This is a genomic window from Streptomyces sp. CB01881 (assembly GCF_002953255.1).
Taxonomy (GTDB): Bacteria; Actinomycetota; Actinomycetes; order Streptomycetales; family Streptomycetaceae; genus Kitasatospora.
Window position 1 is genome coordinate 1,406,899 of record NZ_CP026498.1, and the last position, 56,365, is coordinate 1,463,263.

General features: G+C 74.0%; 49 protein-coding genes, 3 pseudogenes and 2 riboswitches. Of the genes and pseudogenes, 26 read left to right on the plus strand and 26 right to left on the minus strand.

Annotation, left to right across the window (positions count from 1 at the left end; all coding sequences use genetic code 11):
* Nucleotides 1-582: pseudogene (locus C2142_RS06190) on the plus strand (IS5 family transposase); the annotation flags it as partial.
* Between the two features lie 19 nt (nucleotides 583-601).
* On the opposite strand, the gene C2142_RS41445 reads toward C2142_RS06190, so the two are convergent.
* On the minus strand, nucleotides 602-1,876 hold the full coding sequence (locus tag C2142_RS41445) for a histidine kinase (protein WP_277347322.1): 1,275 nt from the start codon (nucleotides 1,874-1,876) through the stop codon (nucleotides 602-604).
* A 786-nt stretch (nucleotides 1,877-2,662) separates the two neighbouring features.
* Between C2142_RS41445 and C2142_RS06200 the strand changes: the two genes are divergently transcribed.
* On the plus strand, nucleotides 2,663-2,833 hold the full coding sequence (locus C2142_RS06200) for a hypothetical protein (RefSeq protein WP_153882758.1): 171 nt from the start codon (nucleotides 2,663-2,665) through the stop codon (nucleotides 2,831-2,833).
* Entirely contained in the window at nucleotides 2,830-3,558 is a 729-nt protein-coding gene (locus C2142_RS06205) for a (2Fe-2S)-binding protein (protein WP_148641455.1), read from the plus strand. The genes C2142_RS06200 and C2142_RS06205 overlap by 4 nt, the downstream gene beginning before the upstream one ends.
* A 152-nt stretch (nucleotides 3,559-3,710) precedes the next feature.
* Here the strand turns inward: C2142_RS06205 and C2142_RS06210 are convergent, their stop codons facing one another.
* The 3 genes from C2142_RS06210 to C2142_RS06220 all read right to left on the minus strand — a co-directional run bounded on the left by C2142_RS06210 (nucleotide 3,711) and on the right by C2142_RS06220 (nucleotide 5,235).
* The gene (locus C2142_RS06210) at nucleotides 3,711-4,046 is read right to left on the minus strand and encodes a hypothetical protein (RefSeq protein ID WP_148641456.1); all 336 of its coding nucleotides are present in this window, start codon (nucleotides 4,044-4,046) and stop codon (nucleotides 3,711-3,713) included.
* 115 nt (nucleotides 4,047-4,161) lie between these two features.
* Nucleotides 4,162-4,959 (minus strand): FCD domain-containing protein, encoded by a 798-nt coding sequence (locus C2142_RS06215; protein ID WP_241002407.1) that lies wholly within the window; start codon nucleotides 4,957-4,959, stop codon nucleotides 4,162-4,164.
* A gap of 84 nt (nucleotides 4,960-5,043) precedes the next feature.
* Nucleotides 5,044-5,235 (minus strand): hypothetical protein, encoded by a 192-nt coding sequence (locus C2142_RS06220; RefSeq protein ID WP_148641457.1) that lies wholly within the window; start codon nucleotides 5,233-5,235, stop codon nucleotides 5,044-5,046.
* 21 nt (nucleotides 5,236-5,256) lie between these two features.
* On the opposite strand from C2142_RS06220, the gene C2142_RS41450 reads away from it, so the two are divergent.
* The gene (locus C2142_RS41450) at nucleotides 5,257-5,391 is read left to right on the plus strand and encodes a hypothetical protein (protein WP_277347232.1); all 135 of its coding nucleotides are present in this window, start codon (nucleotides 5,257-5,259) and stop codon (nucleotides 5,389-5,391) included.
* Nucleotides 5,392-5,408: 17 nt separating this feature from the next.
* Nucleotides 5,409-6,941 (plus strand): PucR family transcriptional regulator, encoded by a 1,533-nt coding sequence (locus tag C2142_RS06225; RefSeq protein WP_241003121.1) that lies wholly within the window; start codon nucleotides 5,409-5,411, stop codon nucleotides 6,939-6,941.
* Nucleotides 6,942-7,110: 169 nt separating this feature from the next.
* On the opposite strand, the gene C2142_RS06230 is transcribed toward C2142_RS06225, so the two are convergent.
* Nucleotides 7,111-8,076 carry a hypothetical protein gene (locus C2142_RS06230; protein WP_148641459.1) on the minus strand — a complete coding sequence of 322 codons (966 nt, stop codon included), beginning with the start codon at nucleotides 8,074-8,076 and terminating at the stop codon, nucleotides 7,111-7,113.
* Nucleotides 8,077-8,530: 454 nt separating this feature from the next.
* Between C2142_RS06230 and C2142_RS06235 the strand changes: the two genes are divergently transcribed.
* From C2142_RS06235 to C2142_RS06245, 3 genes are all read left to right on the plus strand, one after another.
* Nucleotides 8,531-10,066: an aldehyde dehydrogenase family protein gene (locus C2142_RS06235; RefSeq protein ID WP_148641460.1), complete on the plus strand. Its 1,536-nt coding sequence runs from the start codon at nucleotides 8,531-8,533 to the stop codon at nucleotides 10,064-10,066.
* 155 nt (nucleotides 10,067-10,221) lie between these two features.
* Nucleotides 10,222-11,325 (plus strand): CoA transferase, encoded by a 1,104-nt coding sequence (locus tag C2142_RS06240; protein ID WP_346766429.1) that lies wholly within the window; start codon nucleotides 10,222-10,224, stop codon nucleotides 11,323-11,325.
* The gene (locus C2142_RS06245; RefSeq protein ID WP_148641462.1) at nucleotides 11,322-12,494 is read left to right on the plus strand and encodes an acyl-CoA dehydrogenase family protein; all 1,173 of its coding nucleotides are present in this window, start codon (nucleotides 11,322-11,324) and stop codon (nucleotides 12,492-12,494) included. Before C2142_RS06240 ends, C2142_RS06245 begins: the two co-directional genes overlap by 4 nt.
* A 107-nt stretch (nucleotides 12,495-12,601) precedes the next feature.
* Here the strand turns inward: C2142_RS06245 and C2142_RS06250 are convergent, their stop codons facing one another.
* The 5 genes and pseudogenes from C2142_RS06250 to C2142_RS06270 all read right to left on the minus strand — a co-directional run bounded on the left by C2142_RS06250 (nucleotide 12,602) and on the right by C2142_RS06270 (nucleotide 19,301).
* Nucleotides 12,602-13,663, minus strand: coding sequence for a hypothetical protein (locus C2142_RS06250; protein WP_148641463.1), 1,062 nt, complete (start codon nucleotides 13,661-13,663; stop codon nucleotides 12,602-12,604).
* A 296-nt stretch (nucleotides 13,664-13,959) separates the two neighbouring features.
* Nucleotides 13,960-15,588, minus strand: coding sequence for an alpha-amylase family glycosyl hydrolase (locus C2142_RS06255; protein ID WP_148641464.1), 1,629 nt, complete (start codon nucleotides 15,586-15,588; stop codon nucleotides 13,960-13,962).
* 108 nt (nucleotides 15,589-15,696) lie between these two features.
* Nucleotides 15,697-16,344, minus strand: coding sequence for a bifunctional 4-hydroxy-2-oxoglutarate aldolase/2-dehydro-3-deoxy-phosphogluconate aldolase (locus C2142_RS06260; RefSeq protein WP_148641465.1), 648 nt, complete (start codon nucleotides 16,342-16,344; stop codon nucleotides 15,697-15,699).
* Nucleotides 16,341-17,964: pseudogene (locus C2142_RS06265) on the minus strand (D-aminoacylase). The gene C2142_RS06260 and the pseudogene C2142_RS06265 overlap by 4 nt, the downstream one beginning before the upstream one ends.
* Nucleotides 17,964-19,301 carry an alanine racemase gene (locus C2142_RS06270; protein ID WP_241002408.1) on the minus strand — a complete coding sequence of 446 codons (1,338 nt, stop codon included), beginning with the start codon at nucleotides 19,299-19,301 and terminating at the stop codon, nucleotides 17,964-17,966. Before C2142_RS06270 ends, C2142_RS06265 begins: the two are co-directional and overlap by 1 nt.
* A 129-nt stretch (nucleotides 19,302-19,430) precedes the next feature.
* Between C2142_RS06270 and C2142_RS06275 the strand changes: the two genes are divergently transcribed.
* The 4 genes from C2142_RS06275 to C2142_RS06290 all read left to right on the plus strand — a co-directional run bounded on the left by C2142_RS06275 (nucleotide 19,431) and on the right by C2142_RS06290 (nucleotide 22,890).
* A complete protein-coding gene (locus C2142_RS06275) occupies nucleotides 19,431-20,723 on the plus strand; it encodes a sugar kinase (RefSeq protein ID WP_241002409.1) in 1,293 nt (430 codons plus the stop codon).
* Nucleotides 20,720-21,463 carry an IclR family transcriptional regulator gene (locus C2142_RS06280; protein WP_148641467.1) on the plus strand — a complete coding sequence of 248 codons (744 nt, stop codon included), beginning with the start codon at nucleotides 20,720-20,722 and terminating at the stop codon, nucleotides 21,461-21,463. Before C2142_RS06275 ends, C2142_RS06280 begins: the two co-directional genes overlap by 4 nt.
* 113 nt (nucleotides 21,464-21,576) lie before the next feature.
* The gene (locus C2142_RS06285; protein ID WP_148641468.1) at nucleotides 21,577-22,002 is read left to right on the plus strand and encodes a RidA family protein; all 426 of its coding nucleotides are present in this window, start codon (nucleotides 21,577-21,579) and stop codon (nucleotides 22,000-22,002) included.
* A 168-nt stretch (nucleotides 22,003-22,170) separates the two neighbouring features.
* Nucleotides 22,171-22,890: a DUF2470 domain-containing protein gene (locus C2142_RS06290; RefSeq protein WP_148641469.1), complete on the plus strand. Its 720-nt coding sequence runs from the start codon at nucleotides 22,171-22,173 to the stop codon at nucleotides 22,888-22,890.
* Nucleotides 22,891-23,496: 606 nt separating this feature from the next.
* On the opposite strand, the gene C2142_RS41455 is transcribed toward C2142_RS06290, so the two are convergent.
* The gene (locus C2142_RS41455; protein ID WP_148641470.1) at nucleotides 23,497-24,537 is read right to left on the minus strand and encodes a LysM peptidoglycan-binding domain-containing M23 family metallopeptidase; all 1,041 of its coding nucleotides are present in this window, start codon (nucleotides 24,535-24,537) and stop codon (nucleotides 23,497-23,499) included.
* 5 nt (nucleotides 24,538-24,542) lie between these two features.
* Nucleotides 24,543-24,700: riboswitch (cyclic di-AMP (ydaO/yuaA leader) on the minus strand.
* A 310-nt stretch (nucleotides 24,701-25,010) separates the two neighbouring features.
* Here C2142_RS41455 and C2142_RS06300 point away from each other — a divergent pair.
* On the plus strand, nucleotides 25,011-26,564 hold the full coding sequence (locus C2142_RS06300; RefSeq protein ID WP_241002410.1) for an MFS transporter: 1,554 nt from the start codon (nucleotides 25,011-25,013) through the stop codon (nucleotides 26,562-26,564).
* Nucleotides 26,565-26,571: 7 nt separating this feature from the next.
* Here C2142_RS06300 and purB read toward each other — a convergent pair whose 3' ends face one another.
* Nucleotides 26,572-28,002, minus strand: coding sequence for an adenylosuccinate lyase (gene purB / locus C2142_RS06305; protein ID WP_148641471.1), 1,431 nt, complete (start codon nucleotides 28,000-28,002; stop codon nucleotides 26,572-26,574).
* Nucleotides 28,003-28,013: 11 nt separating this feature from the next.
* The gene (locus C2142_RS06310; RefSeq protein ID WP_241002411.1) at nucleotides 28,014-28,640 is read right to left on the minus strand and encodes an SRPBCC family protein; all 627 of its coding nucleotides are present in this window, start codon (nucleotides 28,638-28,640) and stop codon (nucleotides 28,014-28,016) included.
* A 78-nt stretch (nucleotides 28,641-28,718) separates the two neighbouring features.
* Here C2142_RS06310 and C2142_RS06315 point away from each other — a divergent pair, with 78 nt between their 5' ends.
* Complete coding sequence (locus C2142_RS06315; RefSeq protein ID WP_148641472.1) at nucleotides 28,719-29,303, plus strand: TetR/AcrR family transcriptional regulator; 585 nt, start codon at nucleotides 28,719-28,721, stop codon at nucleotides 29,301-29,303.
* A gap of 50 nt (nucleotides 29,304-29,353) precedes the next feature.
* Here the strand turns inward: C2142_RS06315 and C2142_RS06320 are convergent, their stop codons facing one another.
* From C2142_RS06320 to C2142_RS06330, 3 genes are all read right to left on the minus strand, one after another.
* Entirely contained in the window at nucleotides 29,354-29,809 is a 456-nt protein-coding gene (locus C2142_RS06320) for a MarR family transcriptional regulator (protein WP_148641473.1), read from the minus strand.
* 83 nt (nucleotides 29,810-29,892) lie between these two features.
* Complete coding sequence (locus C2142_RS06325; RefSeq protein WP_148641474.1) at nucleotides 29,893-30,312, minus strand: DUF3037 domain-containing protein; 420 nt, start codon at nucleotides 30,310-30,312, stop codon at nucleotides 29,893-29,895.
* On the minus strand, nucleotides 30,309-31,064 hold the full coding sequence (locus C2142_RS06330) for a HipA family kinase (protein WP_174315593.1): 756 nt from the start codon (nucleotides 31,062-31,064) through the stop codon (nucleotides 30,309-30,311). Before C2142_RS06330 ends, C2142_RS06325 begins: the two co-directional genes overlap by 4 nt.
* Before the next feature lie 171 nt (nucleotides 31,065-31,235).
* Between C2142_RS06330 and C2142_RS06335 the strand changes: the two genes are divergently transcribed.
* Nucleotides 31,236-32,594, plus strand: a complete 1,359-nt coding sequence (locus tag C2142_RS06335; RefSeq protein WP_148641475.1) for an NAD(P)/FAD-dependent oxidoreductase — start codon at nucleotides 31,236-31,238, stop codon at nucleotides 32,592-32,594.
* Nucleotides 32,595-32,666: 72 nt separating this feature from the next.
* Here C2142_RS06335 and C2142_RS06340 read toward each other — a convergent pair whose 3' ends face one another.
* Nucleotides 32,667-33,857, minus strand: a complete 1,191-nt coding sequence (locus C2142_RS06340) for a GDSL-type esterase/lipase family protein (RefSeq protein ID WP_241002412.1) — start codon at nucleotides 33,855-33,857, stop codon at nucleotides 32,667-32,669.
* A gap of 156 nt (nucleotides 33,858-34,013) precedes the next feature.
* On the minus strand, nucleotides 34,014-35,351 hold the full coding sequence (locus tag C2142_RS06345; protein ID WP_148641476.1) for an aminotransferase class I/II-fold pyridoxal phosphate-dependent enzyme: 1,338 nt from the start codon (nucleotides 35,349-35,351) through the stop codon (nucleotides 34,014-34,016).
* A gap of 34 nt (nucleotides 35,352-35,385) precedes the next feature.
* On the opposite strand from C2142_RS06345, the gene C2142_RS06350 reads away from it, so the two are divergent.
* From C2142_RS06350 to C2142_RS06375, 6 genes are all read left to right on the plus strand, one after another.
* On the plus strand, nucleotides 35,386-36,048 hold the full coding sequence (locus C2142_RS06350) for a pyridoxamine 5'-phosphate oxidase family protein (RefSeq protein WP_148641477.1): 663 nt from the start codon (nucleotides 35,386-35,388) through the stop codon (nucleotides 36,046-36,048).
* Between the two features lie 12 nt (nucleotides 36,049-36,060).
* Nucleotides 36,061-36,684, plus strand: a complete 624-nt coding sequence (locus tag C2142_RS06355) for an FMN-binding negative transcriptional regulator (RefSeq protein ID WP_148641478.1) — start codon at nucleotides 36,061-36,063, stop codon at nucleotides 36,682-36,684.
* 126 nt (nucleotides 36,685-36,810) lie between these two features.
* Entirely contained in the window at nucleotides 36,811-38,223 is a 1,413-nt protein-coding gene (locus C2142_RS06360; protein ID WP_148641479.1) for a sugar porter family MFS transporter, read from the plus strand.
* A gap of 149 nt (nucleotides 38,224-38,372) precedes the next feature.
* Nucleotides 38,373-39,074, plus strand: a complete 702-nt coding sequence (locus C2142_RS06365; protein ID WP_148641480.1) for a dienelactone hydrolase family protein — start codon at nucleotides 38,373-38,375, stop codon at nucleotides 39,072-39,074.
* 86 nt (nucleotides 39,075-39,160) lie between these two features.
* A complete protein-coding gene (locus C2142_RS06370; protein WP_148641481.1) occupies nucleotides 39,161-40,432 on the plus strand; it encodes an MFS transporter in 1,272 nt (423 codons plus the stop codon).
* Nucleotides 40,433-40,504: 72 nt separating this feature from the next.
* Entirely contained in the window at nucleotides 40,505-41,065 is a 561-nt protein-coding gene (locus C2142_RS06375) for an HAD domain-containing protein (RefSeq protein ID WP_241002413.1), read from the plus strand.
* On the opposite strand, the gene C2142_RS06380 is transcribed toward C2142_RS06375, so the two are convergent.
* Both C2142_RS06380 and C2142_RS06385 read right to left on the minus strand, forming a co-directional pair.
* Entirely contained in the window at nucleotides 41,043-41,831 is a 789-nt protein-coding gene (locus C2142_RS06380; RefSeq protein WP_148641482.1) for a CPBP family intramembrane glutamic endopeptidase, read from the minus strand. The two genes, C2142_RS06375 and C2142_RS06380, sit on opposite strands and share 23 nt — an antisense overlap.
* Before the next feature lie 76 nt (nucleotides 41,832-41,907).
* Entirely contained in the window at nucleotides 41,908-43,410 is a 1,503-nt protein-coding gene (locus C2142_RS06385; protein ID WP_148641483.1) for a glutamate--cysteine ligase, read from the minus strand.
* A 368-nt stretch (nucleotides 43,411-43,778) separates the two neighbouring features.
* On the opposite strand from C2142_RS06385, the gene C2142_RS06390 reads away from it, so the two are divergent.
* Both C2142_RS06390 and C2142_RS06395 read left to right on the plus strand, forming a co-directional pair.
* Nucleotides 43,779-44,351, plus strand: coding sequence for a hypothetical protein (locus C2142_RS06390; protein ID WP_148641484.1), 573 nt, complete (start codon nucleotides 43,779-43,781; stop codon nucleotides 44,349-44,351).
* A gap of 462 nt (nucleotides 44,352-44,813) precedes the next feature.
* Nucleotides 44,814-45,005 (plus strand): DUF5999 family protein, encoded by a 192-nt coding sequence (locus tag C2142_RS06395; RefSeq protein WP_148641485.1) that lies wholly within the window; start codon nucleotides 44,814-44,816, stop codon nucleotides 45,003-45,005.
* Between the two features lie 147 nt (nucleotides 45,006-45,152).
* On the opposite strand, the gene gcvP is transcribed toward C2142_RS06395, so the two are convergent.
* Nucleotides 45,153-48,053, minus strand: a complete 2,901-nt coding sequence (gcvP, locus tag C2142_RS06400) for an aminomethyl-transferring glycine dehydrogenase (RefSeq protein ID WP_148641486.1) — start codon at nucleotides 48,051-48,053, stop codon at nucleotides 45,153-45,155.
* A gap of 241 nt (nucleotides 48,054-48,294) precedes the next feature.
* Nucleotides 48,295-48,398, minus strand: a riboswitch (glycine riboswitch).
* Between the two features lie 223 nt (nucleotides 48,399-48,621).
* Between gcvP and C2142_RS39440 the strand changes: the two are divergent.
* The 3 genes and pseudogenes from C2142_RS39440 to C2142_RS06410 form a co-directional block, all read left to right on the plus strand.
* Nucleotides 48,622-48,927, plus strand: a pseudogene (locus tag C2142_RS39440) (PRC-barrel domain-containing protein); the annotation flags it as partial.
* Between the two features lie 6 nt (nucleotides 48,928-48,933).
* On the plus strand, nucleotides 48,934-50,019 hold the full coding sequence (locus C2142_RS41935; protein WP_346766430.1) for a YsnF/AvaK domain-containing protein: 1,086 nt from the start codon (nucleotides 48,934-48,936) through the stop codon (nucleotides 50,017-50,019).
* A 144-nt stretch (nucleotides 50,020-50,163) separates the two neighbouring features.
* Nucleotides 50,164-51,654 carry an MFS transporter gene (locus tag C2142_RS06410; protein WP_148641487.1) on the plus strand — a complete coding sequence of 497 codons (1,491 nt, stop codon included), beginning with the start codon at nucleotides 50,164-50,166 and terminating at the stop codon, nucleotides 51,652-51,654.
* Nucleotides 51,655-51,797: 143 nt separating this feature from the next.
* On the opposite strand, the gene C2142_RS06415 is transcribed toward C2142_RS06410, so the two are convergent.
* The 5 genes from C2142_RS06415 to C2142_RS06435 form a co-directional block, all read right to left on the minus strand.
* Nucleotides 51,798-53,207 carry a DNA polymerase IV gene (locus C2142_RS06415; RefSeq protein WP_148641488.1) on the minus strand — a complete coding sequence of 470 codons (1,410 nt, stop codon included), beginning with the start codon at nucleotides 53,205-53,207 and terminating at the stop codon, nucleotides 51,798-51,800.
* A 90-nt stretch (nucleotides 53,208-53,297) separates the two neighbouring features.
* Nucleotides 53,298-54,026 carry an ElyC/SanA/YdcF family protein gene (locus C2142_RS06420; RefSeq protein WP_148641489.1) on the minus strand — a complete coding sequence of 243 codons (729 nt, stop codon included), beginning with the start codon at nucleotides 54,024-54,026 and terminating at the stop codon, nucleotides 53,298-53,300.
* Between the two features lie 109 nt (nucleotides 54,027-54,135).
* Nucleotides 54,136-54,795: a MerR family transcriptional regulator gene (locus tag C2142_RS06425; RefSeq protein ID WP_148641490.1), complete on the minus strand. Its 660-nt coding sequence runs from the start codon at nucleotides 54,793-54,795 to the stop codon at nucleotides 54,136-54,138.
* Nucleotides 54,796-55,084: 289 nt separating this feature from the next.
* Entirely contained in the window at nucleotides 55,085-55,561 is a 477-nt protein-coding gene (locus C2142_RS06430) for a bifunctional nuclease family protein (protein ID WP_148641491.1), read from the minus strand.
* 74 nt (nucleotides 55,562-55,635) lie between these two features.
* Complete coding sequence (locus C2142_RS06435) at nucleotides 55,636-56,328, minus strand: MerR family transcriptional regulator (protein ID WP_148642227.1); 693 nt, start codon at nucleotides 56,326-56,328, stop codon at nucleotides 55,636-55,638.
* Nucleotides 56,329-56,365 lie beyond the last annotated feature (37 nt).

The window sequence follows — 56,365 nt, forward strand, 5'->3', positions numbered from 1 at the left end:
GACGGGCAGGACGTCTCTGACGACCAGGAACGGGAAGAGCGGCGACGAATCCGGCGCCGGCGCAAGCTCCGGCTGAAAGCCGCCCTGCTCGGACGCTCCAGAGGCGGACAGACCAGCAAGATCCATTGTGCCGGCGACCGGAAGTGCCGCCCGCTGGCGTTCATCCTGACCGAGGGACAAGCCGCCGACAGCCCGCAGTTCATCCCCGTGCTGAAGAAGGTCCGGGTTCGGGTGCCGGTCGGGCGTCCCCGCACCCGGCCCGACGCTGTCGCCGGCGACAAGGCCTACTCGTCCCGTGGCAACCGCGCACACCTGCGGAATCGGCGAATCAAGGCGGTCATCCCGGAGAAGAAGGACCAGGCTGCCAACCGGAAGAAGAAGGGCAGCAAGGGCGGTCGGCCCGTCGGCCACGACGCCGAGCTCTACAAGCAACGGAACACCGTCGAGCGCCTGATAAACAAGCTGAAGGCCTGGCGCGGCATCGCCACCCGGTTCGACAAGACCCCCGAGAGCTACCTCGCCGGCCTCAACCTTCGAGCCTCGATGATCTGGATCGACGATCTCCTGCCAACCATTGACTGATCACGACATCACACAGGCCCTAGCGCACCGGCAGCACGCAGGTGATCCGCCAGCCCGACCGCTGGTGCGGGCCCGCGCCGAGCGTCCCGCCGTGGGCGGCCACCCGCTCCGCCATCCCCGCCAGCCCGGTGCCGCCGCTGCCCGGCAGCCGCCGCCACAGGCCCCTCGGGCCTGGCGCGCGCCCCTGCCCGCCGTCGTCCGTCACCGACACCTCCACCACCCGGACCACCGAACCACCGGCATCACCCCGACCAGCCGAACCAGCCCGACCAGCCGAACCGCCCGGACCACCCGAACCAGCCCGACCTGCCGGACCGTCCACGACCGCCACCCGCACGACCACCTCCCCCGCACCGGGCGCGTGCCGCCGCACATTGGTCAGCCCCTCCAGGACGACGGCGTACGCGGTCGCCTCGGCGTCGCGCGACAACAACCCGGCGCTCTCCGGCACCAGCTCGACGGTGGCCCGGGTCGAACCGGTCCCCGAGAAGCGCCCGACCAGCTCCGCCAGGTCGGCCAGCCCGTGGACCCGGGTGGCCCCGGCGGCGCGGCCTTCCCCCGCCTCGTCGGCCTGCGGGTCGCGCAGCGCGCCCACCATCGCGTCCATCGAGTCCAGCGCCCGCAGGCCTGCCTCCTCCAGCCGACGCAACAGGTCACCCGTCTCCGCCGCGTTCAGGCCGGGCAGTTGGCCGGCCTGCGCCTCCAGAACGATGCCGGTGATCTCGTGGGCGACGAAGTCGTGGAGCCCGCGGGCCACTTCGAGCCGCTGCTCGCGGCGGGCCCCGGCGACCGCGCGCTCCCGGCGGGCGTCCAGGGCCCGCAGGTAGAGGCCGGCTCCGGCCACGCCGACCGCCGGGAGCAGCGAGAGCAGCGTGACGATCAGCGAACCGGTCCAGCCGCCCTCGGGCACCCGGAGGGCGAAGCGCAGCGGCACCAGCAGCACGGCCAGGCCGACCAGCGCCCCCACCGGCCCCGCCCACCGGCCGGGCACCCGCCGCACCGCCCGACCCAGCAGCACCAGCAGGGCGAGCCACTCGAAGGGCAGCCAGAACGCGGCGAGCCGGTACGGGCCGGAGTAGCCGGCGTCCAGTGCCAGCGAGGCGATCGCGGCCAGACCCGCCGCCCCCGCCAACGTCACCCGGCGGGACGGCCACGGCAGGACCGCCACCACCGCCGCGAGCGCCGCCGTGGCGGCGAGGAGCAACGCGGCCGCCCGCTGACCCGGGTGCGCCAACACCACCGGCGCCAGCACACCGAGCACCGCGACGACGCTCAGCGGCCGGCGGAGCCGCACCGCCAAGCCGCCCGTCGCTCGGGCCGGGAGAATCGGGAGAACCGGGAGCGCCGATAGAACCGGGCCAGGAGGAGGATGCGCGGCAGAGGTGAACCGGCCGTCCGACGCCGGGGTTTCGGTACGCATGCGCCCGAGCCTACGGGGGTCGCGCGATGCGTCTCGGGCCCGGCATTCCCCGGGGACGGCCCGGTCCCGCCACAGGAGGAGTCGTGACAGACCGCCAGAGCACAGACCGGCCCTCGTCGCCCGTTCATCGGTGCCACCGCGCCACCGTGCCGCCGTGCCGCCGTGCGGTCAACAGGTGGCTTGCTGCCTGTGAAGCTTCCTCTCCGAGGCCGTGGACCAGGGGTGCCGCTGGCGGGGCCGACGACCCCGCCCGGCTGCAGGCTCCCGTAGGACTGGAGTGCCTTGAGCGCCCGCAGGGTGTCGGGCCGAACCGGCCGACCGGGTAGGTGCAGTTGCTGTCGTTGCCCATCCCATCGATCCCGAACCGGACGCGGCGTGCCGCGCTGCCCGTCGCCCCGTAGCGGGTGTACGGGACACCGACCAGCGCGGACGCGGGGCCGGCGGTGGCGAGCCGGATCGCCGCCCTGACCGCGCCAACAGCCGTGGCCGGACTGGCTCCGCGGCCCGTGCCGAGCTTCCGGAGGTATCTCCCGGGAGCCGTCGACGTACCGATCACGGACTGCCAGGGCGCGGTACCGTTCCCGGGGAGCGCCGACGGCAACTCCACCGTACGGACCGACTGCCCGACCGCCCGCCGACCCGATCCAGAGGAACGCCCGCATGACCGAGGTCCGCCCGCCCGCCGGCCGTCCCGCCCGCCACGTGCCACCGGTCGAGAGCGCCCCGCCCGTCCCCGGCGACAGCCGACGGCGGGCCTGCGCGGTGCCCATCCCCACTGCGGCGCCCACCCCCACCGCGGTACCCACCGCCTCCGCGTCGGCCGCCCGATGACCGCCGGCGCGCCCGACTACCGCCGACTCGCCGCCGTCGGACCGTACTTCGTGCTGGACGCCGCCACCGCGTCCTCCGACACGCCGCCTGCCGGCTACCGACCGCTGCGCGAGCTCTACGCGGTGGGACCGGACGCGCCGCTCGCCGCACGGGTCCGGGAGGTCGCGCGACGGCTCGGGACCGCCGAACCGCGTGTGGCGGCCTCGATCCTGCACCTCGGGCTGGCCGCCCGGTTCTGCTCGGTGAGCCTCGGCGCGGCCGTCCTGCTGGGCACGGTCCCCGCGTTGGAGCCCGACCGGGCGTACGTCCGGGTGCCGGACCAGGGGCCGATCGACCTCTGGACCCCGTACGCGCCCGACCCGGGGAGCGCTCGGGTCGCGGATGACGAGGCCCTCGCCGATCACCTCCACCGGACTCTCGTCCAGGGCCAGTTGGCGCCGCTCGGCGCCGCCGTCCGGGCCGCCGTGCCGCTGTCGGAGCGGCTGCTCCAGGGCAACGCCGCGTCCGCACTTGCCGGGGCGCTGCGCATGCTCGGGCCCCGCGCGACTCCCGGCCGGGCTCGGGCGCTGGTCGCACGACTGCTCGACCGGGCGCCGTTGGCCGGCACCGGGACCTTGGACGGCAACGCCTTCCGGCGGAACAGCTGCTGCCTCTACTACCGCGTCGGCCCGGGCGCGGGCGTCTGCGGCGACTGCTGCTTCACCCGTCCACCCCGCCGTACCTGAGCGCCCCGCCACCGCCTGCCCGACGGGGGACCGTCGTCGGGCCGTCCGCAAACCACTCCCCCGCCATGACAGCCACCCCAGCCCCGCACCCCAATCAACCAACCCCAATCAACCAACCCCCTCGCCGGAGGAAATACATCCGGTGATGAAGGTCAACCAGCCGCCCGGACGACCGCTCGGACGACCGCCCTCGCCGGCACCTGCGCCCGCTCCGCCGATCCACCCTCCGCGACCAAGGCGCGGGCGAGCCTGCCGACCGGCCACGACACGGTGTCGGCGGCGAGCACCCGGCCCTCGCCGTTGACAACGGCTGCGTCGCCGACGAGGGCGCGCAGCGGTGGGACGAACAACCGTTCCAGCCCGGCGAGCGGCACATCGGCGGCCACCACGGCCCGCGAGCCGGTCTGTCCGAGGCCCGCTGCCAGGGGGCCGGCGAAGCAGAGCACGTACCGGTTGGGGCAGTGGAGGTCCACGTGCGGGCCGGCCACCCCACACCCGCCGGCCCCGACGTGCCCGGCCCCGACGTGCCCGGCCCCGGGCCCTCCCCCCGCCGCGAAGGCGCCCGGCCCGTGGATCGGGCTGGTGCCGGTCAGCTGATACCGGTCATGAGCGCTCCGAGAGGAAGGTCGGGGACGCCGGCCGGGAGGACCCCGCGGCGTCCGTCAGCTCCAGGTGCCCCCGCACCAGGTGGTGCACGCACGCGACGGTGTGCGCCTCCGCCGCCGCCCGGGCGCCGGGCCCGTCCCCGGCGACCACCGCGACCAGGATCTCCCGGTGCTGTTCGGCGAACCGCTCCTGGTCGGGCGCGTAGGGCGCCGGAAGCCAGAGCAGCGGCCCGAGTTCGGCCTGCAGCCGGACGGCGAGCTGGGTGAGGCGCACCGACTGGGCGGCTACGGCGAGTTCGATGTGGAAGCGGGCGTCGGCACGGCGCAGCTCGGCGGGGGTGCGGGCGTCCCGCAGCGCGGCGACCAGCCGGGTGAGCCGGTCGGCGAGGTCGGCGGGTGCGCGTTCGGCGGCGAGCCGGGCGGTGGTGCCGGCGACGGCCAGCTCCTCGTCCCCCAGGTCGCGCAGCTCGACGGTGCCGAGTTCGCGCAGGCGGGCGAGCTGGAGGCGGCCCGATCCCTCCGCCGGGGTGCGGACGAAGCTGCCGCCGTTGCGGCCGCGCCGGGTCTCGATCAGTCCGGCGTCGCGGAGCAGGGCGAGCGCCTCGCGGAGGGTGCCGTTGGCGACGCCGAGCTGGTCGGCGAGATCGTTCTCGCTGGGCAGCTGGTAACCGTCGGCCACCAGGCCGAGGGCGATGGCCTCGGTGATCCGGCGGGCGACGGCGTCGGCCCGGCCGAGGTCGGTGAGCGGGGCGAGGACGGCGCTGAGCAGCGGGGTCGTACTCCCGATGGTGGTCATGGCGGGCCCTCCCCGATCACCGTCCTGCTGAGTGTTTCCGGCAGGGTACAACGCAAACGGTCGTACACCCTTGCCGCTGGAAACTCAATCTCGTATGTTTTCCCGCACCCTCACCCCGAGCGTCACGTCACGATCCCAGGAGACGGTCATGACCGATGCGAGCGCACGTGCCGCCTCCCCCACACCCCGCCACCCCTCCCGACCGGTGCGGACGCCGACGCCGAGGACGACGCCCACGCCCACGCCGACGCCGAACGCCTCGCCGCCCTCGGCCACACCTCCGAGTTCAAGCGCGACATGAGCCTCTGGGCCCACGCCTCCCTCGGGTTCACGTATCTCTCCCCAGCCGTCGGCGCCTGCACACTCTTCGCGACCTCCCTCGCCACCGCTACCACCACCGCTACCACCACCACCGCCACCAAAGCGATCTGAAGGAGACCACGTTGAGCGTGCCGGTCCGATGGCTCGTGCAGCGGCGCGACCTCGGTCTGCGGGTACTGGCCGGCCAGGGCGACCTGGACCGGCCGGTCACCTGGGCCCACAGCATCGAACTCGCCGATCCGACGCCCTGGTTGAGCGGCGGCGAACTCGTCCTCACCACCGGCCTGCGGCTCCCGCCCGAGGACGCGGACGGCGCCGCCGCGTACGTCCGCCGACTGGCGGCGGCCGGCGTCGCCGCACTCGGCCTCGGCGTCGGCCTCTCCCACCCCCGAGTGCCGCCCGCCCTGGTGGAGGCCGCCCGCGCCACCGGCCTGGTCCTGCTCGAAGTCCCGCTCCCCACACCGTTCGTGGCCATCACCAAGGCGCTGATGGAACGGCTCGCCGAGCTCCAGTACGAAGGCGTGGTCCGGGCCTCGCGCAGCCAGCCCCGGATGACCCGGGCAGCGCTGCGCGGCGGAGCCCGGGCCGTGGTCCGCGAACTGGCCTCCGCGGCGGACGCCGGTGTGCTGCTGCTCACCGACGACGGCCAGCTCCTCGCCGCCCACCCGGCCGAGGCCGCCGACCTGGCCCCGGGCCTGCTCGCCGACACCGACGAACAGGAACCGGCCGGCGTGCTGCGCACCCGGGCGGCGAGCGCGGTCAGCGCCTCACCCCACAGAACGGTGACCGTCCAGCAGGTCCGGCTCGGCCTGCGGCCGCACGGCCGACTGGTGCTGGTCACCGACCACTCCCCCTCCCCCGTCGACCACCTGCTGCTCGGCCACGCCGCCTCCCTGCTCGCCCTGGAGGCGGAGAAGCCGCTGCGCCTGCGCGACGAACAGCACCGCGTCCACGGCCTGGTCCTCGGCCTGCTGCTGGACGGCGCGCTCACCCCCGCCGCGGCCCGCGAGCACCTCACCGAGGCCGGGTTCCCGTCCCAGGCCGGCGTCCGGGTGCTCGCGCTGCGCGGCAGTACGCCCCGGCGGGTGCTGGACGCCGCCGCCGAGGACCTCGCCGCCCGCGGGCTGCCGCTCTTCGGCGCGGTGCGCGAGGGCTGCGCGGTCGTCCTGCTGCCGGGCGACGACCCGGGCGCGGCACGGGCCCTGGCCGGGGGCGCCGCCGCCCGCCTGCGCCCGCGCCCCTGGGCCGGGCTCTCCGGCGTCCACGCCCCGGCCGACACGGGGGGTGCCCTGCGCGAGGCGCTCAACGCTGCGGCCCTCGGCCCGGCCCGGGGGGAGGAACTGGTCGACTACGAGTCCCTGGCCGGCCAGGTGCTGATCGCCGATCCGGACACCCGGGCCGTCCTGGCCGGCCTCGCGCAGACCCGGCTCGGCCCGCTCGCCGCCCACGACCGCACCCACGGCAGCGAGTTGCTCCTCTCCCTGCGGACCTTCCTGGAGCACCACGGCCACTGGGAGTCGGCCGCCACCGCACTCGGCATCCATCGCCACACCCTGCGCGGGCGCCTCGACAAGGCCCGCGCCCTGCTCGCCGTCGACCTGGACTCCGCACACGTGCGCGCCGAACTCCTGCTCGCCCTCACCGCCTGGCCGGGGGCGTAGGAGCGCTGCCCGCGGCCAGGGCTTACGCGGTCGGCATCCCGGCGCCCGGCCGAAGGCCGCCACGCCGGGGCCCGTGACCACCGGCCCCGGCGGCCACCGGCCCCTTTCCACGAACGGGGCCGGCCCGGGCGGAGCCGTCCGAGCCGGCGCCGCTCGCGCCCGTTGCCCCCTACCGGTCCAGCGTGGCCAGGAGCAGGTTCGGGTCGGTACGGGTGAAGAAGGCCGCGCTCGGGACGTAGACGGTGTCGCCGCGGACGGCCACCGCGGTGGGGTTGGAGAGGCCGTCCTGCTGGGTCAGCACCGTGTGGCGGGTGCCGTCCTCCGCGATGAGGACGGCCTCGCTGGCGGGGTTGAGGGTGGCGATCAGGTTGTCACCGCGGCCGACGAAGGCGAAGTCGTCGAGGCCGCCGAGCCCGGTGGCACGGGTCTCGGCCGGGCCGGCGGAGCCGCTGTCCCGGATCGGGATGCGCAGCAGGCTGCCGGTGTCGGTGTTGCCGACCCAGACGGCGTGGTGGTGCACCTTGAGACCGTTGGCGCCGAACCCGCCGGTCGGCTTGAGCAGGGCGTCGTCGGACCAGACCACCGGGTCCCCGCCCTCCACGGGGACGATCCGGACCACGCCGAGGGCCGAGTCGGCCGAGTAGAGCCGGCCTTCGCGCTCGTCGAGGGCGAGGCCGTTGGGGAGGCTGTCGGCGGGGAGGGCGGAGATACGCTCGGGGGTGCCGCCGGGGCAGAGCCGCCAGATGCCGGTGAGGTCCTCGGTGCCGGTGGCGTAGGCGAAGTAGAGGGTGCCGTCATGGGCGCGGGCGATGCCGGAGACGACGGCCGCGCCGAGCAGTGGCGTGGCGGGATTCGCGGGGGCGGGGAGGGTGGCGAGGACGGTGAGGTTCCCGGCGGGGTCGACCCGGCCGATCTGGCGTGCGAAGGAGAAGCTGAGGTCGGCGGAGCCGTCGGGTTCGAGCGCGATGTTCTCCGGCTGGAGTCCCTGGGCCAGGTCGAAGTGGGCGACGATCCGCGGCTGGGAGAGCGGCGGTGCCACGGCCACGGCGGGAGTCACGGCGAGCAGGGCGAGGGCTGCGGAGGCCGCGACGGCCGTGCCGAGCAGGCCGGTGAGGTGGCGGGGCGGGCAGGTCATGGGGGTCTCCTCGAACTCGAAGTCGAACCGCACGTCGGACCGCGATGCGGGCCTCGAAGCCGGGCCTGAAGCCGGACCTGAAGCCGGCGCCCAGAAGCCGGGCCTCGAAGCCGGCGCCCAGAAGCAGGCGCCCCGAAGCAGGCGCCCCCGACGCGCATCTGCCAGCAGAGCACGGCCGCCACCGCCGTCATCCGCACCGGACCGCCGCGCCCCGGCAGATCCCCCGGGCGGGCCGCCCCTGTCCGGGTGACCCCTCTCCGGGCGAGCACGCGCCGCCACCACGTCCGGAGGCGCCCGACGAATCCTCCGCCCGACGAAACGTCCAGCCGACCCGCCGCTGCGCAGGACATCCCGTCCACTGCGTCACCGGCCCCTGCCGCCCAGAATGATCCGCACCCCAGCGGACAGGCCCGGCGGTGAAGCCGGGCGAGCGACAGGGAGAGCCATGGCCCTCATGGAGCAGGGAGCAGGGACGGCGCCCGCCGCCACACCGGCGAAGGGGCCGAGCCCGCCGGTGGAGCAGCTGCGCCAGTTGGCCGGCGGACGCTGGCGGGCTGGTGGCGGGCGGGAGCTGCTCTCGGTCAATCCGGCACGGCCGAAAGAGGTGGTGGCCACCGGCCGGCTCGCGCAGGCGCGGGATCTGGACGACGCGGTGGCAGCGGCCCGCGAGGCCTTCCCCGGATGGGCGGCGACGCCGCACCACGGCCAGGCCGGCGTCCTGGCGCATGCGGCCGCGCTGCTGGACCGACGGGCCGAGTGGTACGGCGAGGAGCTGGCCCGGGAGGAGGGCAAGACCCGGGCGGAGGGGGTCGGGGAGGCCCGCCGGGCGGCGGAGGTCTTCCGTTACTGCGCGGGTGAGGCGTCACGGCCGTCCGGCGAGGTGTTCGCCTCCCCGCGCCCGGGCGAGCAGATCCAGGTGCTGCACCGGCCGGTCGGCGTGGTCGCGGCGGTGACGCCGTTCAACTTCCCGATCGCCATCCCGGCGTGGAAGATCGCGCCGGCGCTGGGCTTCGGCAACACCGTGGTGTGGAAGCCGTCCGGCCTGGTGCCCCTGCTGGCCCAGCGGCTCGCCGAGACCCTGGTCGAGGCGGGACTGCCGCGCGGCGTGCTGGGACTGCTCCACGGGGACGGCGAGTTGGGGGAACGGCTGGCGGGCCACCCGGGGGTGGACGCGGTCACCTTCACCGGCCCGACGGCCGTCGGGCGGGCCCTGATCGCCTCGTGCGGCGCGCTGGCCCGACCGGTGCAGACGGAGCTGGGCGGCAAGAACGCGGCGGCCGTGCTCGCGGACGCCGATCTCGGCCTGGCCGCCGCCGAGGTGGTGGCCGGGGCGTTCCGTTCGGCGGGGCAGAAGTGCACGGCGACCTCGCGGCTGATCGTTGCGGACGCGGTGGCGGACGAGCTGATCGCCCGCGTGGCGGACCGGGCGGCGGCACTGCGGGTCGGCGATCCGCTGGAGCCGTCCACCGAAGTGGGCCCGGTCGTCTCGCTCCAGGCGCGCGACGAGCTCCAGCGCACGGTGGACGCCGCCGCGGCCCGCCCGGGTGCCGAGGTACTGACGGGCGGCCGCCCGTACGGTGGCCCGCTCGCCTCGGGTGCCTATCTCCCGCCCACGGTAGTCGAGTTGACCGGGGATGAACCGCTCTGGCACGACGACCCGCTCTGGCGCGAGGAGTTGTTCGGCCCGATCCTGGTCGTCCGCCGCGCGCGGGACGACCGGGAGGCGCTCCGGCTCGTCAACGACAGCGCGTTCGGCCTGGCCGCCGCCGTCTTCACGGACGACCTGCGCAACGTGGCCGCCGCGATGGACACGTTGGACGTGGGCGTGCTGCACATCAACTCCGAGACGGCGGGCGCCGATCCGCACGTTCCGTTCGGCGGGGCCGGACGGTCCGGCTACGGGCCGAGGGAACAGGGGAGCGCCGCCCGGGAGTTCTTCACCGCCACCCGGACGGTGTACGTGCGCGCCTCCGCCGGGGGTGCCCGGTGAATCCGCAGCACCCCACAGCACCGGAAACCCCGGCCGCGCCGGAAACCCCGGCCGCACCGACGACCCCGGCCGCACCGGCAGCCCCGGCGGCCCTCCCCCTCGCCGGCGTCCTGGTGGCCGACTTCGGCCGCGTCCTCGCCGCCCCGTACGCCACGATGCTCCTTGCCGACCTGGGTGCGGACGTGGTCAAGGTCGAGCAGCCGGGCACCGGGGACGACACCCGCGCCTGGGGCCCGCCCCACGCACAGGGCGAGGCCACCTACTTCCTCTCCGTCAACCGCAACAAACGCTCGATCGCCCTCGACCTGCGCGACCCCGCCGACCACGCCCGGGCGGTCGAACTGGTCCGCCGGGCCGATGTGTTGGTGGAGAACTTCCGGCCCGGCACGATGGCGAAGCACGGCCTCGGACACCAGGAGGCCCGTGCCCTCAACCCCCGGCTGGTCTACTGCTCGGTGACCGGCTTCGGGCCCGGCGCGGGTGCCGCACTGCCGGGGTACGACCTGCTGGTGCAGGCCGTCGGCGGGCTGATGAGCGTGACCGGCCCGGCGCCGGGAGAGCCGGTGAAGACCGGGGTGGCCCTGGTGGACGTCCTGACCGGACTGCACGCCGCCGTCGGGGTGCTGGCCGCGCTGCGCGAGCGGGACGCCACCGGCGAAGGCCAGCTGGTGGAGGTCAACCTGCTCTCCACGCTGCTCTCCAGCCTGGTCAACCAGTCCGCCGGGTACACCCTGGCCGGCGTGGTGCCGGGCATCCTCGGCAACCGCCATCCGTCGATCGCGCCGTACGAGGTGTTCACCGCCGCGGACCGGCCGTTGGTGATCGCCGTCGGCAACGACCGCCAGTTCGCCTCGCTCTGCCGGGGGTTGGAGGCACCGGAGCTCGCCACCGACGCCCGGTTCGCCACCAACCCCGACCGTGTCGCGCACATCGACGCGCTGGCCGCCGAACTCACCGACCGTCTCCGGCACCGGACCGCCGCCGAGTGGTTCGCCCTCCTCACGCCGCTCGGCGTGCCGTGCGGACCGGTCAACGACCTGGCCGGAGCCTTCCAACTCGCCGACACCCTGGGCCTGGAGCCGCGTGCCTCCCTGCCCGGCCCGGACGGCGAACCGCTCGACCTGGTCGCCAACCCGATCGGCCTCTCCCGCACGCCCCCGCGCTACGAGCGCCGCCCGCCCGGACTCGGCGAGCACACCGCCGAGCTCAGCGCCTGGCTGGACGACCGGCTCCCCCACCGAAACGAGGAATCCCGATGACCAAGCCCCTTGTCGACCCGCTCGACCTGATCGACTTCTCCTCCCTCCTCACCGACGAGGAGCGCGAGATCCAGGCCACCGTCGCCCGGTTCCTCGCCGACCGGGTCCGCCCCCACCTCGGCGAGTGGTTCGAGAACGCCCACTTCGCCCGCGAACTCGCCCCCGAACTGGGCGCCTTGGGCCTGCTCGGGATGCACCTGGACGGCTACGGCTGCGCCGGCACCAACGCCGTCTCGTACGGGCTGGCCTGCCTGGAACTGGAGGCCGCCGACTCCGGCTTCCGCAGCTTCGTCTCGGTGCAGGGCTCGCTGTCGATGTACTCCATCCGGAAGTGGGGCTCGGAGGAGCAGAAGCAGCAGTGGCTGCCGCAACTGGCGGCCGGCACCGCGATCGGCTGCTTCGGCCTCACCGAACCGGACTTCGGCAGCAACCCGGCCGGGATGCGCACCCGCGCGGTGCGCGACGGCGGCGACTGGGTGCTCAACGGCTCCAAGATGTGGATCACCAACGGCGGCATCGCCGACGTCGCCACCGTCTGGGCCGCCACCGAGGACGGCGTGCGCGGCTTCCTCGTCCCGCGCGGCACCCCCGGTTTCACCACGCACGACATCAAGCAGAAGATGTCCCTGCGCGCCTCCGTCACGTCCGAACTCCATCTGGACGACGTCCGGTTGCCGGCCGACGCCCGGCTGCCGGAGGCCGAGGGGCTGCGCGGTCCGCTCTCCTGCCTGAACGAGGCCCGGTTCGGCATCCTGTTCGGCTCGGTCGGCGCCGCCCGGGACTCGCTCCAGGCCGCCCTCGGGTACGCCGACTCACGGATCCAGTTCGACCGGCCGATCAGCGGGTTCCAGCTCACCCAGAAGAAGTTGGCCAACATGGCGGTCGCGCTGGGGAACTCCGCTCTGCTCGCCGTCCACCTCGGCCGGCTGAAGGACGGGGGCCGGATCCGGCCCGAGCAGATCAGCGTCGGCAAGCTCAACAACGTGCGCGAGGCACTGTCCATCGCCCGCGAGTGCCGGACGATCCTCGGCGCCAACGGGATCTCGCTGGAGTACTCGCCGCTCCGGCACGCCAACAACCTGGAGTCGGTGCTCACCTACGAGGGCACCAGCGAGATTCACACCCTGGTCATCGGCCAGGCGCTCACCGGGCAGGCCGCGTACAAGTAGCCACGCTGCGGGCCGCGCCCGGCCTGTCCGGGGCCGGGCGCGGCCCGTCGGTCCCCACCCGGCGCCGATGCCCTTGGCGCCGGGTGAAGTTCTCGCCGGGAGGGCGGTCAGACCGCGACCGCCTCCTCCATCTCCTCCTCCTCCGCCTCGGCCTCGGCCTCCCGCCGCAGCGCCGTCCGCCCGCGGTTCTCATGGAGGGCCGCGGCGGCCATCACCGCGCCGCCGAGCAGCAGCCAGAGCACCAACGTCAGCACGTGCCCGCCGAGGCCGGCACCGCCGTCGAAGTAGAGGACGCTGCGCGCGCCCTCCATGAATCCGGCGCCGGTCCAGAAGGAGTGCAGGCCGCCGAAGAACCCGTTCTGCAGGTCGGGCCGGTAGATGCCGCCGGAGGTGGTGAAGTTCAGCATCACGAACAGCACCATCATCGCCAGCGTGGTCCACCGCTTGAGGAAGGTGTGCAGGCCGATGCCGACCGCGATGACGCCCGCCGAGTAGAGCCAGCCGAGGGCCCAGACGGCGGCCTGGTCGTGGTCGACGACGTGGAAGACCGGCCCGGCGGTGACGATCCCGATCACGCTCACCACGAGCGAGACCGCCACACCGACCAGCGCCCGGATCCGCATGCCCAGCGCCGCACCGGCCGCGCCGATCACCGCGACGCTCGCGTAGGAGCCGATGCTGAGGGCGACCAGCAGGAAGAACAGGCCCTGCCCGGTCGGGTCGCCCTTGCTCGGGGTGGTGAGGTCGGTGACGTGCAGCGGCACGCCCTGCTTGTCGGTGACGTTCTGGAACACCGCCTCCGCCGCCATCGCGGAGGTGTCGGAGCCGCCCTTGGCCACGATCAGCTCGGGGCTCCTGGCGTCCGGCAGGAACGCGCCGACCAGTTCGCGGTCGCGCAGCTGCTGCTCGGCGGCGTCCCGACTGGGCAGCGTGCTGACGTCGAGCGCCGGGCCCGCCTTGGCCCGGACGGCGTCCGCGAGGCCCTGCGCCTGCGGGATGGTGCCGACGACGGCGACCTTCAGGTGGTTGGGCTCGGGCTGGTGGAAGGCGCCCTGGTAGGCGAGGGCCATCCCGAGGCACATCAGCAGCGGGGTGATCAGGTGGATGGCGAGGTGCTTGAGCGAGTGCCCCAGGGCGGGCGCTGCGGCGGTGGTCCGGGGTGTGCTCATGGCGTTGGTTCCGTCCTCCGGTACTGGATCTCCACAAGGGTGGTAAATGCAACTATCTAGATGCAGTGTACAACCAGTTCGGACGTGGAGAGAACCACGGGGAACCACGGGGAACCACGGGGAACCACGGGAGGCCGCACCCGCCGCACCCGCCGCATCGCCGTCGGCCCAGGGCGGCACCGGGACGCCGTCAGCCCGGGACAGGAGCCCGCCGGGACATCGTCAGCCCACGACGGGCCCCAGGACGCCGTCACCCGAGGACGGCCTCACCCCAGGGCGGGACCCCCAGGACGGCGTCACCCCAGCTCGAACACCCCGTACGAGAAGCCCTCCGCCCGCAGCTCCCCGTCCACCACCCGCACCCCGTGCACCTCCAGCGGCCGCGCGACGACCGGCCCGGGCCCGGCCCCCGCCGCACCCGGCCCGAGCAGCGCCGCGGCCGGCCCGAGCGGTACCGTGCCCGGCTCCCGCCGCGGGTTGACGGCGACCAGGTACCGGCCCGCCCGGGTGTACACCAGCGGATACCCGGCGTGCCGGACGTCCACCGCCCCCTCGGCCCCCAGCCCCGGGTGGGCCCGGCGCAGCGCGATGAGCCGGCGGACGGTGTGCAGCAGTGAGGTCGGGTCGGCCCGCTGGGTGGCGACGTCGGGGCGGTGCGGGTCGGGGTCGACGGGCAGGTACAGCCGCTGGGCCGGGGCGCTGGAGAAACCGGCGTTCGGCCCGGGCGCCCACTGCATCGGGGTGCGCGAGCCGGCCCGGTTGTACTGCGGGCCGAGCACGCTGCCCTCGACGTCGGGCAGGCCCGGCACGTACCGCATGCCGATCTCGTCGCCGTAGTAGACGGCCGGCAGGGTGGGCCAGGTGAGCAGGAGGGCGAATGCGGGGGCGAGCTGCTCGGCGGTGCGCGGGCCGGTGGCCAGCCGGGAGAAGTCGTGGTTGGCGGTGGGGAGGGCGATGTACCCGGCGCCCTCGGTGAGTTCGGCGGCGGAGCGCCAGGCGTCCAGGAAGACCTGCGGGGTGCCGCGGCCCTCGGCCTCGAAGTAGCAGGGACCCTGCTTCCAGTACTCCTCCACCGTGCCGGCGTTGTTGTTCCAGAGCGAGCGCAGCGGCAGGCCGTGGTCGGCGCCGCCGAACTGGAGGAAGAAGTCGGCGTGGAAGCCGGCCGCGACGGCGGTCGCCGGGTCGCCCCACTCGGCGAACAGGGCGGCCTGCGGGTGGGCGCGGTCGAGCCAGTCGCGCAGCCCGGTCCAGAGCTTGGCCGTCTCGGTGAACCCCGGGTCGTCCTTGACCAGCGAGGAGGCCATGTCGACGCGGAAGCCGGCCACGCCGAGGCCGAGCCAGTGCGCCATGATCTCGCGCAGTGCGGCGCGGTTGGCGCGCGGGCCTTCGGCGTCGACCGGCTGGCGCCAGGGCTGGTCGGAACGCGTGCGCGCGTAGCCGAAGTTGAGCGCCGGCTGGCAGTCGAAGAAGTTCGGCCGGTACCAGCCGGGCCGGCTTCCGGGCGAGGCGACGAAGCCGTCGGCCGGGTGGTCGGACCAGATGTAGCGGTGGTCGGACGGGTCCTCGGCGGCGGCCACGAACCACGGGTGGCGGTCGGAGGTGTGGCCGGCGACCAGGTCGAGGAGGATCCGGATGCCCCGGTGGCCCGCCGCCTCGACGAGCGCCGCGAAACCCTCGGTGGCGCCGTAGCGCGGGGCGGGTGCGAGGTAGTCGCTGATGTCGTAGCCGGCGTCGCGGAACGGCGAGGCGAAACAGGGGTTGAGCCAGACCGTGTCGACGCCGAGCCAGGCGAGGTGGTCGAGGTGCTCGGCGATGCCCGCGAAGTCCCCGACGCCGTCGCCGTCGGAGTCGGCGAACGTCTGCGGGTAGATCTGGTAGAGGACTGCGTCGGCGAGCCAGTCGGGGCCGGGGCGGGTCGAGGTCATGGGATGGATCCTCCTGCCGGGGGCCGGGGGCCGGGCCCCCGATTCTCGTCCAATCCCGGCCGTCCCGACAGCCCACGTACCCGCTCGGGCCCGACCCGCCGGCCACCGTCACCCCCGCGCCCCGCACGCCTCGGTGAACGCCTTCGCCCGGCGGGTGATCTCGGCCCAGTCGCCGGCCGCCACGACGTCCGGCGCCACCACGTCCGTCCCGGCGCACACCGCGGCCGCGCCCTGCGCCAGGAACTCCCCGGCGTTGCCCGCGTTGACGCCACCGGAGGCGACCAGCGGGACGTCGGGGTACGGGCCGCGGAGGTCCTTGAAGTAGCCGGGGCCGAACGCCCGGGCCGGGAAGATCTTGACGGCGGCGGCGCCGAGTTCGGTGGCCTGGAGCACCTCGGTCGGCGTGAGCGCGCCGAGCACCACGGGCATCCTGGCGGCGTGCGCGCGCTCCGCCACCTCGGGCCGGAGCCCGGGGGTGACCAGGAAGGAGGCGCCGACGGCGAGCGCCCGCTCGGCCTGCTCCGCGGTCAGCACGGTACCGACCCCGACCCGCCAGCCTTCCCGCGCGGCACGCTGCAGATGGTCCGTCACATCCGGCGTGGTGTAGGTGAATTCGGTCAGGTTGATGCCACCCTCGGCGAGCGCGGCACAGAGCGCGACCGCATCCGGTATGCGGGGGGCGCGGACCACCGCGATGACGGGCGAGGCGGCCAGCACGGCGCGCATGCGGGCAAGGACGGAAGGCGTGGGGTTCATGCGGCTCGGGTCCCTCGATCGGTTCGGCGCAGGGCGCGCCCGGGCCGGGCGCCCGTGGTTCGGCCCTGCCGGACAACGGCAGTGCCGTTGACGTAGACGTGTTCGATGCCTGCGGCGGGCTGCCGGGGTTGTTCGAAGGTGGCCGTGTCGCGGACCGTCCCGGGGTTGAAGAGCACCAGGTCGGCGTGGTGGCCGGGAGCGATCAGGCCACGCCGGTCGAGCCTGAGCCGGGCGGCGGGGCGGCCGGTCATCCGGGCGACCGCCTCCTCCAGCGTGAGCACACCCAACTCTCGGCTGTAGCGCGCCAGATACCGGGGGAAGGTGCCCCAGGCGCGGGGGTGCGGCCGGGCGCCGACCAGCAGGCCGTCGCTGCCCACGGTGTGCGCGCGGTGGCGCATGATCGCCCGGACGTTCTCCTCGTGGCCGACGTGCTGGAGGATGGTGGTGGCCAGTTCGTCCCGGCGCAGCAGGTCGAGGAAGACCTCCGTCCCGCTCCGCCCCTGTTCGGCGGCGAGTTCGGCGACGGTCCGCCCGACGGCCCCCGCCAGCGCGGGATCCCGGACGCCGGAGAGCTGGATGGTCGCCCAGTCGGTGACGACCCCGTGACAGCCGTCACTGCCCTTCTCCTCCACCTCGTACCGGATCCGCTCGCGCGCGTCCGGCTCACCGAGCCGGGCCAGGGTCGCCTGCGGGCCGCCCTCGGTGGCCCAGCCGGGCAGCAGGGCGGCCAGGGTGGTGGACCCGGGCAGGTACGGGTAGCTGTCCAGGGTGAGGTCGACGCCGTCGGCGAGTGCCCGGTCGACCAGGTCGAGCAGTTCGCCGGCCCGCCCCTGGTTGACGCCGAAGTTCATGGTGGCGTGGGTCAGGTGGACCGGGCAGCCGGACTGCCGGGCGATCTCCACCATTTCGGCGTAGCCCTCCAACGCCCCCGCCCCGTAGGAGCGTTGGTGCGGCGCGTGGAAGCCCCCGTACTGCGCGACCACCCGGCAGAGCTCGACCAGTTCGGCGGTTCCGGCGTACATCCCCGGCGTGTAGGTGAGGCCGCTCGACATCCCGACCGCGCCCTGCCGCAGCCCCTCCCCCAACAGTGTGCGCATCCGGTCGAGTCGGTCGCGGCGCCCGGTTCTCCCAGCCCACGGCGAGCATCCGCAGCGAGCCGTGCGGGACCAGGTAGCAGGCGTTGACCCCGGTGCCCGTCCGGTCGAGACGGTCCAGGTACTCCCCGACCGTACGCCAGTCCCAGTCGAAGCCCTCCGGGTCCCCGTTCCAGCCGGCGATCTGGCGGCGCAGCGCGGGCAGCGTGGTGTCGTCGACCGGCGCGTACGACAGACCGTCCTGGCCGAGGACCTCGCAGGTGACGCCCTGGGTGACCTTGGCCGGGTGCTCGGGTTCGAGCAGCAGGGCGAGGTCGGAGTGGGCGTGCATGTCGATGAACCCGGGGGCCAGCACCAACCCGTCGGCGTCCACCTCCCGTACGGCGCCGAGGCCTCGGCCGATCCCGGTGATCAGCCCGCGGTCGACCCGGACGTCGGCCCGGTACCGGTCGGCGCCGGTGCCGTCGACGACGGTGGCGCCCTTGAACACGAGCGGGCCGGCATCCGCCGCAAGGCCGGCATCCATCAGAAGAACGTCCTGACCAGGCCGGTGACCTTCGGCTCGGCCGCGGAGGCGTCGTCCAGCACCGGGATCAGCATCCACTTGTCGAAGGCGGTGCAGGGGTGCGAGATGCCGAGCCGCAGCACGGCGCCGACCGGGGCGAGGTCGCCTGCGTCGCGGAGGAAGGCGTGCTGGTCGTTGAGGGCGGTGATCCGGGCCGCCGTGCCGGTCAGATCGGCGCCGCCCCGGATCAGTTGCGGCTCGGGCATGCCCTCGTCGAACGGCAGGTCGCGCTTTCCGGCGTCCAGCAGGGCGAGTTGCGGCTCCGGCCGGGAGACCACCTGGGCCCAGCCGTGCAGCGCGCCGCGGAACGGCGCGTCGCCGGCGCCGCGCACGAGCGGCGAGATCCTGCGGTAGAAGCCGTCGTCGTGGGCGATGTACGCGCCCGAGCGGAGTACCACGAAGGCGTCTGGGAGGGCGTTCAGCTCCTCCGTCACCAGGTCGAAGTAGGCGCTGCCACCGGCGGTGACCAGCGGTGGGGCGGCGTCGGAGTAGGCGGTGGCGAGCCGTCGGTGCAGCTCGGCGAGGTCCCGCAGGTAGCCGCGGACGGTGGCCAGCCCGTCCGCGCCGGCGTCGTGGGCCAGCGCGCCCTCGTACCCGCCGATGCCGGCCAGCCGCAGGGTGGGCGCGCGCAGCACCGCGGCGGCGACCTCGACCGCCGCGTCGACGCCCCGGGCACCGGTGCGCCCGCCGGGGCCACCGAGTTCGACCAGCACCTCGACCGGACGTTCGGCGCCGGCCACCCGCAGCGCCTCGTCCATCAGCCGGACGCTCTCGGCGGAGTCGACCCAGGAGACGAAGGCGAACGCGGGGTCGGCGGTCAGTTCGGCCGCGAGCCAGCCGAGCCCGGCCGGGTCGAGCAGGGTGTTGGCAAGCAGGATCCGCTGGACGCCGAACGCCCGCGCGACGCGGACCTGCGGCAGGTTGGCCAGCGTGATGCCGTGGCTGCCGGCGTCGAGCTGCGCCTGCCAGAGCGCCGGGGCCATCGTCGTCTTGCCGTGCGGGGCGAGTGCGACGCCGGCCTTGGCGCACCAGTCGGCCATGGTCCGGACGTTGTGGCCGAGGGCGGCGGCGTCCAGGGTCAGCAGCGGGGTGCCGAGCCCCGCGAGGGTGGGCCCGGTGGCGAGGTAGTCGCGGGCGCTGAGGCCCCAGGCGGCGGGCGGCAGCGCCTTGAACCGCCAGTCGAGCACCTCGTCGGCGAGGGCCGCCACCTTGCCGGTGTCGATCGCCGGGCCGGTGCCGGCGCTCGCGAAGGTGCCGGCGGCTGCGCCTGCGTTGGTCTGGTCCACGGTCCGGTCCACGATCTTCCTCCATCTGCCAGGTTGCAACATGTGCAATGAGGGTTGCACATGCTGGCATCACGGTTCTAGCATCGGCGCCGGACCAAGGTCAACGGAACGGCCGGCCGCAGCACGCGAGGAGCCCAGCAGATGCCCCGACAGGACACCGCCGCGAGCTCGGGCACCCCGCAGCCCACACCTGCGACGGCGGTCTGTGTCGGCGAGTCGATGGCGGTGCTGCTGCCGGACCGACCGGGCCCGCTGGAGTCGGTGGAGAACTTCCGGCTCTCGGTCGGCGGCGCCGAGTCCAACGTGGCGGGCGCGCTGTCCGCCCTCGGCGTGCCGAGCGCGTGGATCAGCCGGGTCGGCGACGACGGCTTCGGCCGCCGCCTGCTCGCCGACGTCGCCGCCCGCGGGGTGGACGTCTCCGCGGTCGCCGTCGACCCGCACCGCCCGACCGGCCTCTACCTCAAGGAGGTCGGCGGCAGCACGGGCCGCCGGCACGACCTCGGACCCGGGCGCAGCCGGCTGCACTACCACCGCCGCGGCTCGGCCGCCGCCGCACTCTCCCCCGCCCTGCTGGCGGACCCGGCCGCCGCCCGGCTGCTGGCCGGCGCCGGGCTGCTGCACCTGTCCGGCATCACCGCCGCCCTCTCCGACGACTGCCTGGCCCTGCTGCGCGCCCTGCTCGCCGAGCGCCGCCCGGGCCGGCTGGTCAGCTTCGACCTCAACTGGCGCCCCGCCCTCTGGCGCGACCGCGATCCGGCCGTGCTGCCGCCGCTGCTGGACGCCGCCGACGTGCTGCTGCTCGGGGCCGACGAGGCGGAGGCCGCCTTCGGCACCGGCGACCCGCAGGCGCTGCGCCGCCGCTTCCCCTCCCCGGCGACCGTGGTGGTCAAGGACGCCGCCCGGGTGGTCACCGCACTGGACCGGGACGGCACGGCCGTCAGCGAGCCGGCCCTGGCCGTCGAGGTGGTCGAGGCGACCGGCGCGGGCGACGCCTTCGCGGCCGGCTACCTGGCGGGCACCCTGCGCGGCCTGGACCGGCGCCGTCGGCTGCGGCTCGGCCACCTCAGCGCCGCCTGTGCGCTGACCGCCCACGGCGACCAGGCCGAGCTGCCCCCCGCGCCCGCGGTCGACGCCCTGCTGGCGGCCTCCGCCGAGGACTGGGCGGCGACCCGCGTGTCGGCGGACGGCATCGTGTCCCCCGCCCTGCCGGCGACCGTGATCCTGCCGGCGATCGCACCCCTGCCGGCGAGAGGCGGCCAGTCGGCGACAGACTCCCTGCCGACGACAGCAGCAGCCCTGTCAGCGACAGACTCCCTGCCGACGACAGCAGCGGCCCTGCCGACGATCGCGGGCCCGGCGCCGGGCGCGGCCGCACACCCCCGCCCGGCCACAGACCCTCGACCGGTCCCCTCCCCGGCCCTTGGAGCACCATGAGCCAGACCGTCACCCGCGCCCTGCGCATCCTCGCCGAGCTCGGCGAGGGCGAGCGCTCCCTGGACCAGCTCGCCGAGGTGCTCGGCGTGCACAAGACCACGGTGCTGCGGCTGCTCCAGAGCCTCGAAGGGGAACGTTTCGTCTACCGGGACCCGGCCTACCGCTACCACCTGGGCGCCGGCCTCTTCGCCCTCTCCGGCCTCGCCCTGGAACAGCGCGGCATCCGCCGGATCGCCGCCCCGCACCTGGCCGAGCTGAACGCCGCCACCGGCCAGACCGTGCACCTGGCCGCGTACGAGGGCGGCGAGGTGGTCTACATCGACAAGTACGACTCGCGCCACCCGGTGCGCATGTACTCGCGGATCGGCCTGCGCGCGGCGCTGCACAGCGCGGCGGTCTCCAAGGTGCTGCTGGCCGACCTGCCGGTGCCCGAGCGGCGCCGCGTGGTGGCCGGCATCGACTTCACCCCGCACACCGCCCGGACGCTGACCACCCCCGAGGCCCTGCTGGCCGAGCTGGAGAAGGTCGCCGCCCAGGGCTGGGCGCAGGACCACGCCGAGCACGAGGCGTTCATCAACTGCGTGGCCGCGCCGATCCGGGACGCCGGCGGACGCGTCGTCGCGGCCGCCTCGATCTCCGTCCCGGACGTCGTCCTCCCCTACGAACAGGTACTGGAGCTGCTGCCGCAGCTGCTCGCCACCACCCGCGCCGTCTCCGCCGACTGCGGGCAGACGCCGTAGGGCGTGCCGGACACGCCCCCGATCGGCTGAAGACCGGCCGCCCCGGCACCCGTCCCCACCTGACACACCTGACATCCGCCCCGACACGGGCGACGCACGAGCGAAGGAAACCCATGAGCGAGCACCCCGGCCTCCACCAGAAGACCGAGATCCGCACCGACGGCGCCCCCGCCCCGGCCTGGATGTTCTCCCAGGGCGTCCGCAAGGGCCCGATCCTCCAGGTCTCCGGCCAGGGCCCGCAGGACCCGGCCACCGGCGAGTACCTCCACCACGGCGACGTGAAGGCGCAGACCCGGCGAACGCTGGAGAACGTCAAGGCGATCGTCGAGGCCGGCGGCGCCACCGTCGAGGACGTGGTGATGTTCCGCGTCTACCTCACCAAGCGGGCCGACTTCCCGCTGATGAACGAGGTCTACGCCGAGTTCATCGCGGAGAACATCAAGCCGGGCGGTGTGAAGCCCTGCCGCACCACGGTCTTCGTCGAGCTGCCGCAGGAGCCGATGCTGGTCGAGATCGACGCGCAGGCCGTGATCGGCTGACCGCCCGCGCACCCGCGAAGGGCCCGGACGGCTGACCGTCCGGGCCCTCCCGCATCCCACGCCGCACGGCACCGCGCCACGACGGACTCCCGCCGGAATCCCGCCTCCACCTTGCCCTCCCTCGGCAAACTCATTAGGTTAGGCTCACCTAACTCACTGGAGGTCGCCATGAGTCTCGTCCCCGCCGACGTCGAGGTCTCCGAGCCCACCGCCGCCGAACGGGTCTGCAGCCTGCTCGACGCCGCCTCCTCGGTGGTGATCCGCGCCTGCGGCGAGCACCACGACCTCGACACCCCGGTCGCGGTGCACGGGTCCCGGCTGCGCCTGAGCGCCCCGCTCGACTCGCCGCTCACCCTCGCGGCGACCGGCGAACCGGACGGCCTCGCCGTCGTCCTGGACCTCACCGACATCGCCCCGGTCGCCGTCCGCGACCGGGTCCGCGGACGTCTCACCCTGGCCGGCCGGCTCCGCCTCGCCCACCTCGCCGACGACGGCGTCAGCGTCCACCTGCGCCTGGACGTCGCCCACGCAGTCCTCGCCACCCCGTACGGCACCAGCGCGCTCACCGGCGCCGACCTCGCCCTCGCCTCGCCCGACCCGCTCGCCCGCCTTGAGGCCGACCTGCTCACCCACCTCGCGGACGACCACCGCGATGCAATCACCATGCTGACCCGGCTGCTCGACCCCCAACTCCTCACCGGACGGCCGAAGATCCACCCGCTCGCGCTCGACCGGTACGGCCTCGTGCTCCGCCTGGACCACCCGGACGGCCATCGCGACGTCCGCCTGGTCTTCGCCGAACCAGCCCGCGACACCGAGGAGTTCGGGCACCGCGTGCACCAGCTGCTGACCGCCGCACACAGCGGGCTGCCCGCCCACCGGTTCTGACCGGACGGACGGGCGGCGAACACTGACGGTTCATCAGAACTGATTGGTCTGCAACGGTGGGCCTGCGCCGACCAGCCCGACCGCGGTCACCGACCGGACCGGCGAGGCGATGTGGAACAGCCCGGGCCCGGCCATCGCGGCGCCCGAACCACCCACGCCGTACCAGGCGTTCAGCGGGTTGACCGCCCCGGCGGCGAAGCCGTCCGGCCCGCCGCGTCCCCGCTCCGGACGGCCGTCCGGCCCCCTTCACCCGACGCGCCCTGCCGCCCGTCGGACCGGTCGGACGATGACCGCCCGACAGCATCGGGGCCCTGCGAACACACCCGCAACGGACAGGCGGCCAGGCAACACGGGTGGGAAGTTGACGCTCCATTCGGTTAGGAACCCGCCGCTTTCGAACGGAATTGACCCGGAGCCACCCCGAACACCCCCCAAAACGGCGGTCGGCCCGGCTCGCGAAGGAGGTTCGCGAGCCGGGCCGGCCTGGGCGTGTCCCGCGCCCGTTGTTCCGCCGTTGGTACGGAGATCACCCGGTCGAGCGGTCACCCGACATGACCATCCCGGAGATCATTCGCCCCGTACCCTGCGGTGGTCTCTGCCCGAAGGTCAGATGGAGACGCCGTGCGCCCGCAGGTAGGCGATCGGGTCGATGTCCGAGCCGTACTCCGAGCCGGTGCGGATCTCGAAGTGCAGGTGCGGGCCGGTCACGTTGCCGGTCGCACCGGAGAGGCCGATCTGCTGGCCGACGGTGACGGTCTGACCGATCTTCACGCCGATCGAGGACAGGTGCGCGTACTGGGCGTACTTGCCGTCGGCGAGCTTGATCTCGACCTCGTTGCCGTAGGCGCCGCCGTTGCCGGCCTTCACCACGGTGCCGGCCGCGACGGCGCGCAGCGGGGTGCCGGTGGAGGCGACGAAGTCAGCGCCGGTGTGGTGGCCGGAGGCCCACATCGAGCCGGCCACACCGTAGGCGGTGCCGAGCTTCGGGTTGGCGACCGGGGAGACGTAGCCGGAGGTGCTCGCCACCGCGGCCGGGGCCGGGGCGGCGGTCTGGGCGGCGGGCTTCGCGGCGGCCGGGGCCGGCTTGACGGCCGGGGCCTGCGCGGGCTTGGCGGCCTGGACCGGCTTCGGGGCGGCGGCCGGGGCGGCCGGCTTCACGGAGTCCTGCGAGGCGGACTTCGCGGGGGCGGCCGGCTTGGCGGCCTCGGCGGCGGCCGGGGCGGCGGCGGCCTTGGCACCCAGCGCGAGCTTCTGGCCCGGGAAGATCAGGTTCGGGTTGGTGCCGACGACCGAGCGGTTGTGGTCGTACAGCGCCTGCCAGCCGCCCTCGACGTGCTTGGCGTTGGCGATCTTCGACAGGGTGTCCCCGCCGGCGACCTTGTAGCTCTCCTCGGCCGGGGCGGCGGCGGGAGCGGCGGCCGGGGCGGGGGCCTCGGCGGCCGGCTGCGCGGCGGCGGCCGGGGCGGCGTCGACGCTGGTGGCGCCGGTCCAGGTGCTAGTCTGCGCGGGCTTCGCGGCCGGCGCGGTGTGGGCCTGGGCGCTGATGGTGGTCACCAGCGGAAGGGCGAACGCGGCGCCGGTCACGGCGGTGGCGATACCGATGCGGGCGGCGCGGGGCAGGGCGATACGACGAGCCTGTACGGCCATGGGGGTTTTCCTCTCCGACGCCTGCGAGGTGAGCTGTCGGGTTCGGGCTGGAGTTGCCCGGCCGCATGCGCGGCTTCACCCCAAGCCGGACCGTGAATTCCGGTCCGGCGACTTACCTTTGGGTCCCCCGCTCCTGCCGTACAGAGTTCAGTTCGTACCACCGGGCAGCGGCAGGACTAGGCGTTCCACCCGGTGGCCACCCGGGCCAACGCCGGGCGGTCGCTGAACTAAAACCCATCCGTCCGGGTGAAGCAATGTCGATCTCGTGAACCGGCAACAAAAGCCGGGGGCGCAGTGACGCTCCGAATGATCGGCTGCACAGTACGTGCACAATCGATTAACCGCGCGCCACTGATCCACGACGCTCCGCCGATTTCGGTGTCCGTCCGCATGCGATCACCTACGGAAAGCCATTCGCCGACACACCCCCGGTGACCCTTGTCACGTCAGCTCCCGGGGCGGACGATCGGGCCGTGGCCACCTCCGAGGCCGGCACCCTGCGCCTGGGCACCGCGCAGGGCCGCTGGGTACTACTGGCGACGGTGCTCGGCTCCAGCATGGCGATGCTCGACGGCACGGTCGTGAACGTCGCCCTGCCCCGGATCGGTGCCGATCTCGGCGCCCCGCTCGCCGCCCTGCAGTGGACGCTCAACGCCTACCTGCTCACCCTGGCCGGGCTGATCCTGCTCGGCGGCGCGCTCGGCGACCGGTACGGCCGGCGCCGGGTCTTCCTGCTCGGCGTGGTCTGGTTCGCCGCCGCCTCGGCGGCCTGCGCCGCCGCGCCCACCATCGAGGTGCTGGTCGCCTCCCGCGCCGTTCAGGGAATCGGCGGGGCCCTGCTCACCCCCGGGTCACTGGCGATGCTCCAGGCCGTCTACCACCCGGACGACCGCTCGGCGGCGGTCGGCCTCTGGTCCGGCCTCGGCGGGGTGTCGGCCGCGGTCGGCCCCTTCCTCGGCGGCTGGCTGGTGGACGGCCCGGGCTGGCGGTGGATCTTCCTGCTGAACGTCCCCCTGGCCGCCCTGGTCGTCCTGGTGGCCTCCCGCCACGTGCCGGAGACCCGGGACGAGAGCGCGACCGGACGGTTCGACGTGCTCGGCGCGGTGCTGGCGGCACTGGCCCTCGGCTCCGTCACCTATGCGCTGACGGCGGCGGGCGACGGGCTCTCCGCCGGGGTCTGGGTGACCGGCGTGGCCGGGCTGTTGCTGGGCGCGGCCTTCGTCGTGGTCGAACGCCGCACCCGGGAGCCGATGCTGCCGCTCGGCCTCTTCTCCTCCCGGCTGTTCACCTCGGTGAACCTGGTCACCCTCTGCGTCTACGCCGCCTTCAGCGGGGTGTTCTTCCTGCTGGTCGTGCAGTTGCAGATCGTCTCCGGCTTCTCCCCGCTGGTCTCCGGGCTCGCCCTGGTGCCGATCACCCTGCTGATGCTGACGCTCTCCGCCCGGGCGGGCCGGCTCGGCAAGCGGATCGGCCCCCGCGTGCCGCTCACCGTGGGCCCGCTGCTCTGCGCGGCCGGCGTGCTGCTGATGCTGCGGATCGGCGCGGACGCCTCGTACTGGACGGACGTCCTGCCGGCCGTCACCGTGATGGGCTGCGGGATGGTGCTGCTGGTCGCACCGCTGACGGCGACCGTGCTGGCGGCGGTGGAGGTCCGGCACGCGGGCATCGCCAGCGGTGTCAACAACGCCGCCGCCCGCGCGGCCGGCCTGCTCGCGGTCGCGGCGCTGCCGGCACTGGCCGGGCTCAGCGGCGACGCCTACCGGGTGCCGGCCTCGGTGGACGCGGCCTTCCGCACCGCGATGCTGATCTGCGCCGGGCTGCTGGCCACGGGCGGGCTCATCGCGGCCGCCACCGTCCGCGGCAACGTCCTCGCGCCCGAGGACCACCAGGTGGCCGAGCCGGACTGCCGCTACTCCTGCGGCACCAACGCCCCGCCGCTCGACCCCGGCCACCCCGGTACCGGGACGGCCCCCGAACACGGCGAGGGCCCCGCCACCGGATCGGCGACGGGGCCCTCGAAGGCCTGACGGAACGTCAGAGGATGTCACCAGGCGCGTACTTGGCGGCCTCGGGGTAGGCGGCGGCGACGGCCTCGATCCGGCGGACCACCTCGGCCACCTGCGCACCGGCCGCGCCGGTGAAGGAGAGCCTGTCGGCGAGCAGCGCGTCCAGGGCGACCCGGTCCAGCGGGATGCGCTCGTCCGCGGCCAGCCGGTCCAGCAGCTCGTTCTCCCGGGCACCGGCCCGCATGGCGAGCGCCGAGGCGACGGCGTGCTCCTTGATGACCTCGTGCCCGGTCTCCCGGCCGACGCCCGCGCGCACCGCACCCATCAGCACCTTGGTGGTGGCCAGGAACGGCAGGTAGCGGTCGAGCTCGGCCTCGATCACGGCGGGGAAGGCGCCGAACTCGTCGAGGACGGTCAGGAAGGTCTCCAGCAGGCCGTCGAAGGCGAAGAACGCGTCCGGCAGCGCGACCCGGCGGACCACCGAGCAGGAGACGTCGCCCTCGTTCCACTGGTCGCCGCCCAGCTCGGCGGTCATCGACGCGTACCCGCGCAGGATGACGGCCAGGCCGTTGACGCGCTCGCAGGAGCGGGTGTTCATCTTGTGCGGCATCGCGGAGGAGCCGACCTGGCCCTCCTTGAACCCCTCGGTGACCAGCTCGTGGCCGGCCATCAGGCGGATCGTCTTGGCCAGGCTGGACGGCGCGGCGGAGAGCTGCACGAGGGCGGTGAGCACCTCGAAGTCCAGCGAGCGCGGGTAGACCTGGCCGACGGAGGTCAGCACGTTGTCGAAGCCGAGGTGGCCGGCGACCCGGCGCTCCAGCTCGGCGAGCTTGTCGGTGTCGCCGCCGAGCAGGTCCAGCATGTCCTGGGCGGTGCCGACCGGGCCCTTGATCCCGCGCAGCGGGTAGCGGGCGATCAGCTCCTCCAGGCGGCGGAAGGCGACCAGCAGCTCGTCGGCGACGGTCGCGAAGCGCTTGCCCAGCGTGGTGGCCTGCGCGGCGACGTTGTGCGAGCGGCCGGCCATGACCAGCTCGGCGTGCTGGGCGGACAGCCGGCCCAGGCGCACCAGCACGGCGACCGTCCGGTCGCGGACGTGCTCCAGCGACTGGCGGATCTGCAGCTGCTCGACGTTCTCGGTCAGGTCCCGGGAGGTCATGCCCTTGTGGATCTGCTCGTGGCCGGCGAGCTCGCTGAACTCCTCGATCCGAGCCTTCACGTCGTGGCGGGTGACCCGCTCACGGGCGGCGATCGAGCCGAGGTCGACCTGGTCGATCACCCGCTCGTAGTCGGCGACGGCGCCTGCGGGCACCTCGACGCCGAGGTCCTGCTGGGCCTTCAGGACGGCAAGCCACAGGTGGCGCTCAAGGACCACCTTGTGCTCGGGGGACCACAGCTGGGCCAGGGTCGCCGAGGCGTACCGGGAGGCCAGGACATTGGGGATCTGGGGCTTCGCGCTCACGCTTCGCAAGCCTAACAGCCGAGGTCAGCCGGAACGCCGCCGGATCGGGTGGGCCGGACCGCCATCCTCTCGCGGCCCGCACACGGCGGCCGCACCCCCTCCCCACGACGCCCGCCCACCCCGCTCACCCCCTGGCGCGCCCCGGCCCGCAGCGCCCGCCGCAGCAGCCTGACCAGCGGGCTCCAGCGCACCGGCCGGGCCACCGCGCCCGTGCAGGCGCGTTCGGCCCGGTCCATCGCGTCCTCGATCAGCGCGTCGTGCAACGGCCGGAAGAGCAGCGGCCAGCTCAGCAACGCCGGGCCGCGCGCGTGCATCGCCAGGGTGTGCCGCAGCACCGTCCGCCCGCCGTCCGCCCGGTGGACGGTGCACTCGTGGAAGCCGTCGAAGCCGCGCGGCCCGGTGAAGGCGAACCGCACCCACCGCCCGGGGACGTACGCCGCCACCGTGTACCGCACCGGTCCGTGCCCGCCCGCCGCACCCACCTCCAGCCCGGGCCGCAGCACCATCGCCGGCCAGCCGGAGACCGGCCAGAGCCGGTCCGCCGGACCGGCGGCCAGGCTGTCCACCAGCGCGCCGACCTCCTCCTCCCCCGCCGCCAGAACCCGCTCGTGCACGTTGACCACGGCCCGCCCCGCCACAGCACCACCCCGGTTCCCCGGCCTCCCCGGCCGATTATAGAGAGAACTCTCTAATACCGGCACAGTACTCTCCCCCACATGCCCAGGCCACCCCGGTTCGACGAATCCCAACTACTGGACGCCGCCACCCGCCTCGCCGCGGAGGCCGGACCGGCCGCCGTCACCATGGCCGCCGTCGCCAAGGCGGCCGGCGCCCCCAGCGGCTCGCTGTACCACCGCTTCCCGCACCGGCCCGCCCTGCTGGCCGCGCTCTGGCTGCGCACGGTGGAGGACTTCCAGGCCACCTGGCTGGAAGCCCTCGACACACCCGGCGACCCGGCGACGGCGGGTACGGCGGCGGCCCGCGCGGCGGTCGCCTGGTGCCGGCGGAACCCCCTGCGGGCCGTGCTGCTGTCCTACGGACCGGACGACTTCGGGCGCGCCGAGTGGCCCGCCGAACAGGCCGGACGGGCGGACCGCGGCAACGCCAGGATCCGGGCGGCGGTGGCGGCGTTCACCCGACGGCTCGACGCGACCGCCCCGGTGGACGCCGCACGCGTGACCCTCGCGCTGGTGGACCTGCCGCTCGCCATCGCCCGCCGTCACCTGCGCGCCGGCGCGACCCTGCCCCCGTACGCCGAGGAACTGGCCGAGAGCACGGCCCTGCGCCTCCTGGCGCCCTGACCCGCGCCCGGCGGGGCGGGGGCGGGGGCGGGGGCGGGGGCGGTCTGGGACTACTGACCGCCGGCGGCCCGGCCGGTCAGCACCGGCAGCACCTGGGCGCAGATCGAGTGCAGCGACACCCGCTGCTCGTCCGTCATCGCCTCGAAGGCCTGGTGGGTGCGGGCCATCTCGGCCCGGATCAGGCCCAGGATCTCCCGGCCCTGCCCGGTGATCACGACGATCTTGACCCGTCGGTCACCGGCCGCCGCCTCGCGGTTGGCCAGGCCCAGCGACTCCAGCCGGTCGACGATCCCGGTCACGTTGGAGGCGTCGCAGCCGAGCCGCCCGGCCAGCGCGCGCATCGGCACCGGCTCCTGCACCGCGCCGAGCGCCTTCGCCTGCGAGGAGGAGAGCCCGTGCCGCGCCGCCGCGGCCGCGAAGTCCTGGAAGTAGGCGGCGCCGACGGCGGCCAGCGCCTCCATCAGCTCGGCGTTGGTCGGTACGGTCGTCGTCGCTGTCGAACCCATGGGGCCAGGGTACGGCCGAGTGCTTCACCAACTCAAGCTTTGACCACGGCAAAGGTCCTCAGGCCAACCGCCCGAACGGTACCTCAGAGCACCAGCTGGTCGAAGAGCCGCCGCAGCTCCGCCTCCGGGTCGGCCGTCAGACCGGTGTGCACCGGGCCCGGCTGGACGACCGCACTGCGCGGCGCCGTCAGCCAGCGGAACCGCTGCCCGGGACTGTCGGCCGCGGCCGGACCGGCCGCCGGCCCGCCCGCGCAGACCGCCTCGATCCCGTGCAACGCCCGCCGCACCCCGGCGACGTCCGCCACCGGGTCCAGCGCCAGCAGCCGGGCCTGGTCCAGGTGGGTCCGCGCGGCCAGGTGCGCGCTCTGCCGGCAGTACAGCAGCACACCGACGTTGACGCACTCGCCGCGCTCGACCCGCGGCACCGCCCGGATCACCGCGTACTCGTAGTCGTGCAGTTCGGCGACGGCCGGCAGGGCGGCCGGCGGTACGGACCCGGTCATGCGGACACCTCCGGCAGCCAGTCGCGCGGACCGGCCAGTCGCCCGGTCAGCTGGGCGCGGTACGCGGCGCGCACCGCCTCGGGCGAGTCGAACCCCGGCTCGTCCACCAGCCAGACGTCCGGGATCTGCGCCACCGCCGCCTCGACCGCCGCCTCGGCGAGGGGGGCGAGCGCCTTGTCCGCCGCCACCAGGTCCGGTTCGGCCCGCAGCAGCGCGTGGTCGGAGGCGTCGTACGGGCGGCGGACCCACCCGGCGGCGCCGGCCCAGTGGTGGTGGAAGATCAGGCTGGCGCCGTGGTCGATCAACCGCAGGCCACCGGTGGCGACCAGCAGGTTGGGGTTGCGCCAGGAGCGGTCCACGTTGCCGATCAGCGCGTCGAACCAGAGCACCTGCCCGGCCAGACCGGCGTCCACGTCGAAGCAGAGCGGGTCGAAGTTGAGCGCACCGCTGACGAAGGCCATGCCCAGGTTGACGCCGCCACTGGCCCGCATCTGGTCCTGGACCTGCGGGTCGGGCTCGCTGCGGGCGAGCACCGGGTCGAGGTCGACCGTGACCAGCTCCGGCACCGGCAGGCCGAGCCGTCGGCCGAGTTCACCCGCCAGCACCTCCGCCACCAGGGCCTTGCGGCCCTGCGCGGCGCCGACCCATTTCAGCGCGTACAGCCGCCGGTCGTCGGCCTCGACCAGGCCCGGCATCGAGCCGCCTTCTCGCAGTGGGGTCACGTAGCGGACCGCCGTCACCTCGGGGAGCACGCCGGACAGCCTATCGGGCAGATGCGCGGCCGGTGCCCTCCCGAACGGCGTCCGCCGCCATCTCCGCCATCCGCGCCGCCCCGGTGGCACCCCGCACCGCACCGTGCCAGTGTGGCGGGCAGTAGTGGCCTCGGACCCCGCGCGGTACGACCTGCACTGTGAGGATGAGCGATGGAACGATCTCGGATCCTGATCGTGGGCGGTGGCTTCGCCGGACTGGAGTGCGCTCGCCGCCTCGAACGCAAGCTCTCGCCCTCGGAGGCGGAGATCTCGCTGGTCACGCCGTTCAGCTACCAGCTCTACCTGCCGCTGCTGCCGCACGTGGCGGCCGGCGTCCTCACCCCTCAGTCGGTCGCGGTCTCGCTGCGCCGGTCGCTGCGCCGCACCCACATCGTCCCGGGCGGCGCGATCGGCGTCGACCCGCGCTCCAAGGTCTGCGTGGTCCGCAAGATCACCGACGAGGTGGTCGCGCAGAAGTACGACCACCTGGTGCTCGCCCCCGGAAGCGTGACCCGCACCTTCGACATCCCGGGCCTCACCGACTACGCCCGCGGTATGAAGACGCTCGCCGAGGCGACCTACGTCCGTGACCACGTGATCGCCCAACTCGACCTCGCCTCGGCCACCCTGGACCAGAAGGAGCGCGAGTCCCGGCTCCAGTTCGTGGTGGTCGGCGGCGGCTACGCGGGCACCGAGACGGCGGCCTGCCTCCAGCGCCTGACCACCGCGGCGGCCCAGCGCTACCCGCGGCTGGACGCCCGGCAGATCAAGTGGCACCTGATCGACATCGCCCCGAAGCTGATGCCCGAGCTGGGCGACGCCCTCGGCACCGCCGCCCTGGAGGTGCTGCGCGGCCGCGGCATCGAGGTCTCGCTCGGCGTCTCGGTGGCCGAAGTCGGCGCCGAGTCCGTCAAGTTCACCGACGGCCGGGTGCTCCCCTGCCGCACGCTGATCTGGACGGCGGGGGTCGCGGCCAGCCCGCTGATCGGCACCCTGGACGCGGAGACCGTCCGCGGCCGGATCGCGGTGACCGCCGAGATGCGGGTGCCGCAGTTCGAGGGGGTCTTCGCGCTCGGCGACGCGGCCGCGGTGCCGGACCTCGCCAAGGGCGACGGCGCGGTCTGCCCGCCGACCGCCCAGCACTCGGCCCGCCAGGGCCGGGCGGTGGCGAACAACGTGATCGCGGCGCTGCGCAAACAGCCGCTGGAGCCGTACTACCACAAGGACTTGGGCCTGGTGGTGGACCTCGGCGGCAAGGACGCGGTGTCCAAGCCGGTCGGTGTCGAGCTGCGCGGCGTCCCCGCCCAGCTGGTGGCCCGCGGCTACCACCTGATGGCGATGCGCACCAACGTGGCCAAGTTCCGGGTCGGCGCCAACTGGCTGCTCAACGCCACCGCCGGCGACGACTTCGTCCGCACCGGATTCCTGGCCCGCCAGCCCGCCCGGCTGCGCGACTTCGAGTACACCGACGCCTATCTGACGAAGGATCAGGTGCGGGCGCACGCCCAGGCCCTGCTCGCCAAGGGCTGACCCGGACCGACGGAGCCGCCGCCCCCTGCCCCCGACGACCGGGGACAGGGGGCGGCGCCCTTTCCGCGCGGGCTACTTCGCGGTCAGGTACATCCCGCCCGCGTCCTGCCCCGCCGTGTTGCGGCACGCGAAGTTGCCGCTCGGCCGTGCGTACAGCAGGGTCAGGCACTGCCCGAGGGCCTGCTGGCCGTAGTAGTTGGGGTGCATCGACTCCTGCACGGTGCCCTGCGAGGCGCTGAGCCCGGCGTCGACGAACCGCGCCCACTCGCTGGTGGTGGCGGAGGGGGCGGTGGTCGACGTCGCCTGCCGGGTCGCCTTGGAGCAGACCTCACGGCCCTGGAGCATGTCGCCGAGGTCGAGGAACTGCACGCCCTTCGAGGCCGCGACGCCCGCCAGCGCGCGGGAGATCTGCGGCACCAGCGAGTCCCGCGCCCAGTCGGCGTCCCCGTTCCAGAACGGGCAACCGCCGGTGTCGGAGCGGCTCCAGCCGCTCTCCGGGTAGCGCATCTCCGCACTGCGCGGGATCGGCGAGGGGTAGGACTGCAGCACGATCCGGTAGTCCCCTGCCGTGTAGCCGGCGCCGGACATCACGGCGCGGATCTCGTCCAGCGCCTTGCCGACGCCGGCCATCGCGGCGGGCATCCGGGAGTCGATCGCGGCCTGCTGGTCGTCGTTGCAGTAGGAGTACCAGACCAGGTAGTCGGAGACGCAGGTCGTGATCACGTCGGCGAAGCCGAGGTCGTTGCCGCCGATCGAGAGCGTGATCAGCTTGACGTTGTACTGGCTCGCGACGGCCGCGAGCTGGTCGGCCTGCGGGGCCTCGCCCTTGAACGACTGGCCGCCGCTGGCGGCGCGGTAGACGTTGGCGGCGACGGCTCCGGAGCAGGCCAGGTTGAGCTGGGTCTGCGCGACGGTCGGGGCGCTGCGGACCTCGGCGACGTCCGAGCGGTCGCACCCGCTCGCGTAGGTCGCGCCGTACACCCGGGCCGGATCGTACGCGCTGCCGGTCCAAGCCCGGTCGGTACCGGCCCGACTGCCGCTGGTGACAACGGAGTTGCCCTTCCATCGGCCGGCCTCGCCGGAGATGTAGCTGTCGCCCATGCTGACGCTGGCCGTCGCACCGGAGGGCGTGGCGGCCCGGGCGGGGGCGGCGGCGAACGCGACCAGACCGGCCGCGCTCAGCGGAAGGGTGAGGACTGCGGCGAGCAGTCGCCTCGTGAAGCGGGTGGTTCTGCGAGTGATGCTCGAACACTTTTCGGGCACGGCGGAACTCCTGCGGTCGGTCTCGCCCGCTGTGTGGGGGCGGGGAGACGCGTAGGTGAGGGTAGGCCGCCGGCCGGTGGCGATGAGAACATGACATGCCCGCGCTTGTTACCGCTAGGTATCTGCACCAGGTTTCTCGCTGTGTTACCGGTCGGTTCAGATCAGTCGCGAGACGTCACCGCCCGTTCCCAGTACGGCCGCCAGATCGTCGGCCAGCCGCCGCGCGTCGGCGGGATCCAGCTCCGCCACGGTGACCCGCAGGCCGGGCGGGGAGTCCACGCGGAACCGCGCGCCGGGCGCCGCGACCCAGCCGCGCTGCACCAGCGCGCCCAGCACGGTGGTCTCGTCCGGGACCGGCACCCAGACGTTGAGCCCGCTGGCGCCGTGGGCCTCGATGCCGCGCACGGCCAGCTCGCCGATCAGCGCGTCCCGCCGCGCCCGGTAGGCGGCGGCCACCCGCGCGACCGGCGCGGCGTCGGTGCGCCACAGCTCGGCGACGGTGCACTGCAACAGGTGGCTGACCCAGCCGGCGCCCAGCCGCTGGCGCCCCAGTACCCGCCCGATGGTCTCCGCGTCCCCGACCGCGTAGGAGAGCCGGAGGTCCGGCCCGTACGCCTTGGCCGCCGAACGGACCACCGCCCAGTGCTCCGACCCGGCGCCGGCCAGCGGGTGGTACGGCTGGTCGACGATGCCGTGGCCGTGGTCGTCCTCGATCAGCAGCACGCCCGGGTGCTCGGCCAGCACCGCGCGCAGCGCCTGCGCCCGCCCGGCGGTGAGCGCGGCTCCGGTCGGGTTCTGCGCCCGGCAGGTGACGACGACCGCGCGGGCGCCGCCCTCCAGTGCCCGGGCGAGTGCGTCGGGCAGCGGGCCCTCGTCGTCCAGCCGGACGGACGCGGCGCGCAGGCCGAGCGCCGGCAGCAGGTCCAGCAGGCTCCCCCAGCCCGGGTCCTCGACGGCGACGCTGTCGCCGGGGCGCAGCCGGGTGACGAGGATCCGTTCGATGGTGTCGAGCGAGCCGGAGGCGATGGCGACCGGACCGGAGGGCAGGCCGTCGGCGCGGAATCCCTCGGCGGCGAGGGCGAGCAGCCCGGGGTCGGCGGCGGGGTGGCCGTAGCGGACCGGGTCCCGGCGGGCGGCCTCGGCCGCGGCGACGAGGGCCGGGGTCAGGTCGGGCAGCTGTGCCGGGTCGGGGTTCCCGTTGGACAGGTCGCGGGCGTGCGGCGGGACGGGCATCCGGATCTGGTCGCGCGGGGTGGTCGCGGGCCGCGGGCGGATCCGGCTGCCCTTGCGGCCGGCGGTCTCGATCACGCCCCGGTCGCGGAGCAGCCGGTAGGCGGCGGCGACGGTGTTGGGGTTGACGCCGAGCTCGCCGGCCAGGTCGCGCAGCGGGGGCAGCGCGGTACCCGGCGCGAGCCGTCCGGAGCTGACGCCCTGCTCGACGTCGGCCGCGATTTCGCTGGCGCGCCGCCCCTTGATCGGATAGTCTCCTAGCACAAAAGAGATTATGCACTAGTACATAGAGGTTGTCATGTCAGGCAGCGCCGCGTCCTACTCCCGCACCCCGCGCACCACCCCGACCCGCTACAAGGAGCGTGCGACCTGGGAGCAGGACGCCATCCACGCCATTCTGGACGCCGGCTACCTCTGCCACCTCGGCTTCCTGGCCGACGGCGCCCCGGTCGTGCTGCCGACCATCTACGCCCGGGTGGGCGACCGCCTCTACATCCACGGCTCCACCGGCAGCCGGCCGATGCGCGGTGCCAAGGGCGACGAGGGCCTGCCGGTCTGTGTCACCGTCACCCTGGTCGACGGCCTGGTGCTGACCAAGTCCGCCTTCAACCACTCGATCAACTTCCGTTCGGTGGTCGCCCACGGCACCGCCCACCAGGTGACCGACCCCGAGGAGCTGTCGGTCGCGCTGGACGCGCTGGTCGACCAGACCGTCCCCGGCCGCTCCGCAGAGGTCCGCCCGGCCAACGCCAAGGAGCTGGCCGCCACCGCCGTCATCCGCCTCGTCCTGGACGAGGTCTCCGCCAAGACCCGGGCCGACGACGCCGACGACGACGAGGAGGACCTCGGCCTCCCGCACTGGGCCGGCGTGGTGCCGGTGACCACGGTGTACGGCACGCCCGTGCCGCACGCCTCCACCACCGTTCCGCTCCCCGCGCACCTGCGCGACTTCACCGGCTGACCGGGCCCGCCGATGCTGATCAGGTCCTGGGACAGGGGTGACGAGGCCGAATGGCGGGCCTGGCTCGCCGAGGGGCGCGACTTCGGCCTGCTCGCCGCCAACGGCCGCGACGGCGAGGGCCCGGTGCTGGTCCCCACGCACTTCCTGCTCGACGCGGAGGCCGGCGAGATCCTGCTCCACCTCGCCGCGCCCAACCCGCTGCTCGCCGCCGTCCGCGCCGACCCCGCGGTGACCCTCGCGGTGACCGACGACTACGCCTTCGCCCCCGGCCACTGGCGCGGCGAGCCGGGAACGCCGACCAGCTACTACGCCTCGGTGCACTTCGTCTGCACGGCCGAGGTCGTCGAGGACGCGGCCGGGAAGGCGCGGATCCTCAACCGCCAGCTGGCGCACTTCCAGCCGGAGACGCCGGACACCCGGGTCACCCCCGGTGACGGCCCGTTCGGCCGGCTCCTGCCGGGCCTGCGCGGGCTGCGGCTGACCGTCCGAGAGGTGCGGGCCAAGTTCAAGTACGACGACAAGAAGCCCGCCCACGAGCAGTACGCCCTCGCGGACCGGCTCGCCGCGCGCGGGCACGGCCGGGACGCGGGCGTCCGCGCCCAGCTGCTCCGCCGCAACGCCCGCCGTACGGGGTGACGGCACTGACGTGACGTCACCCGTCCGGACCCGTTTTCGGGCGGGACGGCGCAACCCCTGATCGAATGTGGGACGAATCCTGCCCATTCGGCCGTGCCGGCGGGCCCGTCCACTCGGGGAGCGCGTGTGTCCACCACCCACACCCATCCGGCGTCCGGCGAGGCGCACCTCGGGCACGTCGTCTTCATCTCCGCCGCGGCCGCGATGGGCGGCTTCCTGTTCGGCTACGACAGCGCGGTGATCAACGGCGCGGTGACCGGCATCCAGAAGCACTTCGGGGTCGGAAACGGCGAGACGGCCTTCGTGGTGGCCATCGCGCTGCTCGGCTCGGCGGCCGGCGCGGTGGCCGCCGGCCGTCTCGCCGACCACCTCGGCCGGGTCCGCACCATGCTGCTGGCCGCCGTGCTGTTCGCGATCAGCGGCGTCGGCTCGATGTTCCCGCCGAGCATCCAGGTGCTCGCCACCTGGCGGGTGGTCGGCGGCGTGGCGATCGGCATCGCCTCGGTCATCGCGCCCACCTACATCGCCGAGGTGGCGCCCACCGCCTACCGCGGTCGGCTGGCCTCCTTCCAGCAGATGGCGATCGTGCTCGGCATCACCGTCTCCCAGCTCGCCAACTGGGCGCTCAACCAGGCCGCCGGCGGGGAGTCCACCGGCCACCTCGGCGGCGTCCAGGCCTGGCAGTGGATGCTCGGCGTGGAGGCGGTCCCGGCCCTGGTCTACGGGCTGATGGCGCTGGCCATCCCGGAGTCCCCGCGCTACCTGATCGCCGACCACCGCGAGGCGCAGGCCCGCAAGGTCCTGCTGGAGGTGGAGGGCGAGGGCGTGGACCTCGACTCCCGGGTCGCCGAGATCCGCGCCGTGCTGGAGTCCGCGCACAAACCCCGGGGCAAGGACCTGCTGGGCGGCCGGTTCGGGCTGCTGCCGATCGTCTGGGTCGGCATCGGCGCCTCGGTGTTCCAGCAGTTCGTCGGCATCAACGTGATCTTCTACTACTCCTCGTTCCTCTGGCAGTCGGTCGGCATCAACGAGGCCAACTCGCTGCTGATCAGCCTCTCCACCTCGATCGTCAACGTGATCGGCACGGTGGTCGCGATGGCGCTGGTCGACCGGATCGGCCGCAAGCCGCTCGCGCTGGCCGGGTCGGCCGGCATGGCGCTCTCCCTGGGCACCGCGGCCTGGGCCTTCTCCTACCGGCAGGGCACCGGCGACACCGCCACGCTGGACGACACCCACGCCACCGTCGCGCTGGTCGCCGCGCACGTGTTCGTGTTCTGCTTCGCCTTCTCCTGGGGCGTGGTGGTCTGGGTCCTGCTCGGCGAGATGTTCCCCAACCGGATCCGGGCGCTCGCCCTGTCCGTCGCCGCCTCGGCCCAGTGGCTCGCCAACTGGGCGATCACGGTCAGCTTCCCCGACCTCGCCGACTGGAACCTGTCGGCGACGTACGTGATCTACGCCTGCTTCGCACTGCTCTCCATCCCCTTCGTGGCCTTCTGCATCAAGGAGACCAAGGGCCGCGCGCTGGAGGAGATGGGCTGACCCACCGCCCGCGGCGCCGCCGCCGCCCCGCCACCACCCACGGCACCGCCGTCCGCGGCACCGCCGCCCACGCCACCCCTGTACGCGCCTCCGTCCGCAGCAGCACCGTCCACGCCGCCGTCCGCGGCCCGTCCCACCGAGAGGAAGCCATGCCTGAGCAGGGCGGCTCCCGGCAGAACGTCACCTTCCCGAGCAACGGCCACGAGGCCCACGGCTACCTGGCCCGGCCACCGCAGGGCGTCGGCCCCGGCCTGGTGGTGGTCCAGGAGTGGTGGGGCCTCACCTCGCACGTCGCGGCGATGGCGGACCGCTTCGCCGCCGAGGGCTTCACCGTCCTCGCGCCGGACCTCTTCGGCGGCACGACCACCCACGACACCGCCGAGGCCGCCCGGCTCAAGCGCGAACTCCCGGTCGAGCGGGCCGTGGTGGACCTGCGCGGCGCGGTCGGCTACCTGCTCGGGCTGGACGGCGTGGTCGGCGACGCGGTCGGGGTGGCCGGTTTCTGCATGGGCGGCGGCTTCGCCCTGCTGCTGGCCGCCGCCGAGGGTGACCGGGTGGCGGCGGCGGTCCCGTTCTACGGGCTGCCGCCCGACCCGGACTTCGACTACCGGGGCCTGACCGCCCACGTCCTCGGCCACTACGCCGAGCACGACCGCTCGATCCCGATGGCCGCCGTCGACGAGGCGGCGATCCGGATCGGCGAGGCCACCGACGTCCGGCCCGAAATCCACTTCTACCCGGCCGGGCACGCCTTCATGAACGACGAGAACCTGCTCGGCACCTACGACGCGCTCCAGGCCCGGATCGCCTGGCGCCGCACGCTCAGCTTCCTCCGGGGGCACCTCGGGTAACCCGTCCGGCAGCGGCCCGCTCCGAAGGGCCGGTAAGACCCGAAAACCGGCTGGACAGCTGACAGTTCCCCGGTCATAGTCACCAGGTGCAGAGCCCTCCCCCACCCCGAGGCCGCTTCCCCTGGGCCGGCCGCAACTTCCGCATCCAGACCGCGGCCACCGTGATCAGCGGCCTCGGCAATGCCGGCGCCCCGATCGCCACCGCCTTCGCCGTCATGGAGAGCGGCGGCTCCACCGCCGAGGTCGGCTACGTCACCGCCGCCCGGCTGGTCCCGGTGGTCCTGCTGCTGATGGTCGGCGGTGCGCTCGCCGACCGCCTGCCGCGCCACCACGTCATGGTCGCCGCCAACCTGTTCAGCGCCGTCTCGCAGGCCGTGCTGGCCGCGCTGGTGCTGGCCGGGAACGTCCGGCTCTGGCAGCTGATGCTGCTCTCCGCCGCGGGCGGCGCCGGCCACGCCTTCTACGCCCCCGCCTCCGAGGGCATGATCATGCAGAGCGTGGCCGCCGAGCACGCCGGCCGGGCCTTCTCGGTCTTCCGGTTGGCGCTCAACTCCGCCCAGATCGGCGGCATGGCACTCGGCGGCGCGCTCACCGCCGCCGTCGGCCCCGGCTGGGTGCTCGCCCTGGACGCCGGCTGCTTCCTGCTCGCCGCCTCGCTGCGGTTCCTCCTGGAGGCCGAGGCGGCCGCGCCCGCCGAACCGGGCGGCGGCATGCTGCGCGACCTGCGCGAAGGCTGGCAGGAGTTCGCCTCCCGCCGCTGGCTCTGGGTGATCGTGCTGCAGTTCGCCGTGCTGATGGCCTGCATCACCGCCGTGGACGCGGTGTACGGGCCGATCGTCGCCGAGCAGCGGCTCGGCGGGGCCCGCGACTGGGGCCTGGCGCTGGCCGCACACGGCGTCGGCCTGGTGGTGACCGGCCTGGTGATGGTCCGCTGGCAGCCGCGGCGGATCCTGCTGATCGGCAACTGGGGCGTCTTCCTCTTCAGCCTGCCGGCCCTGGCGCTCGCCCTGACCGCGCCGCTGCCGGCCCTGGTGGCGGCGATGTTCCTCTCCGGCGCCGGGGTCACCGTCTTCGGCGTCAACTGGATGATCGCGCTCCAGCAGGAGATACCCGCCGAGGCGTTCTCCCGCGTCTCGGCGTACGACCACCTCGGCTCGCTCTCGCTGTCCCCGGTCGGCACCGCACTGGCCGGCCCGGCCGCGGACACGCTCGGCCTGTCCGGCGCGCTCCGGGCGTGCACGGCGCTCTGCCTGGTGCTGAGCGCCGTCGTCCTGCTCGACCCGCAGGTCCGCCGCCTCTCCCGGCACACCGTCGGCCGGCCGGCCGACGCACCTTCGGAACCCGCCTCCGCGCACTGACGCACCCGGTGCGCCCCCGCGTACACCCTCCGGTCCGCAACCACCGGTGGGCGCCGCTCGTCCGACCAGGTGATGACAGAGTCACACCTGGGGGCGCCGATGCCGAAGCCGTTGCTGTTCCTGGATGTCGACGGCGTGCTCAACCCGGTCTGCCCCGGGCCGGACGGCGACTTCGACGCGCACACCCTGCTCGGCCACACCGTGCTGCTGTCCGCCCGGCACGGCAGCTGGCTGCGCGAACTGGCCGAGGCGTACGAGCTGGTCTGGGCCACCACCTGGGAGGAGCACGCCAACACCCACGTCGCCCCGGCGATCGGCCTGCCCGAGCTGCCGGTGGTCCGCTTCACCGGCTACCTCCCGCAGCCCGGCGACCCGCGGGTGCCGCTGATGGAGCTGTTCTCCGCCCGCAAGTGGGCGCCGCTGCTGCGCTACGCCGCCGGCCGCCCGTTCGCCTGGATCGACGACGTCATCCCCGGCCGGCTGGTGCGCAACGCGTTCTGGCGCCGCGACCGCGTCCTGCTCCGGATCGACCCCGGCGAGGGCCTGGAGCGCCGGCACGTCGACCGGTTGCTCGCCCGCCCGCCGCGCGCCCCGGCCTTCCGGTCACCGTTCAGCCGGTCGGCAGCCAGCTGACGTGCCCGGCCAGCAGCGCGTACCCGACGAACGCCACCGTGTCGATCAACGCGTGCGCCACCACCAGCGGCATCACCCGCCCCCACCGCCGGTACAGCAGGCAGAACACCGCGCCCATCACCATGTTGCCGACCAGCCCGCCGACCCCCTGGTACAGGTGGTACGAGCCCCGCAGCACCGAGCTGGCCACCACCGCGGCCGGCCACGACCAGCCCAGCTGCCCGAGCCGGCGCAGCAGGTAGCCGAGGACGACGACCTCCTCCAGGATCGCGTTCTGCCAGGCCGAGGCGACCAGCACCGGGATCCGCCACCAGACGTCCGGCAGCCCGGACGGCGCCACCGTCAGGTTGTAGCCGGCCGCCTGCGAGCCGAGGTAGAGCGCCAGCCCGGAGCCGCCGATCGCGGCCGCGACGGCGGCGCCGCGGCCGAGGTCGCGCAGCTTCTGCCCGAGGTCGAAGCCGAGCACCCGCAGCGAGACGCCCTCGCGCACCAGCAGGTAGCCGACCAGGACGACCGGCATCAGCCCGCGGCCGATGTAGTAGAGCTGCCAGGCGAGGTCCAGCCAGGGGCGGCCGGGGGCGCGCGAGGCGTTCAGGGTCGCGACCTGCTGGCCGAGCTTGAGCGTCTCGGTGAGCGAGCCGGTGAAGCTGATCAGCGCGCCGATGCCGCTGGCCCCGAGGGAGAGGCCGAGGACGGTCAGCAGCTCGACGCCGAGCAGCCGGCGCGTCGGCTTCGCGGTCTCCGGTTCGGTCGAGGCGGTGGTCACGGCGTGCTCCAGCGGTGCGGCGTCGCTCCGGCCGTCGGCCGACCACCGGAGCGGTCATCCTTCCACAGGAGGGGTGCTACCCGACCGGCCAGGTGTGGACGGGCTCGCCGCCGCGCATGTACTCGATGTAGCGCCGGGTCATCGCCGCGAGCGCGGCCGGCCGGTCCATCCCGAACTGCTCGCGCAGCCGGTGGAACGTGGCGCTCTGCCAGGAGGCGCCGTTGACCCGGCGCAGGCAGCGCTGCTCGATGATGCCGAGGTAGCGGTCCCGGTCGGCGGGCTCCACGCCCCACTCGTCCAGCCCCTGCTGGGCCATCGGGAGCAGTTCGTTCAGGATCAGGTCGACGGCGGGGACGGTGGTCATGCCGCCGCGCCCGGCCCGGCCGTGCCGCGGCCACTGGAAGACCGCGTCGATGCCGTACCGGGCGGCCTGCCGGAAGTTCTCGTCGGCCCGCTCGAACGGCAGCCTGGTCCAGATCGGCCGGGGCTGCTCGGCCAGCACCCGCACCAGGCCGTAGTAGAAGGCCGCGTTGGCCAGCGTGTCGGCCACGGTCGGCCCGGCCGGCAGCGCCCGGTTCTCCACCCGCAGGTGCGGCACGCCGCCGCTGACGTCGTAGACCGGCCGGTTCCACCGGTAGATGGTGCCGTTGTGCAGCCGCATCTCGGCGAGCCGCGGCACGCCGCCGGAGCTCAGCACCTTGCCCGGGTCCTCGTCGTCGCAGATCGGCAGCAGCGCGGGGAAGTACCGCAGGTTCTCCTCGAACAGGTCGTACGCCGAGTCCACCCAGCGCTCGCCGAACCAGGTGATCGGGCGCACGCCCTGCGCCTTGAGCTCCGCCGAACGGGTGTCGCAGGCCTGCTGGAAGAGCACCGGCCTGGTCTCCCGCCAGAGCTCCCGCCCGAACAGGAACGGCGAGTTGGCGCCCAGCGCGAGCTGCGGGCCGCAGATCGCCTGGGCGGCGTTCCAGACGGAGGAGAACCGCTCGGGGGTGACCTGAAGGTGCAGCTGCAACGAGGTCGCCGCGGCCTCGGCGACCATGGTGATCGACTCCAGCTGGAGATGCTCGACGCCCTCGATGTCCAGCGTGATGTCCTCGCCGCGCGCGGCCAGGATCTGGTCGCTGAGCAGGCTGTACCGCTGGTTGAGGGACATCGCGTCCAGCCCGGTGTGGTCGTGCTCCAGGGTCGGCAGGATGCCCACCATGACGATCCGCGCGCCGGCCTCGGCCGCCCGCCGGTCGGCGTAGCGCAGTCCGGTGTCGATCTCCTCGCGCAGCTCCTCGAACACGTGACCGCAGAGCCGGTGCGGGGTGATGTTGACCTCGATGTTGAACTGGCCCAGCTCGGTCTGGAAGTCGCTGGAGCCGATGGCGCTGAGCACCTCCGCGTTGCGCATCACCGGCAGGCCCTGCTCGTCGGCCAGGTTGAGCTCGATCTCCAGGCCCATCACCGCCCGGGGCCGGTCGAAGCGGTCCTCGCGCAGCATCCGTCCGAGCGCGTCGAGACAGGACTGGAGCTTGCGGCGGTAGAGCTGCCGGTCCGACAGGTCAGCCCGCGTCGCCACGACCTTCTCGCCCATGGGTCCCCTCCTCCTGAGCCGCCCGGCCGAGCGACCGTGCATGCATCATGCCCACCTCGAAGATCGATACCCGATTGCTTCGAACGGCTTGCAATGCAAGGAAACTGACGGCCTTTCAGCACATCCGCCGACTTGCCCGGCGCCACCGCCTGTGATAAACAGGTCACCCTGTGCACCTGTTCGATAGAATTCGCACTGCGCCCAGGCCGGCCCGCTGCTGCTCCGAAAACCTCGTCGACGGCAGCGGCCGTACCAGCACCGCGATCATGCACAACCGGACACGGCCAGGTCCCGTCACCGACGAAACACCGCGCCATGCCGGTATGCCGCACTCGCACGCCGATCTCGCACGGAGAGGCGACCCCGCCATGACTCTGCAGACCCCCCAGCCCCCGCCCAGTGCCCTGCGCGCGGTCCTCGCCGCGCTCGACTCGGAGGACGCGCTGCGCCAACCCGCCGCCGCAGCGCTGCGTCATCCGGCCGGACCGCTGCTCCCCGCGCACCCGCTCGCGGTCCACGTCCTGGACGGGCCGCGCCCGGAGCTCACCGCCGCCCGGCGGACGGGCTGGCGCTTCCTGATCAAGGACGGCAGCGAGGTCGCCGCCGCGGCCGAGGTGGTGCAGGGGGCCGAGGGCCACACCTTCTCCCACTTCACCGCCGGGCCCTACCTGGACTCCACCGTCCGGGCGCTGCGTCAGGCCTGGCAGCTCGCCCAGACCTCGCGGGCCCGCCGGCAGCCCCGGCTGCTGACCTTCCCGGGCCAGTACGCGACGGCGCTGTGGCTGCACGGGCCGGACGCCGACCCGGCATCGGACCTGCTGATCCCGCTGGCGCCGGCCCCGCTCGGGGTCACCGCGCACCGCGCCTACCCCGCGGCCGACCTGCTGCCGGTGCTGGCCCGGGCGCCGCTGGCCCGGCCCCTGCTGCTCGGCTCCTCCTGAGCACCCCCGGCCCGGACGCTCCCCGATCTGAGCACTCCCCGGCCCGAGCGCTCCCCGGCGGGCTCCCCCGCCGGTCGTCTCCCGGTCGCCCCCCGGTCACCGGGTCGCCCCGGCCGGCCGCCGTCGCACGCTCCGCTTCGCCCGCCCCACCCGGACGGGCCATCAGGCATGGCCCCATCGGGCCAGCCACCTGATGGCCCGTCCGGGCGCTTTTTCCGGCCGATGCCACCCGAACGGGTGATCTCTGCCCCCAGGCTGTGGCGCATGTCACCAAATCGCTGCGCGATCGTCCCGGGATGCCGACACTGGGAACCAGCGTGGAAGGACCACCTGTCCTACCCACTTGAGCGCCGGTCCACACCTGCCCGGCGCCGGACAGGATCCGACTACCGCGGCGGCTCCCGACGCCATCCGAACGGCGCCGCACCACGGGGAGGATCGCAGAGCGAAGCGAGGGTACGTATGTGCCAGCACCGTCCTGAGTGCCCGTCGGCCGAGTCCGAGGACCGCGAGGCGGCCGTACCGGTGGCCTGCCACCCGGAGCAGGGTTGGAGCCTGCTCTGCAACGGCGTCCTGCTCTTCGAGGACACCGGCGAACTGCTGCCCGACGGCCGGGTGATCGCACCGCGCCGCCCCGTCGCCCACGCGGCCTGACCCGCCGCCGGCGGGGGCAGCCGCCGACAGACGCAGAGGAACGGGCAGGGCCCCGGCGAGACACCTCCCAGCCGAAGGCTGGGGGAGTTCCGCCGGGGCCCTGCCACGTGTCGTCCTCCACGGACGCCGTCCGTGGGACGCCGTACGTCAGACGCCGTACTCGTCCAGCGGCGGGCAGGAGCAGACGAGGTTGCGGTCGCCGTACGCGCCGTCGATCCGGCTGACCGGCGGCCAGTACTTGTCCGCCGGGTTCACGCCCGCCGGGAAGACCGCCTCCTGCCGCGAGTAGCCGTGCGCCCAGTCGCCGGCCAGCGTGGCGGCGGTGTGCGGGGCGTTGCGCAGCGGGTTGTCCTCGGCCGCCCACTCGCCCGAGCCGACCTTGTCGATCTCGGCGCGGATCTCGATCATCGCGTCGCAGAACCGGTCGATCTCGTGCAGGTCCTCGGACTCGGTCGGCTCGATCATCAGCGTGCCGGCCACCGGGAAGGACATCGTCGGCGCGTGGAAGCCGTAGTCGATCAGGCGCTTGGCGATGTCGTCCACCGTCACGCCCGTCTCCTTGGTGAGCGGGCGCAGGTCGATGATGCACTCGTGCGCCACCAGGCCGCCGGGGCCGGTGTAGAGCACCGGGAAGTGCGGGGCCAGGCGCTTGGCGATGTAGTTGGCGTTCAGCACCGCGACCTGGGTGGCGCGCTTGAGGCCCTCGCCGCCCATCAGCCGGACGTACGCCCAGGAGATCGGCAGGATGGCCGCCGAGCCCCACGGCGCGGCCGAGATCGGGCCGACACCGGTGGCCGGGCCCGCCTCCGCCTGGAGCGGGTGGTTCGGCAGGTACGGCGCGAGGTGCGCGCGCACCGCGACCGGGCCGACGCCCGGGCCGCCGCCGCCGTGCGGGATGCAGAAGGTCTTGTGCAGGTTCAGGTGCGAGACGTCCGCCCCGAACTTGCCCGGCTTGGCGAGGCCGACCAGGGCGTTCAGGTTGGCGCCGTCCACGTAGACCTGGCCGCCGGCCTCGTGCACCGCCGCGCAGATGTCGGTGATCTCGGTCTCGTACACGCCGTGGGTGGACGGGTAGGTGACCATCAGCACGGCGAGCTGGTCGCGGTGCTGCTCGATCTTGGCCTTCAGGTCGTCCACGTCGACGTCGCCGTCGACCAGGGTCTTGACCACGACCACGCGCATGCCGGCCATCACGGCGGAGGCCGCGTTGGTGCCGTGCGCGGAGGACGGGATCAGGCAGACGTCACGCTGGGTGTCGCCGTTGGCGTGGTGGTAGGCGCGGACGGCCAGCAGGCCGGCCAGCTCGCCCTGGGAGCCCGCGTTCGGCTGGATCGAGACGGCGTCGTACCCGGTCACCTCGACCAGCTGCTGCTCCAGCTGGCGGATCAGGGTCAGGAAGCCCCGGGCCTGGTCGATCGGCGCGAACGGGTGCAGCTGGCCGAACTCGGGCCAGGTCACCGGCTCCATCTCGGTGGTCGCGTTGAGCTTCATCGTGCAGGAGCCCAGCGGGATCATGCCGCGGTCCAGCGCGTAGTCGCGGTCCGACAGGCGGCGCAGGTAGCGCAGCATGGCGGTCTCGGAGCGGTGGCTGTGGAAGACCGGGTGGGTCAGGTACTCGTCCTCGCGCAGCAGCGCGGCCGGCAGCGCGTCGGCGCCCTCGGCGACCTCCACGCCCTCGACGCCGAACGCGGCCCAGACGCCCGCCAGGTGCTCGCGGGTGGTGGTCTCGTCGGTGGAGACCGAGATCCGGTCCTCGCCGTCCTGGTGGACGTTGATGCCGTGGGCGCGCGCGGCCTCGGCGATCGCGGCGGCCCGGCCGGGTACGACGGCGGTGACGGTGTCGAAGAACTCGCCGTGCAGCAGCTCCACGCCGCCGGCCCGCAGGCCCTCGGCGAGGGCGGCGGCGTAGCGGTGGGTGCGGCGGGCGATGTCGGCCAGGCCGTCCGGGCCGTGGTACACGGCGTACATCGAGGCCATGACGGCGAGCAGCACCTGGGCAGTGCAGATGTTGCTGGTGGCCTTCTCGCGGCGGATGTGCTGCTCGCGGGTCTGCAGCGCCAGGCGGTAGGCGCGGTTGCCGTCGACGTCGACGGAGACGCCGACCAGGCGGCCGGGCAGCGAGCGGGCGTAGTCGGCACGCACCGACAGGTAGCCGGCGTGCGGGCCGCCGAAGCCCATCGGCACACCGAAGCGCTGCGAGGTGCCGCAGGCGATGTCGGCGCCGAGCGAGCCCGGGGACTTCAGCAGGGTCAGCGCCAGCAGGTCGGCGGCGACGGCGACGATCGCACCGAGGCCGTGGGCCTGCTCGATGACGGGGGTGAGGTCGCGGACCACACCGGTGGCACCCGGGTACTGGAGCAGCACGCCGAAGACGCCGCGCTCGGCGATCTCGGCGGGGATGCCCGCGGAGAGGTCGGCGACGACGACCTCGACACCGGTCGGCTCGGCACGGGTCTCGATCACCGCGATCGTCTGCGGGAGGGTCTCGGCGTCGACCAGGAAGACGCCGCCCTTGACCTTGGTGACGCGGCGGGCCAGCGCCATCGCCTCGGCGGCCGCGGTGCCCTCGTCCAGCAGCGAGGAGCCGGAGGTGGGCAGGCCGGTCAGGTCCGAGACCAGGGTCTGGAAGTTGAGCAGTGCCTCCAGGCGGCCCTGCGAGATCTCCGGCTGGTACGGCGTGTAGGCGGTGTACCAGGCCGGGTTCTCCAGGACGTTGCGCAGGATCACCGGCGGAGTGAAGGTGCCGTAGTAGCCCAGGCCGATCATCGGCTGGAGCACCTGGTTGCGGCCCGCCAGCTCGCGCAGTTCGGCGAGGACCTGGGCCTCGCTGCGGCCGCCGGGCAGGTCCAGGGCGGTGATGGAGCGGATCGCCTCGGGCACGGCGGTGGCGGCGAGCTCGTCCAGCGAGCCGTAGCCGACCTGCGCCAGCATCTTCTCCTGCGCCGCGGCGTCGGGGCCGATGTGGCGGTTCTCGAAGGGGCTGGCCAGCTCAAGCTCGGTGAGGGTCGAGGCGCCGGTGGGGCGTCCCGCGTTCGGCTGGGCGTTCATGGTGGTCGAGGCCTCCTGGTCACGGACCGGCGGGGGTACGCACGCCGTACGGCTTTCGCCGCTGCGGACAACAGCGGACGGGCCTGGGCGGGCGGACCCGACAGGCCTCCCCCTCTGTCATCGGGACCTGAGAGCTTCACCCGCGCGGCACGCGGTGGGCGCGCCGCCGGCTTGCACCGTCGGTGAGGGTGGTGGCCGCCGGCTCCCTCGCCCGCAGTCCTGCCCTGCTTTCCAGAGTGACCTATCCCACACGGTACGGATGCCTGAGAGATTCCGGGGAGGAGTTGCTCCTTCGGCGCCCCGACCAGTGGTTTTCACTGTCGGGGACTCTCCCGAGCGGGCTCGGCGGTCGCGCCCAGGGTACCAGCGGGAGGCCCTTCGATCACGGGTGCGTCAGGTCACTCCGGGACTTCACCCGTGCCCCGGACGGCGCAGCACCGGGCCCGTCCGGCCCCGCCCCGGTCGCGACTGTCCGGTTCATGGCTTTTTGTGTGAAGTGGCGGATGGGACGGGCGGGCCGGCCGCCGGCCTGCGGGAGTCCCGCAGGCGCAGCGCACTGGAGGAAAGAGTGCAGACCGATATCGACCCCCGGGACCTCATCGGCCACAAGGCGGTCGACCGCAACGGAGACAAGATCGGCACGGTCGACGAGGTGTACCTGGACGACGCCACCGGACAGCCCGAGTGGGCCGCCGTCCGGACCGGCATCTTCGGCCGGGACGCCTTCGTCCCCCTGACCACGAGCGAGTTCTCCGGCGACGAGCTGCGGGTGCCGTACGACAAGTCGCTGGTGAAGGAGTCGCCGGACTTCGGCGTGGGCCAGCACCTGTCACCGGCCCAGGAGCTCCAGCTCTACCGCTACTACGGGCTGGACACCCCGGTGGACGGGCGCCCGTCGGCGGGTGACGGCTCCGGCTCCGATCCGGCCGACCTGGACTTCGGCTCCGTCCCGCCAGCGGCGGCCCAGCCCGCGGCCCCGGCGGCGGGAACGGCGGCAGTGGCGGGCACGGCGGCCGCCGCGGCAGCAGCAACGGCCCCGGCGTCGAAGTCCGCGGACCAACCCGCCGCCGCGGGACCCGCGCCCGCGCCCGCGCCGACACCGGCTCCGGCTCCGGCTCCGGCTCCCAAGCCGCTCGCCTTCCGCTCGGCCGACAACTTCCACTCGGCCGACAGCGCGACCCCGTCCCCCCTCATCACCCCGGCGGCCGACCTCGGCAAACCGTCCGAACCCGCCACGGAGGCCAACGTGCGGACCCTCAGCACCACCGCGCCCGCCGCCCCCGCGGCGCCGGTCACCCCCGTGGCCGCACCGGCAACCACCGGCCCGGCCACCCCGGCCGCCTCCACCGCCACCCCGGCCGACTCCACCACCGCCACCCCGGCCGCCTCCACCGCCACCCCGGCCGACTCCACCGCCTCCGGCCCGGCCTCGTCCGCGCCCAGCGGCCCGGTGGAGATCACCTGCCGCGAGGAGCGGCTGGACATCACCACCGAGTGGCACGTCCTGGGCACCGCGAAGCTGCGCAAGTACGTGACCAGCGAGCCGGTGGAGCGCCGGGTCCCGGTGGTCCGCGAGCGCGTCCGGGTGGAGCGGATGCCGGTCGGCGAGGCGGAGCGGGCCTCGCTCAGCGACAAGGACATCGCGGAGGCGGTGGAGGAGGTCACCCTGCGCGAGGAGCGCCCGGTGGTCCGCAAGTACCTGGCCCCGATCGAGCGGGTGCGCCTGGTGGTCGAGCGGTACACCTCCGAGGAGGTGATCCGCGATGAGCTGCGCCGCGAGCACGTCGAGGTGCACGACAACACCGCCGCCGCCTCGACCCCGGGCCCCGCCTCCCCGTCCGCACACGCCCCCGCCCAGCCCACCTCCGCGCCGACCCCCGCGCCGGCCCCCACATCGGCCCCCGCATCGGCCTCCGCCGCGGCCGACGAACCGTCCCGCCCGGCCACGCTCAGGCCGCTCGCCTGACGACGCCTCACCGGGGACCCCGGGCCAGCCACGGCCCGGGGTCCTTCGACTTTGCCAAAGCTTCACCGATCGATATTTGACACAATGAAGTATCTCCCTGCATGGTTACTTCAGTTCATTCACTATGTACGGGAGGAAGCAACCGTGAGTGAGGCACCACAGCCCACCACCGCGGCCGAGAAGCAGAGCAGCGCCCGGGTCTTGCCGGCCCTCATCCTGGCGATGCTGTCGTTCAGCGTGGTGCAGACCGCGGTCGTCCCGATCCTGCCCTCGCTGGCCAAGGAGCTCAGCGTCTCCGGCTCCAGCATCACCTGGCTGATGACGGCCAACCTGCTCTCCGCCGCCGTGCTGACCCCCCTGCTGGGCCGTTTCGGTGACCTGCGCGGCCGCAAGCCGATGCTGCTGATCTCGCTGACCGGTCTGGTGGCCGGCTCCGCACTGGCGGTCAGCACCCACTCCTTCACCTGGCTGGTCATCGCCCGTGTCCTCCAGGGCGCCGGCGGTGGCGTGCTCCCGCTGGCGATCAGCATCGTCCGCGACGAGCTGCCGAAGCAGAAGGTGACCGGCGGCGTCGCCGCCATCAGCGCCTCGATGGGCGTCGGCAGCGGCCTCGGCCTGGTCGCCACCGGCCTGCTGCTGGAGCACTGGAGCTACAAGTCGATCTTCTGGATGGGCCTGGTCTTCGGCCTGATCGCGGTCGCCCTGGTCGCCCTGCGGGTGCCCAGCGACCCGGTCACCGACAAGGACGGCGGGGCCGACCCGCTCGGCGCCCTCACCCTGGCCGGCTGGCTCTCCGCCCTGCTCGTCGCGGTCAGCCAGGGCAACCACTGGGGCTGGACCTCGACCAAGACCCTCGGCCTCTTCGCCGTCGCCGCCGTGGTCGCCCTGGTCTGGGGCGTCATCGAGGTCAAGGTGAAGCACCCCCTGGTGGACATGAAGATGATGTCCCGCCCGGCCGTCGCCTTCACCAACCTGGCCGGCCTGCTGATCGGCTTCGGCATGTACGGCTCGTTCATGGTGATCAGCAACTTCGCCCAGACCCCGGAGAAGTTCGCGCACTACGGCTTCACCGCCACCGTGCTGCACGCCGGCATCATGCTGCTCCCGTCGGCCGTCGGCTCGATGGTCGCCGCCCCGCTGGGCGCCCTGCTGATCGCCCGCCGCGGCCCGCGCCTGCCGCTGGTCCTCGGTGGCGTCCTCGGCGCCGTCGCGATGGCCTACCTGGCCGTGCGCCACAGCCACGAGGCCGACATCTACACCGCCTCGGCGATCTTCGGTCTGGGCATCGGCCTCGCCTTCTCGGCGATGCCCGCCTACATCAACGGCGCCGTCCCGGTGGAGCAGAGCGGCATCGCCAACGGCATGAACGCCGTGCTGCGCACCGTCGGCGGCGCGATCGGCACCGCCGTGATGGCCGCGATCCTGACCGGCGACACCATGAAGCTGCCGATCCCGATCGCGCTGCCGACCCTGGACGCCTACCAGCACGCGTTCTGGACCGCCGCGGTGGTCTGCGCGATCGCCGGCGCCGTCCCCTTCCTGATCCGCACCGTCAAGCCGGCCACCACCGTCGCCGCCGGCAACGCGACGGCGGACCCGGCCTCCAGCCCCCAGCTGGCCAAGACCGACGCCTGACGAGGCGTCCACCCCCGCGCCCAGGGACAGGGCGCGGGGGACCGGTCCCCGAACGGTCGACGAGGGCATCGCGACCGCCCGAGGCCCGGCACTTCAAGCGGCCCCACCCGGTTTCCCCTGCCGGGCGGGGCCGCTTCGTACGTTCAGTCCCCGGTCTCGCCGCCCTCGCCCGGCCCGCCCCCGCTCCCCCGCAGCGGCAGCGGACGCGCGGGCTCCAGCGCGGGGTCGTCCACCGGGAAGGTCCGCACCCGTCCCGGCCCGCTCCACGGCGTCTCGAACCGCACCGTTACCCGCCCCACCCCGCTGCCCTGCACCCACCCCGGTCCGAACTCGCCGTGGTGCACGTCCTGCCCGGGCATCCAGTGCGGCGTCGAAGGCCCGGCCGGCTCCCCCGCCCCCACCCCCTCCGCCTCGGCGGCCACCGGCTCCTGCTCGCCGGACTCCGCCTCCTCCCGGACGGCCTGCGCGAACAGGTCCTCCTGGGTGTAGTCGGCCAGCTGCGCGACCCCCACGCCAAGCAGCCGCACGCCACCGGTGATGTCCACCTGCGAGGCCAGCCGCCGGGCCGTCTCGGTGATCACCGCCTCGTCGTCCGTCGGGCCGCGCAGCGTCTCCGAGCGGGTCAGCGTGGAGAAGTCGAACCGCCGCACCTTCAGCACCACCGTCCGCCCCGACCGGCCCGCCGCCCGCAACCGCCGCACGCACCGCGCCGCCAGGACGTCGACCTCGCGCAGCACCCGCTCCCGGTCGGCGAGGTCCACCTCGAAGGTGTCCTCCACCGACACCGACTTGGCGTCCTGGTCGGCCACCACCGGCCGGTCGTCCAGCCCTATGGACATCTGGTGGACGCCGGCGCCGTGCGCCCTCCCCAGCAGCTGCACCAGCTCCGCCTCCCCCGCCAGGGCGAGGTCGGCCACCGTGTTCAGACCCGCCCGGCGCAGCACCTGTTCGGTGGCCGGACCGATGCCGGGCAAGGCGCGCACCGGCATCGGCCCGAGCACCACGCGCTCCTGGCCGGGCTCGATCAGCACCAGCCCGTCCGGCTTGGCCTGCTCGGAGGCGATCTTGGCCATCAGCTTGGACCCGGCCGCCCCGACCGAGGCGGTCAGCCCGGTGCGCCGCTGGATGTCGGCCCGAAGGTCCTCCGCGAGGGCCAGCACCAGCCGCTCCCCCGTCCCGTGATCCGCCGCCGCCAGCGCGGGGCCGTACGGGCCGGCCTCCAGGTCCACGAACGCCTCGTCCAGGCTGAGCGGCTGGACCAGCGGCGACAGCTCCCGCAGCAGGCCCATCACCAGCTCGCTCACCTGCCGGTAGGCCTCGAAGCGCCCGGACAGGAACGCCGCGTTCGGGCAGAGCCGGCGCGCCTGCGCCATCGGCATCGCCGAGTGCACGCCGAACCTCCGCGCCTCGTAGGAGGCCGTGGAGACCACCCCACGCCCGCCCAGGCCGCCGACGATCACCGGCTTCCCGCGCAGGCTCGGCTTGGACGCCTGCTCCACCGCGGCGAAGAAGGCGTCCATGTCGAGGTGGATGATGCTCGGCAGTGACCGCACCTGCCGATCATGCCGCACGGGTACGACAGTCCGGCCGAACCAGGCCGCCGCCCCGGTACCGCACCGCCCCCGGTGCCTCGCCGCCCCGCGCTACCGCTGCTGCGCCGCCCCCGCGTCGGCGAGCGCCCGCGGGATGCCCTCCTCCTTGGGCCCGAGGAACAGCGGGTCCGGCCGCAGCCAGGCGTTCAGCGCCGCCTTGCCCGCCCCCGGGATCTCCCGCAGCCCTCCGTACAGCCAGGTCTCGTCGTGCGCCTCCGTCACCCCGACCGCGTACGAGTCGATGCCGGCCGCCTGACAGAGCGCCAGCGCCCGCCGGACGTGGAAGTCCTGGCTGACCAGCACCGCCCGGTCCACCCCGAAGATCCGGTGCGCCCGGGTGCACGAGTCCCAGGTGTCGAAGCCCGCGTAGTCGCCCACCACCCGCACCTGCGGCACCCCGTGCTCGATCAGGTACTGCCGCATCGCGTCGGTCTCGTCGTAGCTGTCCCGCCCGTTGTCGCCGGTGACCAGGATCGCCTGGACCTTCTGCCCCCGGTACAGGTCGAGGGCCGCGTCCAGCCGGTGCGCCAGGTACGGCGACGGCTTGCCCTGGTCCAGGCCCGCGCCGAACACCACCGCCACCGGTGCCTGCGGCGCGCTCGCCACCGTGCCGACCCGGTCCCCCGTCGAGGTCCACAGCCAGGCGCTCGGCGCCAGCGCGAGCACGGCGCCCGCGGTGACGAGCTGGAAGATCCGGCGCTGGGTGCGCCGCCGCCCCAGCCGGACGCCGAGCCGCTGTACCCGCCGCAGCAGGCCGGGTATTCCGGTCCCGAACCGCACGTGCTCCCCCTTGGGTCTCTCCACCAGGCCTGATCGGTCCACCACGCACGACGAGGCCGCGGGCCCGGACGGTTCCCCGTCCGGGCCCGCGGCCTCGTCAGTACGCCGGTCAGACCGCCCGGTTGCGGCGCTGTGCCAGCTCGTCGCCCGGGTCGTGGCCGACCACCGTCTCGCCGGTGTCGGTACGCTCGGCGTGCAGCCGCCCGAGGGTCAGCTCCAGCTCCTGCCAGACCGCGCCGACCGCGATGCCGAAGACCCCCTGACCACCCTTCAGCAGGTCCACCACCTGCTGCGGCGTGGTGCACTCGTACACCGTGGCGCCGTCGCACATCAGGGTCAGCCCGGCCGGGTCGGTGACCTCGGGGGACTGCAGATGGGCGACCGCCACCCGGATGTTCTGCAGCGAGACGCCCGCGTCCAGCAGCCGCTTCACGATCTTCAGCAGCAGGATGTCGCGGAAGCTGTACAACCGGTGACTGCTCGCCGGGTAGACCGTGCGGACGCTGGGTTCCAGCAGCCCCGTCCTGGCCCAGTAGTCCAGCTGGCGGTACGTGATCCCGGCCGCGGCGCAGGCCGTCGGCCCGCGGTAGCCGATCAGCTCCGAGGTGGGCGTCAGCCGCTCGATGGCGGGCTGACCGGGCTGTACGGCCGGGAACCGGCCCACCCGGGGCAGCTCCGTCCGCGGCAGGTCGGTCACGCTGCGGGCGGTGCGCGGCACGTGCACGGCGCACAGGCCTCCAGCGGCCGCTTCATCGCCGGTGCCGGTCATGCCTACCTCCGTCCACTCGTCCTGCGGGCAACCCAAGACTGCGGGTGACGGGCACCCGGGCAGCCACTCCTGACGGTAGGCAGTCCCCTATGACCCGTCAACGATCGCCACGCCGGGCCGGACAAACCACGTCACTCGGGAGAGTGGTTTTTCGTGCCCCTAGTGTGGGTAGGTAGACGCTTTTTGGCAAAATGGCCAAACTCGCACGGCCGACGCCGTTCACGGCATCCCGCACGACGTCCCCCGCTGACGCACCCCTCCCGCGGCCGGCCACTGCGGCGCAGGCCGGCTACTGCGGCGCGCCGCCGCCGAAGTCCTCGGGCGAGACCTGGTCGAGGAACTCGCGGAACTTCTCGACCTCGTCCTCCTGCTCGTCCGGGATCGCGATGCCCGCCTCGGCGAGCACCTCCTCGCTGCCGTAGATCGGCGTACCGGTGCGCAGCGCCAGCGCTATCGCGTCGGACGGCCGCGCGCTCACCTCGACCCCGCCCGCGAAGACCAGCTCGGCGTAGAAGACGCCCTCCCGCAGATCGGTGATCCGGACCTCGGTGAGCTGCTGGCCGAGCGCCTCCAGGACGTCCTTGAAGAGGTCGTGCGTCAGCGGGCGCACCGGCGTCATGCCCTGCTGGGCGAAGGCGATCGCGGTCGCCTCGCCGGGGCCGATCCAGATCGGCAGGTAGCGGTCGCCCCCGACCTCCCGGAGCAGCACGATCGGCTGGTTGGAAGGCATCTCCACCCGGACACCCACGACGTCGAGCTCATTCACACAGGCAACCCTATGGCCCTTGACCCGGATATGAAAGCGCAGGGCCGACCGCGCTGGTCAGCGGGGTCGGCCGGTCAGGTACGGGTCCGCAGGCCGGCCTGGACCATCGCCGCGTGCAGCCGGACGGAAAGCGTCGCGAGCTCCCGCGCGGTGGCCTCGGCGTGCGCCCTGGTCTGCGGGTTCCGGTGCCGGCGCAGCGGCGCCACCACCTGCTCGACGAGCGCGATCTCGCGGTCGGCGGCCGCCTTCATGGCCCGCAGGTGACGCGGCTCCAGCCCGTAGCGGCCCAGCTCCGCGACCAGCCTGGCGACCTGCAGCGCCTCGCCGTCGTAGCCGCCGTCCGGCCCCGCCGCGACCAGCCCGTACGACTCCCACTCGGCCAGTTCCGGCTCTCCGGCCTCGGCGGCGGCCAGCAGCTCGGCCCGGCCCAGCCGGACCCCGGCCGAGGTCTCGGCACCGGCCACCAGCTCGCGGTCCGCCTCCTCCAGCGGCCCGGGCCGGGCCTCGGCGGCGGGCAGCGCGGGCGGGCTCTCGCCGCGCTCGATGGCGTCCAGGTGCTCGCGGATCACCCGCAGCGGCAGGTAGTGGTCGCGCTGCATCCGCAGCACGTAGGCCAGCCGCTCGACGTCGGCCGGGCTGAACTTGCGGTACCCCGAGGGCGTGCGCTGCGGTTCGACGAGGCCTTCCGCCTCCAGGAACCTGATCTTCGAGATGGTGACCTCGGGGAAGTCGTCCCGCAGGAAGGCCAGCACCGCGCCGATGCTCAGCAGCTCGTCGCCGCCGCGCCGTCGGCCGCCCCCGGCC

Excerpts from the sequence above, each read along its gene's own strand:
- C2142_RS06200 (WP_153882758.1), top strand. The coding sequence starts at position 2,663 with ATGACCGAGGTCCGCCCGCCCGCCGGCCGTCCCGCCCGCCACGTGCCA.
- C2142_RS06205 (WP_148641455.1), top strand. The coding sequence starts at position 2,830 with ATGACCGCCGGCGCGCCCGACTACCGCCGACTCGCCGCCGTCGGACCG.
- C2142_RS06215 (WP_241002407.1), bottom strand. The coding sequence starts at position 4,959 with ATGACCACCATCGGGAGTACGACCCCGCTGCTCAGCGCCGTCCTCGCC.
- C2142_RS41450 (WP_277347232.1), top strand. The coding sequence starts at position 5,257 with ATGAGCCTCTGGGCCCACGCCTCCCTCGGGTTCACGTATCTCTCCCCA.
- C2142_RS06230 (WP_148641459.1), bottom strand. The coding sequence starts at position 8,076 with ATGACCTGCCCGCCCCGCCACCTCACCGGCCTGCTCGGCACGGCCGTC.
- C2142_RS06235 (WP_148641460.1), top strand. The coding sequence starts at position 8,531 with ATGGAGCAGGGAGCAGGGACGGCGCCCGCCGCCACACCGGCGAAGGGG.
- C2142_RS06240 (WP_346766429.1), top strand. The coding sequence starts at position 10,222 with ATGCTCCTTGCCGACCTGGGTGCGGACGTGGTCAAGGTCGAGCAGCCG.
- C2142_RS06245 (WP_148641462.1), top strand. The coding sequence starts at position 11,322 with ATGACCAAGCCCCTTGTCGACCCGCTCGACCTGATCGACTTCTCCTCC.
- C2142_RS06250 (WP_148641463.1), bottom strand. The coding sequence starts at position 13,663 with ATGAGCACACCCCGGACCACCGCCGCAGCGCCCGCCCTGGGGCACTCG.
- C2142_RS06255 (WP_148641464.1), bottom strand. The coding sequence starts at position 15,588 with ATGACCTCGACCCGCCCCGGCCCCGACTGGCTCGCCGACGCAGTCCTC.
- C2142_RS06260 (WP_148641465.1), bottom strand. The coding sequence starts at position 16,344 with ATGAACCCCACGCCTTCCGTCCTTGCCCGCATGCGCGCCGTGCTGGCC.
- C2142_RS06275 (WP_241002409.1), top strand. The coding sequence starts at position 19,431 with ATGCCCCGACAGGACACCGCCGCGAGCTCGGGCACCCCGCAGCCCACA.
- C2142_RS06280 (WP_148641467.1), top strand. The coding sequence starts at position 20,720 with ATGAGCCAGACCGTCACCCGCGCCCTGCGCATCCTCGCCGAGCTCGGC.
- C2142_RS06285 (WP_148641468.1), top strand. The coding sequence starts at position 21,577 with ATGAGCGAGCACCCCGGCCTCCACCAGAAGACCGAGATCCGCACCGAC.
- C2142_RS06290 (WP_148641469.1), top strand. The coding sequence starts at position 22,171 with ATGAGTCTCGTCCCCGCCGACGTCGAGGTCTCCGAGCCCACCGCCGCC.
- C2142_RS41455 (WP_148641470.1), bottom strand. The coding sequence starts at position 24,537 with ATGGCCGTACAGGCTCGTCGTATCGCCCTGCCCCGCGCCGCCCGCATC.
- C2142_RS06315 (WP_148641472.1), top strand. The coding sequence starts at position 28,719 with ATGCCCAGGCCACCCCGGTTCGACGAATCCCAACTACTGGACGCCGCC.
- C2142_RS06320 (WP_148641473.1), bottom strand. The coding sequence starts at position 29,809 with ATGGGTTCGACAGCGACGACGACCGTACCGACCAACGCCGAGCTGATG.
- C2142_RS06325 (WP_148641474.1), bottom strand. The coding sequence starts at position 30,312 with ATGACCGGGTCCGTACCGCCGGCCGCCCTGCCGGCCGTCGCCGAACTG.
- C2142_RS06335 (WP_148641475.1), top strand. The coding sequence starts at position 31,236 with ATGGAACGATCTCGGATCCTGATCGTGGGCGGTGGCTTCGCCGGACTG.
- C2142_RS06350 (WP_148641477.1), top strand. The coding sequence starts at position 35,386 with ATGTCAGGCAGCGCCGCGTCCTACTCCCGCACCCCGCGCACCACCCCG.
- C2142_RS06355 (WP_148641478.1), top strand. The coding sequence starts at position 36,061 with ATGCTGATCAGGTCCTGGGACAGGGGTGACGAGGCCGAATGGCGGGCC.
- C2142_RS06365 (WP_148641480.1), top strand. The coding sequence starts at position 38,373 with ATGCCTGAGCAGGGCGGCTCCCGGCAGAACGTCACCTTCCCGAGCAAC.
- C2142_RS06375 (WP_241002413.1), top strand. The coding sequence starts at position 40,505 with ATGACAGAGTCACACCTGGGGGCGCCGATGCCGAAGCCGTTGCTGTTC.
- C2142_RS06385 (WP_148641483.1), bottom strand. The coding sequence starts at position 43,410 with ATGGGCGAGAAGGTCGTGGCGACGCGGGCTGACCTGTCGGACCGGCAG.
- C2142_RS06390 (WP_148641484.1), top strand. The coding sequence starts at position 43,779 with ATGACTCTGCAGACCCCCCAGCCCCCGCCCAGTGCCCTGCGCGCGGTC.
- C2142_RS06395 (WP_148641485.1), top strand. The coding sequence starts at position 44,814 with ATGTGCCAGCACCGTCCTGAGTGCCCGTCGGCCGAGTCCGAGGACCGC.
- gcvP (WP_148641486.1), bottom strand. The coding sequence starts at position 48,053 with ATGAACGCCCAGCCGAACGCGGGACGCCCCACCGGCGCCTCGACCCTC.
- C2142_RS06425 (WP_148641490.1), bottom strand. The coding sequence starts at position 54,795 with ATGACCGGCACCGGCGATGAAGCGGCCGCTGGAGGCCTGTGCGCCGTG.